Source organism: Planococcus glaciei (assembly GCF_900099655.1).
Classification (GTDB): Bacteria; Bacillota; Bacilli; order Bacillales_A; family Planococcaceae; genus Planococcus; species Planococcus glaciei.
The window spans coordinates 115,971-172,539 of the sequence record NZ_FNDC01000006.1 but is presented as its reverse complement, the minus strand read 5'-3'; the positions used below and the strand labels follow the sequence as shown (position 1 = coordinate 172,539).

The window sequence follows — 56,569 nt, the reverse complement described above, 5'->3', positions numbered from 1 at the left end:
TTCAACAAAAAGCCGATGCCGAAAAACATCACAAAAAATAAAAGAACCGAAATAATTAACTGAACAATACTAAATGATGTACTCATGAACTCTAACCTCCGATATTCCTTTCATCAGTTTACCCGAAATGTTGAAGGCTTTCAACGACACGAACCAGAGTTCATCGCTTTGTCAAATATGGAAAAGAAAAGCGGAAGTGCCTGTTCAGCTCCGACAGGCGTAAGACGATTTGGCGAAGCGGCGCTTTTTGCCGCACAGCCAGAGTGGCTTACGACCCGAGGAGCTAGGCACTGAGCTAGACAAGAAAAGCGCAGCCGGGCATCTAGCCCCGACAAGCGCTGGAGGGTTTGGCTTGAATGGCGCTCTTTGCCGTTCGGGACAAAACCGAAGCGACCTCGAGGCGCTGGCCGCCGGAGCTGGACACTAAGAAAAGCGGAAGTGCCTGTTCAGCTCCGACAGGCGTAAGACGATTTGGCGAAGCGGCGCTTTTTGCCGCACAGCCAGAGTGGCTTACGCCCCGAGGAGCTAGGCACTGAGCTAGACAAGAAAAGCGCAGGCGGGCATCTAGCCCCGACAAGCGCTGGAGGGTTTGGCTTGAATGGCGCTCTTTGCCGTTCGGGACAAAACCGAAGCGACCTCGAGGGGCTGGCCGCCGGAGCTGGACACTAAAGCGAAGCCGCTTGTTCAGCTTCGGCAGAAATTCCTTATGCACAATAAAAAGACGTCTATGGAAGCAACTCCATAGACGTCTTTCGGGGGATCATTTTTTGCCGGAACCTGAACAGCGGGAGCACGTTTCTGAACCGCCCAATCGCAGCTGGAAGTATCCTTGGCCTGCACAATAAGGGCATTTGTTTGTAGGCATTGCCTTTTTCAAAACTGTCATTCGAAACACCTCCCTCTGTCATTGTTTTTAATATTCTGATAATATAACATGTCTATTTTTATTATGCAACAATAGAAAAAGGTGATGTAAACGGATACATTCCCTTTTTTCTTTCATATTCCACTTTCAGCTTTCGTATGCTCTATTTCTTAAAAAATAATTTATATGTAGAATAGCCGAAAACATCTCCTGGATTTACATCTTCTATCGCCTCGAATCCTTCTTCAAGCACGTAATTCACCATTTCCTGAAGCATGACGGAGACTGAATCATCTTCTGCCAACTTCTCCGGCGACAGCCAAGCCGCTTCATAAAGTTCCGAAAGCTGCGCAGCGATCGGCTGATTCTCATCACTTGCTTTCATTAAAAAGACGGCCATATTGTCGCTGATTTCCTCCCGGATTACGCCGGTCCGAAACCCGATCATTCCAAGCACTTCGCAATCAATTCCGGTTTCTTCCTTCACTTCCCGGACCGCTGCTTCATCGATTGTTTCCGTCGCCATGACAAAGCCTGCAGGCAGCGACCATTTGCCATTCAGCCCGCCGTAGCGCTTTTTCACCACCAGCCATTCGTTTCTGCCGTTAACGACTAATCCGGCTGCTCCGAGCCAGATGTTTCCGCGTTTGTGTTTTGCCATGCAGAGTTCCTCCCCTTTAACAAAAAAAGCCCCCGCAAGCGGGAGCTTTTGATCTAATTAAAGAACGTTGAATTTACCTTTTTTCATTACAAGACCAGGTCCGCCAACCAATAGCAATGCACGGTTGTCGATCATTTTCTTCATGAATGAAGCACGTTTGCCCGTAATCTTCTTGCCGAATACGACGCCGATAGCATCGTCTTCGCCTAAAGAGCAAACTGTTCCTTTCAAGTCAGGAACGAACGGCATTGTATCTTCGCCTTTGATTAACGAATTGATGTTTTTCGCTACCGTTTCACCTTGCTGCATCGCAATTTGTGCAGTCGGTGGGTATGGACGGTTTGTTTCTTCGTTGATCATCAATGCACAGTCGCCAACGATAAAGACATCAGAGAAGCCTGGAGCACGAAGGTCCGGTTCCACTTTTACGCGGGCGCGCATGTTTTCAATGCCCGACTCTTCGATCAGCTTGCTGCCGCGTACGCCTGCAGCCCAAACCACTGTACCGGCTTTGATGAATTCGAATTTATCGTCGCCTTTTTTAATGTTAACTCCTTCAGGCGTCGCTTCAACAACCGGCGTACCGATGGAGAATTCGATTCCTTTGGATTCCAATTTGCCTACTGCATAGCTGACAAGTTCCGGATCAAACCCAGGCAATACCATTGGTGCCGCTTCTACACAGACAACGCGCACTTTTTCGCGCGGTACATCGTATTCTTTGCAAAGTTCAGGAACGCGGTTAGCAAGTTCGCCTAAGAACTCGATTCCTGTAAAACCGGCTCCGCCGACAACGATCGTCAAACGGCTATCGTCTTTCTCTTCTTCCGCTGACCAGTTCGCAAATTGGAACTCGATGTGTTCGCGGATATAACGTGCAGCTTTAACGTTCGCAATCGAAAGCGCATATTTGTCAAGGCCAGGAATTCCGAAAGTTTCCCCTTCAAATCCTAAACCGATCACAAGATAATCGTATGTAAAGACACCGTTATCAGTCGTCACTTTCTTACCTTTAACATCGATTGCTTCAACTGTTGCTTGAACGAATTTCGTTTTTACGCTATCAATTACATCTTTGATGTCGTAACGAACTTGTTCTGGAAGAAGTGTTCCGGCAGCAGCTTCGTGAAGCCATGTGCTTTCGTAATGGTATTCGTTTTTATTGATCAACGTAATGTCAGCACCATCTGTGCCCAACACTTTCTGCAAGTTTACTACAGTAGTTAAACCGCCGTATCCTGCTCCTAGTACTAAAATTGAGGGTCTCTTAACCACAATCGCAACCACCTTCAAGTCATTTTTAAAGCTTATATACTCCTACACTCTATATTAGCCCTTTTGTATACCGTTTTCAACTCACAATTGCCCTGCTGTAAGCTTTCTCCATCAAGTGTGATGGAATTATTACGGATGTCCCATAGAATGAGAAAGAACTTGTGCAATGTGCTTGCTTTCTGCAAATTGCCGTTCCTTAGGTGATTTCCAAATAAAAAAACCTTCTCAAATGAGAAGGTTTTCCACTTTAACAGCTTTCCGGCGTTCCTGCTTTTTTGGCAGTTCGGAAAGAAGTGCCACAGCCGCATGAAGCGATGGCGTTCGGATTTTCAATGGTGAATCCGCCGCCCATCAATGACTGCTTGTAATCAACTACTGTACCGTTCAAAATAGGTGCATCTTCTCTCGCCACTAAAATACGGATGCCGAATTGTTCCAATATATCATCATCAGAGCCTTGTTCTTTTTCAAAGCCCATTCCGTATGTCAATCCACTGCAGCCTCCGCCTTTAACAGCTACGCGAAGAAATGAATCTTCTTCTTCGTTATGGCGCATCATTTCTTTGACTTGAAAAGAAGCCGCTTCAGTAATTTCAACTACTTGTGCCATACCTATCACTCCTCTTTCATCATCATAGCAATAAACGTTTGCCTGCTTCAAGCGAACAAGCTTGTGCCAGGCATTAATTATATGTAGCAAAAAAGGGACCTATGAAGGGTCCCTTGGCATTAAAATACTTGCTCTACTTCTACAACGCCAGGAATTTCTTCCATCAATGCGCGTTCAATACCTGCTTTTAATGTAATGGTCGAACTTGGGCAGCTGCCGCATGCACCCAGAAGACGAAGTTTTACGATTCCATCCTCCACATCTACAAGTTCACAGTCTCCACCGTCACGCAAAAGGAATGGACGCAATTTATCTAGGACTTCCATTACTTGGCTTTCCATCATAGCTTCAGTCATTTATATCGACTCCTTTCATTATAATCATTATAATGTGATTGAGAGGAAAAAGCCACTAATGAATTTACAGGAGGTACACTAAAATGCCAAAAGAAATCTCGATTGAAGTTTACGGAACCGATGTTATTTGTGCAAGCTGCGTCAATGCCCCTTCTTCCATAGACACCTATGAATGGCTCGAAGCGGCAATTTCTCGTAAATACAAGAACCAGCCATTTTCAATTACCTATATCGATATTGAGAAACCGCAAGACCTGGAACACCGCAAAGACTACGCCCAGCGGATCCAAGACGACGAATTTTTCTATCCGCTTGTATTAGTAGAAGGCGAAGTTGTCGGCGAAGGATACGTCCAGTTGAAACCGGTATACAAGGAACTTGAAAAACACGGCTTTTCAGCAGAAGCATAAGAAAAAAGCGCTCATTGAGCGCTTTTTTATTTAATTCGAAACTTCAACAGCTTGTTCTGCTATAAGCTCGTTCTTTCGGTTCTTCTCTAGTTTTAAAGTGAAAAGTGTAAGGAGACTGACAAGCATAAAGCCAGCAATAACAAACATGCCTTCTCTTAACTCTACGACACCCAGCAGCATCGGGCCGATAAAACCGCCAATTGCAGAAAGCGAGCTTACTAAGGCGATGCCTGCAGGTGCCGTTGATTGCGTAAAGAAGAACGTTAAATATGCATAGAATGAACCCGATATTCCGTATAATCCTGCAGAAGTAATCGATAACATTAGGACCATTAAAGGGGCAGTCGGTACCAGCGCACATCCTATGAGGCCAACCATAGCAATTGAAATGCAGGCAATTAAATGCTTTTTATAAGAGTTTGTCCGATCTGCATTCCATCCAACAAACAGGATGGCTGGAATGGCGATAAGTGATGGAATCATGGCCAACCAGCCGATTTGAATATTCGTTGTCGAAGAAGAAGATAAAGATTTAAGAATTGTCGGCATCCAATAAGACAACCCATTTACAGCAACGAAGCCGGCCATATTAACAAGAGACAATTTCCAGACTTTCGAATCTTTCAACATCGCACGATGCGAAGTTTTATTAACCATAGAGCTTAACTCTCTCTCTTTTTCCAATTCGCCTTCAAGCCATGTTTTTTCTTCAACTGTCAGCCACTTCGCATCAGCTGGCTTATTTGTCAGGTAAAACAAAACAACAATTCCCAATAGCACGGCCGGTATGCCTTCTAAAATGAACATCCATCTCCAGCCTGCTAATCCACTCCAAGAAATCGTATCGATAATCCAGGTAGACAGCGGTGCCCCTACCAACGCACTCAAGGGCAAAGCAACAAAAAAGACAGCGGTTGCTTTCCCTCTTTCACGTGTTCTGAACCAATACGTTAAGTATAGAATGATGCCCGGTGTAAAACCGGCCTCAGCCACTCCAAGTAAAAATCGTAATATATATAAATGGGTTGCAGATTGGGCAAATCCCGTTAATACGACGATAATTCCCCAAGTAATCATAATACGAGAAATCCATAGTTTTGCACCAAACTTTTTTAACATCAAATTACTTGGAACTTCAAACAGGAAATAACCAATAAAGAATAAACCGGATAACAAACCAAACACTTCAGCCGTTAAGGCTAAATCTGCATTCATCTCTAGAGCAGCAAACCCAAGATTGATCCTATCCAAAAAAGCAACTGCGTAAAGAAGTAAAATAAACGGCAAAATCCTTTTCATTGTTTTCTTGACCGTTCTTTTTTCAATATCAGTTATTGGGTGCATATGATCCATTCCTTTCCCCTCCACTTCAAATTAACTACCAGAATATATTCATGTATTTCTTTAAACAGCCCACCAAAAATCGCAGCAGTGACTTTTCTTTTTCCAACCTGTCTATCAAGTGAAGGCGGCGACTCCATGTATCCGCTTTCATTTATTCGAAGAACCGCCGTTTCATATTCCCATATAGAGTCATAGGGAATAAAGCTTGTAAACCATTCATCTGATTTGTAGTCAAATCATTTAAAAGCAAAGAACTTGAAATGTTTGCACCTCTTCGCTTTTCTTTCAGTCTTCCGCGCTTTGTTTTCAGTAAATTCTAACTTTTTTGACACTTTACTGATCTTGCCATATAAGTTCTAGAGTGTTAATTGTTAGTTTTCTTACCAAAATTCCGCAACAATTTTACAGTTTTTAAAATGTAAGTTTAGTTTAAACCTCTAAAGGTTTTCTTTTAATGCAAAAAGACCTTAAACACCAAGGTGTTAAGGCCATTCCCAAAAATCATCCTAGTTTGTACATTGTTTGAGGTCTTCTCTTCTTAAAGTGCATGAATTGAAAAAAGCTATTCCATTGATTTACAACAGCCATTTCAAGTAAACAAAAAAAGAGGCTTCCGTATAAGCTCTCACTCGCTACGGCAGCCTCTTTCCACTTTAATTTTGCATAACGCTTCAGATCCAAAAAGAAAGTCTTTTGCAAAACCCTCAATATGCCAAAATCACTTTTCCCTAATCAGCCATTATGCCATTTGTACATCCAAAGCACGCCGGACTTCATCAAGCGGGCAATGCGGCCTGTTACGGTACGGTCTGCCAAGTAAGCAAAACCTTGCTTTTTGCCGAGCGACCCAAGGAATCCTTTTAGCTGGATTTCCGGCATCTGCTCCGGCAGCGGCTGGTTTCTCCAAGTTGCCGACAGCACTTTGACAATTTGTTCCGCTTGCTCTTCTGCCAGCTGGGCAGACGGTGCCATTGGCAACGCTGCACAGTCGCCTACAACATAAACGTTTTCGTGATTCGGAATTTGGTGGTACTGGTTGATGACAATGCGACCGCTGCTATCGCTTTCAAGGCCAAGTTCACGCACGACTTTCACCGGCTGGATGCCTGCAGTCCAAACCACTGCATCCACCGGAATGGTGTCTTCGTGGTTATAAAGAAGATTCGGCTCCACTTTTGTGATGTTGGAGCTCGGAATCACTTCCACATTGTTTTTATCGAACCATTTTTTAACGAAATTGCTCAGGCGCTCCGGGAAGTCCCGCAAAATCCGCGGACTCCGGTCGAACAGCTTGATCTGAAGATCTTGTCTGCTTTCACGCAGTTCGCTTGCCAATTCAATTCCGCTAAGCCCTGCGCCGACAACGCCGACGACCGCGCCTGAAGGAAGGCCTAAAAGCGTTTTAAAAGTTTCGCGTGTTTTGCCGATCGTCTGGATGCTGTACGTGAATTCATCTGCTCCTGGAACGCTGTGGTATTTGTCTTCACAGCCCAGGCCGATTACCAAATCATCGTATTCGATGCAATCGCCGTTTTCCATAACCACGCAATTTTCATCCATGTTGATTTTCTCAATTTCTCCGTGGACCATCGTCAAGCGGTCGCTTTCAGGAAATGCCACCCGTACTTCATGATCCGATGCGGTTCCTGCTGCAAGCGCGTAGAATTCCGTTTTCATGCTGTGGAATGGCGTTCGATCGATTAAAATGATTTCCGTATCAAGCGGAAGGTTATTTGGCAATAAGCGAAGCAAAATCCGCATATTTCCGTATCCACCGCCGAGTAAAACTAATTTTCGCATAAGTATCTCCCTTTTCATCCGTATATCTGCACAATTTCTCAAATAAGAGTATAGCTGATTGTGATAACTTTCACAAGCTATTATACAGAAATCAATTAATTGACTATCGCTATAAAAAAAGGTAGGATTTCAGAGTAGCGAGGTGACCAAAATGAAACCAATTGTGGAATTTTGCATCAGCAATATAGCAAATGGATCACAAGAATCTTTTGAAAAACTGGAACGGGATCCGAATCTCGATGTCCTGGAATATGGCTGTTTAAGTTATTGCACAAAATGTTCGGAATCTCTTTATGCACTCGTAAATGGTGAAATCGTCGAAGCAGATTCGCCCGAAGAACTGACCAAGAATGTTTATGAGTTTATAGAAGAAAATCCTTTATTCTAAGCCGTTCCCAACGGCTTTTTTATTTTGTCCAGGCTCCAGCGCCCCGATTCGATGGGCGATTATGCTTTTCTTATATGGTCCAAAATCCAAGGTGTTCCAGCAGATAGGTCGGCTGAACATCTTTTTTCATGACCTCTTCCATCGGCGTAACACCGGTATTGACGTGGACCGTATCAATTTCAAAATGGACGCCTGCTAAAATATCGGTGTCGTAATTGTCTCCGATCATGACCATGTCGTTTTTTTCAAATCCGTGTTCATAAAGAATTGCGTCGAGCATATGCCCTTCCGGTTTGCCGATATTACACCGGGTCCACTCCTGTAGAAGCAGCAACAAGCGTCGTAAACGCCCCGTTTCCCGGCAGCAAGCCTCTTTCTGATGGAAATGCCAAATCGCGGTTGGTTGATAAAAAGACGGCGCCTTTACGGACTTCCAGGCATGCCGTTGCCAGTTTCTCATAGTTGACTGCAGGATCTATCCCCATCACCACGATATCGGCGTCCTGTTCCACTTGCGTGATGCCTTCTTGCGCCAACGCCTGATGAAGGCCGTCTGAACCGATCACAAAGACCGTCTTATCCGGATACCAGCGCTTGATGTATTTGGCGGCAGCCAGAGCAGAAGACATAATCTGGGATTCCGCCGTCTCAATGCCAAACCGCGCGAGCTTTTGATGGAGCTGCAGCTGGGTCATCGATGCATTATTCGTGACAAAAAACGGTTCAATGCCTTCTGTTTGAAGACGGCGGACAAAATCCACCGCTTCGGCGATGGGTTCTGTTCCCCGGTAGACCGTGCCATCTAAATCCAGGCAATATGCTTTATAATTTTTCATTTTTAGACTCCGGCAAAAATGCAGATACCGGTCCCAGCTCATGTTCTAAATAATGCTCAACTTTCGGCGCAAAGTCTTTCAACGGCACGTAGTTTGCACGAATAACATCCACCAATTCCTGATGGTCCACTTTCATAAATTCCCGTACCAGCATTTTCCGCAGCCCGATCACTTTTTTCAACGGTTCATCCATTTCTGCCGTAATGACTTTTTCGTCCACCAAAATATCAATGATGTCCTCATAGCTGCCAGGATCCCGCATGATAAATCCGTCAATCATGGAATTCCCCATGTCGATCATCGACTCGATTAAATTATTCGCAAGGCGCTCCAATGCCAATTGGTCCAGCAACGATGTCCACTCTTGCTTTTCCTCGAACAATTCAATCAGCGCAGCCATGTGGCTTGCTGTTTCTGTAATTTGATTTCTATCTATAAAATACATTTAAAACCCTCCATTAAACTTAGCTGTTTTCATGCTGTTCTCTTCTTTATCATATCATATGGCACGAAAAAACCCTCGCCAGATTATGAATCTGTCTCGAGGGTTTCCGGCTGTTGTTCTGGTTCTGGTGCAGGGGCTTTGCCCACTTTCTTAATGACAAAATAGGCACAGCCAAAATTGCAGTATTCATACAAATAATCCTGCAAGGTGCTGATTTTTGTGTCATAAGTCGCTTTATGATTGGTATCTTCAAAAAAGCCTTTTAATCGGAGCTGGCCATATCCCCAGTCTCCCAGTATATAATCGTATTTCGCCAGGATTTCGCTGTAGCGGTTGGCCAGTGCCTCTTGCTGAAAGCCTTCCCGGTAATCGATTATTACTTCGTATTCCCATTGATCTAATATAACCATCGTTATCACCATCCATTAGCTGTTTGAAACAGCTGCTTGTATATCTCCAAGACGCTGGCGCTCTTTTGCGGCTGCGTTGACTTGCTCATCCGCATGGTAGCTGCTGCGGACGAGCGGCCCTGACTGGCAATGCGAAAATCCTTTATCCATCGCAATTTCCCACAGTTCCTTAAACTCTTTAGGCGAATAGTATTTCTGCACCTTCAAGTGTTTTTTGGAGGGCTGCAAATACTGGCCAATTGTCATGATATCAACATCATTTGCCCGCAAATCATCCATGACTTCAAGTATTTCTTCTTTTGTTTCGCCCAGTCCGAGCATCAGCGAAGACTTAGTCGGAATTTCCGGACGGATTTCTTTTGCCCGTTTCAACAGTTCGAGCGAACGGTCATACGTTGCCCGTGCCCGGACTCTTGGCGTGAGCCTCCGAACGGTTTCGATATTGTGATTTAAAATATCGGGTTCCGCCACCATCAGGCGTTCCAGGTTTTCATACACTCCTCCCATATCAGAAGGCAGAACTTCAACAGTTGTAAATGGATTTAAACGTTTAATGGCACGCACAGTTTCAGCAAACACTTCCGAGCCGCCGTCTTTTAGGTCATCACGAGCTACAGCTGTTATTACTGTATGCTTTAAGTTCATCAATTGCACAGATTTTGCTACACGTTCCGGTTCCTGCAGATCCAGTTCATTCGGCAACCCGGTCTTAACTGCACAAAAACGGCAGGCACGGGTACAAACAGCCCCAAGAATCATAAAAGTGGCCGTTCTGCGGGTTCCCCAACATTCATGGATGTTTGGGCAACGGGCTTCTTCACAAACCGTATTCAGATTGTTTTCCCGCATCATCTTTTTCAGATCCGTATAGTTTTCATTTGTGTTGAGTTTGATCTTTAACCAATCGGGCTTCCTTAGATGTTCCTGTTCCACTGACACGCTCATCGTCCCCATTCTGTTAAGTTATGTATGAAACCATTCCCCTCCAAATGTACCATAAAGAATCTCCACTCACAATATAACAAAAGTTGGAAGGTTTTCTATATGCACAAAAAAGCCCGGAAGCAGATGCTCCGGGCTTTTTTATCAAGCTGCTCTTTTAGCGGCTCTGCTTTTGCTGACGGCGTGCATGATGCTTGCCACTAATCCGCCCCAAATGATGACCATTCCGATAATCATTACTACGATTGCGCTAATTGACATGTTATGGTCCCCCTTATTATTTATCTTCCTCAAACTGTGCATGGTCTTTATGCCATTTGCCAACCGATAAGAGAATCCCGAGTAGGATAGCTCCCAGCGCAACGGCTGTACCGCCTAGCATGATGAACGTATCCGAATATCCTTCGTAGTTTCCGGTTTCGGTATCGAACTCTTTAAGAAGGTTAGTTTTGAATAAGCCGAACATCATATAACCCAAGACGATCGGAGTTACGATGCCCAAGCAGATTTTCCACCATCCGCCAAGCCGGATATCCGAAATGGCATCAGCATGGCCTTTAAGCATATCCGCTTTGCGGAACACCCAAACAATCAATACCACTTCCACCAAACCGATTGCTGCTACACCAAATTGGTTAATGAAGTAATCAGCAACGTCCAGGAAGAACAATCCGCCTTGTGTTGCAAACAAAATCGAAATGATAGCAGCTAATCCACCGCCCAATGCAACCGCTTTATTTCTTGAAATTCCGAATTTCTCAGAAAAACCGGCTACATATGTCTCCGTAATCGAAATCAATGAAGTTAATCCGGCAAGGGTCAACGACAGGAAGAACAATGCTCCAAACAAACCATTAAAGCCTGGGAATTCATTGATGATTTGCGGGAACACAACGAATGCCAGCCCTACGCCCGCTGCAGCAACATCCGCCACTGCCACTCCTTGCTGGTTCGCCATGAAGCCTAATGCAGCAAACACACCGATACCGGCAAGCAATTCAAATGCCGAGTTGGCAAATCCGGTGATGAACGCATTGTTCGTAATATCCGATTTTTTCGGCAAGTAACTTGCATAAGTGATCATAATAGCGAAAGCTACCGATAAACTGAAGAAAATGTGGCCATAAGCCGCTACCCAAACTTGCGGATTTAAAATGGCATCAAAATTAGGTTTAAAAAATGCATCAAGTCCAAGAGATGCCCCGTCAAGAGTAACCGCTCTGATTACCACAACAAGGAAAATGACCACCAATGTCGGAATGAAAATCCGGTTTGCCAGCTCAATCCCCTTTTTGACTCCGGCAAACAAAATGCCCAGTGTGATAATCCATACCAGTGCCAGCGGAATTAGTACACCCCATACAAGTCCCCCGGTCTGGCCAGGCGTAACGGTCAATTGAAGGAAATCATTAAATAGGAAAGCTTCTGTATCGCTTCCCCATGCCTGGTTGAACGAAAAAATTGTGTAGCGCATAGACCAGGCAATAATGACCGCATAATAGGTGGAGATGACAAATGAAACAAAAATTGCCCACCAACCCATCCATTCTAGCTTTTTGCCGCTCATTCTAAAGAACGATAACGGCGCTGATCCACGGAACTTATGGCCAATGGTGAATTCCATGATTAAAATTGGGATTCCTGCTGTCAGCAGAGCGAATAAGTACGGTATAAAGAATGCTCCTCCACCATTTTCATAAGCGACGTATGGAAACCGCCAGATATTTCCCAAACCTACTGCAGACCCGACTGCCGCCATAACAAAACCGGCTCGAGTCCCCCATTGTGAACGTTCCATTTTTGTTCCCCCTTTGTTTCTTCCAATTTACTTACAGAAAAATAGGAAGTTTGTTTATTTTCAGATTATTGACTAATCTAAAAATAGTATAACTAGGGGGACAGTCAAAGTAAAGATAAATTCAAGATTTTTTCAAAGAAAACTATTATTGCAATAATAAAAAAGCAGAGATAAAGAATCTCTGCTTTTTCATTATTGAGTATTTGCTTGTTTTCCAACTAAAGAACCCTGCTTAGACCAGATTACAAACAATATCACTAAAATAACAATAACTGATGCTAAAGCCAGCCAAAGCGAACCGGTAAACCCTATGACAATATACCCTACCGCGCCAATGGCCGCTGCGGTCAATGCATAAGGCAATTGCGTTAAGACGTGATCCATATGGTTGCTTCCTGCTCCCGTGGACGACAAAATCGTCGTATCCGAAATAGGTGAGCAATGATCGCCGAATACCGCGCCTGCCAATACCGCTGCCAATGCCGGCAATAAAAGTTCAGGTGCTGCCTGGGCCATAATATTTCCTGCAATCGGAAGCAATATCCCGAACGACCCCCAGGAAGTTCCTGTTGAGAATGCCATAAATCCTGCGAGTACATATAACAATACCGGTAGAATAGCAGTCGGCAGATTCCACGCAGTGACAAGGTCAGCCAAGTATAAGCCGGTTTGAAGGGCATCAATCAAATAGCTTAATGACCAGGCGAAGATTAAAATGAAAACCGCACCGGACATGGATTTAATGCCTTCAGCAATCCCTTTGAACATCCATGTCGCATTGGCCGTTTTATTCTTTTTAAATTGTCTCACGTACAGCAGAATAGAAGAAACTGCTCCAAGAAGTCCTCCTACCAATAAGGAGGTTGGCACGTCGGTGTTTTCGAAAATTAACCAGATATCAAAAATTTGTCCAGCATTCTGGTAACCTGTGTACAGCATAGAACCAACAGTTCCAGCAATCAGCAAGATGATTGGCAGCAACAAATCCATGACACGCCCATGGGAATGGGTCGGGAAATCTTCCTTCATTTCCCCGGGAATTGTTTTATTGGCATCATATAATTCACCTGTTTCGATGGCACGCATCTCGTGTTTTCTCATTGCACCAAAATCCACGTCGCGGATGGCGATGAAAAAGACAATAGCCAGTGTGGCAATGACGTAAAAGTTCATCGGAGCCATCCACACAAAAGCTTGAAGCGCAGACATCTGCACATAGCTTTGCCCCGCTAAAATGGTCGCCACAATCCCGATGATCGCTGCTCCCCAGCTCGATACCGGCGAAATGACGCAGACCGGTGCAGCGGTAGAATCGATGAAGTAGGCCAGTTTAGCACGGGATACTTTGTAGCGGTCCGTAATCGGACGTGCCACTTGTCCAACTGCCAGGGCATTAAAGTAATCATCGATAAATATAACCATGCCGAGCACCACTGTAAGAATTTTAGCGCCTCGGCGGCTTTTGATGCGTGTAGCTGCCCACTCGGCAAAAGCATGGCTTCCGCCGGACAAACTGACAAACGCAGTGATGATTCCAAGCAAGAGCAGGAACAGAATGATGAAGACGTTATAAGCGTTAAAGCCTTCGTCCCAGAACGTAATGGCGAATGAATTATATACTTCCCGCAATGCTTCCAGCGGCGCAAATGACGTTAAAATCAAAGCCCCAGCCACAATTCCCGCGCCGAGCGATAACAGCACGCGGCGAGTCAGCAGCACCATGACAATCGCAATGATTGGCGGCAAAATCGAAAAAATAGTGTTTTCCATGTTACAGATTCCTCCTGTTTTCTAGGATGGAAGAGAAAGAAAAAGAGCCCACTGTCTCCCAATGGATACAGTCAGCCCTCTACAATTCGTCTGTGCGTTCAAACACCAAACAACCCTGTAGCTCTTCGCTTATGTTAAAACATAAACGACAGTGGCATTCTTGTTCAGAATACCCCCAGCTCTTTTTTCAGTGACAGCAAAAAAAGAACTTCGGCAAAACTTCCTTTTAGATGTGTTCAACGTTGTCACACTCGCACATCGTACTTATAAGTTTTGCAGCCTCTACCCATCAATATTTATTTCATAGTAAGCATAGCCCATAATATTTACAAAATCAAATGTATGTTAAGTGCGAATTTTCTTTCAACGGATGGCTTTGCTCCGGAAATACTGGCTGAAAACGTCCCGCAGGAATTCGGGCATAAAATACTTTTTCGGCGCGCGCTTCAGCGTCGGGAAAAAGTAGCCGAACGTAAACATATCCAATGTAATCAGTTCGAAGGTTTCGTCGTGGGCTGCCGGTTTTCCGCCGACGAACAGTTGATGATTTCTCAACTCCAGGCCCACTCGGATCATTTTGCCGACCACTGCTCCCCGGAATCCCATCCCTTTCAATTCGATATGCGGCCACTCTGCATTTAAGGACTGCATGTAAATTTCTTTCAGCTCTGCTCCCGTCAGCTCGATCAAACATGGATTAATCGGATGCGGCAGCATTTTATGGAAGTCATAGCGGGTCGCTTTCCCGATTGGCATGTCCTCCATAAACAACCCGGCATTAAACAACGCACAAGGAGCACCTGAAAATTCCAGCAAGGCTTCGCCAAACAATTCAGCAAGTGCGGAGTCTTTGAACCATTCCGCCTTCAACTCTTTCTCATTATAAAAAATCGGTTCATCCAATTGGGCTTTGCCTTGTTCAATAAGCAGCTCATTGAATGTGTCGTCGCTGCTTTGCAGCGTGGCAGTTTCAATCAATTGCGCTTTTTTCTCCTGGAGAAAAGGCTCGATGGTGACATGGCCGATGTACATGCCAAATTTTCCAGCGGCGCCGAGCAAAGTATTGCCGATCATTTTTCCTTCATGGAATATATGGTGTGTATGTGCCCCGAGAATCACGTCAATGCCCGGGCATAATTCCGCTAAATATTCGTCTTCTTTGACGCCCAAATGCGACAGGCAGACAATCAGGTCTGCTTCCCCTTTAATAGCCTCTACAGCCTCTATAATGGCGTTTTTAGCGTCTGAAACCGTCCAGCCGAGGCGTTTATAAAATGGAGTGAATTCGGCCGTGGCTCCGACAAGGCCAATGGTGTACCCGCTTTTTGTTTCGATCAGCCGGTGCGGTTTTGCCCATTCGGGACGATCGCCGTTCGGCTCATGTAAATTAGCGACTATCACATCAAAGTCAGCTTGTACATATAATTCGTCCAACTCTTCTTTGGACAGTGTAATGCCTTCGTTATTGCCAATCGTCACCGCATCGTATTCGGCATCATTCAGCAAATCCACGTTGCCTTTCCCCGCTGTCCCTTCGGTATAGGGATGCGATCGGTCGACATGGTCGCCAATATCGAGGATCAGGCAGACATCCCCTTCTTCCTCGTGCCAGCGTTTCCGCTCAGCCAATAAATTCTTGATGCGCGGCCAATTCGAAAAATGGCTGTGCAAATCGTTTGTATGATATATATGAATGGTCTCACCCATCACTTCCACCTCTTTAAGAACTGAATAATCCTTCGTAAATCGAACGCAGCCCCAACACCAATAAGGCAATGCGCAATATGACGACAAGCGTCTCAGACTGGAGTTTCTTGTTTAACCCTGCCCCTATTTTCGCCCCGATATAAGCTCCAGGCACTACAGCCAATGTGTAAATCCATGGAATATTGCCAAGTGAAAAATGGGTGATGGAGTTGACAATCGACGATAAAAACACCATGAACATGGAAGTCCCAACTGCCACATGCGGAGGGAACAAGAACAGCAAAATCATCGCTGGCACCATCATCGAGCCGCCGCCGATGCCAAACAGGCCGGAAGCAAATCCGACAGCGAATGTCAGCACAAGCGCCGCCCAAATCGGGTATCCATAAACATATTCCTTGTTCATGGAATCCTTAAAATGATATTTTGTGCCATTGTCGACAAACCAATGAACTTCTTTTAGCCGGTCCCGAACCAAAAGCAGAACCGCTAGAAAGACCAGCAAAATGCCGAAATACAGATTAAAAGAAGGCAAATCCAACCCTTTATTCACAAATGCCCCAATAATGGTCCCAGGCACACTTCCTGCAAAAAAGATAAATCCGCTCCGGTAATCGACGGTTTTCACTTTCATATAAGACAAGGTGGAAGATAGCCCTGTAAAAATCATCATAATCACCGAAAGCCCAACGATTTTCTGCGGTGACAACTCAGGGAAAAACGTAAACGCCGTGCCGAGAAACAGCATGGCCGGAACGAGAATGACCCCTCCGCCAAGGCCGATCAACGCACCTACGATTCCTGACAATAAGCCAACAATCGCAATCAGCACAAACTCCATTAAAATTCACCTTCAAACAAATCGAGCTGTTTCTCGTTGAGTCCTTGGAATTCCAGCTCATTCATCTCTTGGAATTGTTTGGCGTCTCCTGCAGCATGGCCGCCGGAATTGTTATTGAAAATCACATACACATTATCAGTGGATTTTTTTAAGGACGCAACAGCTTCGCTGATTTCTTCCAGCTCTTTTTTATTGTAATCATATAAGTAACGGACTTCCCGCCATTTCTTGGCATTGCCCGGATTCAACCAGCCGTGGACATTGCGGCCGTGCAGCCGAAGGAGCACTTTGTCTTCCCGGGTGGAAATCGGCACTAATGGAATGGAACCGTCTCCTGCCTGTGGTTCATCACAAACTGAATGGATCAAGTTGTTTTCCCTTAAAAACTCAATCGTCTTCTCCTTTAGTTCCGGAGCATACCACGACTGGTGGCGAAACTCGATTGCCAAATCAAATTCCTGCAAGCGCCCGACAATCTCCCGGATTTGTTCGACATTGTCCCGCTGGCAATCAAACCAAGGCGGAAACTGAAGCAGTACCATCGCCAGCTTCCCCGCTTCCTTTAAAGGCCGGATCGACAAGCGGAATGCTTCAAACATTTCGTCGCGGCTGTCAAATGGATTTTCCCCGCGCTGATGCCCGGTCATGCCTTGATACGCTTTCACCACAAACTGAAATCCTTCCGGCGTCTCGTTGATCCATTTACGGATATTGCGCTCGGGCTGGACTGCATAGAACGATGAATCCAATTCAACGATTGGAAAATGCGAACTGTAGTCAATCAGTTTTTCTGTTTTCTTTGAGCCTGGGCTGTAGACGTCCGGATGGTCGCCCCAACCTGTCAAACCAACGTATATCATCGTCCCGCCTCCATTTTTCGTTATTATTTTATGATAGCACACAAAAAATTGGACGTCTTTTTGTAAGACGCCCTTTGCGGCAATTGCAAGATTTCCAATAGAAAAAAAGCAGTTGCTGTACATTTCCCTGCTTTCGGGTGTGCTACACTTTTTAAAAAGGGTGAGGAGATGATTTCATGAAAAAAGAATGGGACCATAAAGGAATTATCGAGAAATTTGAAACCCACCGCAGCGAAGAACTGGCTGGACCGATGAGCGCGTATATGCGAAATCAATTCCCCTTTCTCGGAATCAAAACGCCTTTGCGAAAAGTATTGCTGAAGGAGCAGTTTCAGGAATATCGCCTACCTGAACCGGAACGTTTGCCAGAAGAAGTGTGGAAACTGTATGAACTGCCGGAACGCGAGTACCAGTATGCGGCTATCGCTTTGCTTGAAAAGATGGCCAAGCACTTGGCGCTTGCTGATTTGCCTTTTTTGCGGCAATTGATCGAAAGGAAATCCTGGTGGGACAGTGTCGATACCATCGCGCCGCGGATACTCGGCCTCGTCGTCAAAAATGAACGGGCTGCCGGAACGCGTGCCATGCTCGAATGGTCGCAAGCAGACAATATATGGACAAACCGCGCCGCTATTCTTCATCAATTAAAATACAAACAAGAAACAGACACGATGCTCCTTAGCCGCATTATTCTGGAACACGCCGCTTCGCCTGAATTCTTTATCCAGAAATCCATCGGCTGGGCACTTCGCGAATACGCCAAAACCAATGCCGACTGGGTACGTTCTATTGTCTTGGAACATGATTTGATGCCCCTCAGCAAACGGGAAGCAATGAAAAATATTAACCGAACAAAGCCCGGCGCATAAGCGCCGGGCTTTGTTCGGTTCTGCATTTCAATTATGAAGCATCATGACCGTTCATCTTGTCAAAAGAGTCCGCCTAGTCCTTTGCCGCCAATGATCGATTTTGCGGATTCGAACAGTTCTTTTTTTTCATTTTCGTCGATTTTTCCATCTTCGTGGGCTTGTTTGGCTTGCTCCATCACTTCTTTTGCCTGCCCCAAGTCTGCGTTGCTAAGCTTTTCTTTCAATGTATCGAATGTTTGGCTCATGTCCAGCATTCCTCCTTGAAATTTACTTACTCAGCTACTATACCCTTTCATGAGACCCCAAAACTTAATAAGATTGTCCATAGTTTACTATAAAAAAGCACTTATTGATTTTTTGACTTTAAGAGATTCCATAAAAAAACCCCTTAGCATGAACAGAGCCATGCCAAGAGGGATTGAGACATTTATTAACCGATAGAGCCTTCCATTTCGAACTTGATCAAACGGTTCATTTCTACCGCATATTCCATTGGAAGTTCTTTTGTGAATGGCTCGATAAAGCCCATTACAATCATTTCTGTTGCTTCTTGTTCAGAAACGCCGCGGCTCATCAAGTAGAACAATTGCTCTTCAGATACTTTTGAAACTTTCGCTTCATGCTCTAAAGATACGTTGTCGTTCAAGATTTCATTGTATGGAATTGTATCAGAAGTTGACTGATTGTCCATGATCAATGTATCACATTCGATGTTTGAACGGGCGCCATCAGCTTTGCGGCCGAAGTGAACGATCCCGCGGTAGGAAACTTTACCGCCTTGTTTCGAAATGGATTTCGAAACGATTGAAGATGAAGTGTTTGGAGCCAAGTGAATCATTTTCGCTCCAGCATCCTGGTGCTGCCCTTTGCCGGCGATTGCAATCGACAAGGTCATGCCGCGTGCGCCTTCGCCTTTCAAGTAAACAGCCGGGTATTTCATCGTCAATTTAGAACCGATGTTGCCATCAATCCATTCCATTGTACCGTTGGCATCTACAAATGCGCGTTTCGTTACAAGGTTGTAAACGTTGTTTGCCCAGTTTTGGATAGTTGTGTAACGGCAATATGCATCTTTTTTCACAACAATTTCAACTACAGCAGAGTGCAGAGAGTTTGTTGTGTAGACCGGTGCTGTACAGCCTTCTACATAGTGAACGCTAGCGCCTTCGTCTACAATGATCATCGTACGTTCGAATTGGCCCATGTTTTCCGAGTTGATGCGGAAATATGCCTGAAGCGGAGATTCCACTTTAATGCCTTTCGGTACATAGATGAACGATCCACCAGACCATACGGCTGTGTTAAGAGCCGCGAACTTATTGTCTGCGGCTGGAATTACGGTCTGCCAGTATTCACGGAACAAGTCTTCGTTTTCACGAAGCGCTGCATCTGTGTCTTTAAAGACAATCCCCATATCTTCCAATTCCACTTTCATGTTGTGGTAAACAACTTCTGATTCATACTGTGCAGAAACACCTGCAAGGTATTTCTGTTCAGCTTCCGGAATTCCCAGTTTATCAAATGTTGCTTTGATTTCGTCCGGAACTTCGTCCCAAGAAGTCTGGCTCGCTTCAGACGGTTTTACGTAATACGTAATTTCATCGAAGTTCAATGAACCCAAATCGCCGCCCCATTGTGGCATTGGCATTGAGTAGAACAATTTTAAAGCTTTCAGACGGGATTTCAACATCCATTCCGGTTCGTTCTTGATACCTGAAATTTCTCTTACGATATCTTCTGTAAGTCCACGTTTTGATCGGAACACCGACACATCTTTATCGTGGAACCCATATTTATAATCACCGATCTCCGGCATTTTTTTCGCCATCGTCGTTCCTCCGTTCTGTGTTACGATTTTTCTTCGCTTTTTACGCCTTTTTCCATGGCTTTCCATGCAAGAGTAGCACATTTAATGCGTGCAGGGAATTGGGAAACACCTTGCAATGCTTCAATATCCCCTAAATCGATTGAATCATCGTATTCTTTTCCAAGCATCATATCGGAAAAGATATGCGAAAGCTGCAACGCTGTTTCGACATCTTTGCCTTTAACCGCCTGGGTCATCATTGAAGCAGATGCCATCGAAATTGAACAGCCTTCACCGTCGAATTTTGCATCTTTGACAATATTGTCTTCGACTTGCAGCGTCAGCTGAATCCGGTCGCCGCATGTCGGGTTGTTCATTTCGATATTTACGCTGTTGGATTCAAGCGCGCCTTTGTTGCGCGGCGTTTTGTAATGATCCATGATTACTTGCCGATAAAGTTGATCTAAATTATTAAAAGACATTATTGAAATACTCCTTTGCTGTACGCAGGCCTTCCACTAAACGATCGATATCCGATTCGTCATTGTAGACATAGAAGCTGGCGCGTGCTGTAGCAGTCACATTCAGCCACTTCATCAGCGGTTGCGCACAATGGTGTCCAGCACGGACAGCGATGCCGCTCATATCCAGAACAGTCGCTACATCATGCGGATGCACGTCATTTAAATTGAACGTTACAATGCCTGCACGTTTTGCAGGATCTTTCGGACCATAAATCTGGAGCCCTTCGATGCCGCTCATTCTGTCCATCGCATAAGCAGCCATCGCATGTTCGTGCTGCTCAATATTATTCAAGCCGATTTCATTCAGAAAATCGATTGCAGCACCGAGGCCAACCGCTCCTGCAATGATAGGCGTCCCGCCTTCAAATTTCCAAGGAAGCTCTTTCCATGTTGAATCATAGAGGCCAACAAAATCAATCATTTCGCCGCCAAACTCAACAGGTTCCATCTCTTCCAGTAATGCCTGCTTGCCGTACAATACGCCGATTCCAGTCGGACCGACCATCTTATGGCCGGAAAAAGCAAAGAAATCGCAATCAAGCTGCTGAACGTCGATTTTCAAGTGAGGTGCAGCCTGAGCACCGTCTACAACAAGAACGGCTCCATTTTCATGGGCAATCTGCGCAACTTCTTTTACCGGGTTCATCGTGCCAAGAACATTCGAAACGTAGACCATTGAGACAATTTTCGTCCGTTCAGTTATAGCTGCCCGCACTTGTTCCAATGAAATCGTACCGTCTTCTTCAAGTTCAATATACTTCAGAATCGCTCCGCGTTCTTTAGCGAGTTGCTGCCATGGAATGATATTGGAATGGTGTTCCATATAAGTGATGACGATTTCATCGCCTTCTTCCACATTCGCTCTGCCGTAGCTTTGGGCTACTGTATTGATGGCAGTCGTAGTTCCGCGGACAAAAATCACTTCTTTGGCATCATTGGCATTGATGAATTTCCGGACCTTTTCGCGTGCGCCTTCATACTTTTCTGTCGCCCGGTTGCCGAGCGTATGCACGCCGCGGTGAACATTGGAATTGTCAAACTCATAATAGTTTTTCAATGCTTCAATGACCTGCACCGGTTTTTGGGAAGTGGCGGCACTGTCCAGATAAACAAGTGGATGGCCATTAATTTCTTGGTTCAGTATCGGAAAATAGCTTTTTATCTCTTGGTTGATCATTAGCGGACTTTCCTTTCGATAACCTCCGTCAATTGCTTTTTAACGCCCTCGATTGGCAGCACATTTACCACTGGTGCCAAGAAGCCGTGAATAACAAGACGTTCAGCTTCCTGTTTTGTGATGCCGCGGCTCATCAAATAATACAATTGAAGCGGATCTACTCGGCCAACTGAAGCAGCGTGGCCTGCGGTTACATCGTCTTCGTCGATCAATAGAATCGGGTTTGCATCCCCGCGTGCTTTCGGGCTCAGCATAAGGACACGAGATTCCTGTTCAGCATTCGCTTTAGAAGCACCGTGTTCGATTTTGCCGATGCCGTTGAAAATAGCGGATGCCGCTTCTTTCATAACGCCATGCGTCAAAATCTGGCCTTCTGAGTTTTTGCCCCAATGCGTTACAGTTGTGGTAAAGTTCTGTTTCTGAGTGCCTCTGCCAACTACAACCGTTTTTGTATCGCCAGTTGAATTGTCGCCAATCAGGTAAGTTGTGTTTTCAGAAATCGTATCGCTGTCGTTCATCATACCAAGCGCCCATTCAATCGTTGCATCACGTTTCGCAACTCCACGGCGGTTGATATAAGCTGTAAATCCTTCAGCCAATACGTCCACTGCACCGTAAGTGATTTTCGCATTGTCTTCTGCAATAACTTCAGAAACGATGTTTGCGAGTCCGTTTGCTTTGGGTACTGTTGAAATATATGTTTCAACATACGTTACCTGGCTGCTTGTATCTGCTACAACCAACACGTGGTTGAACAGTGAAGCGTCTGCGTTGTCGTGGATGAATACCACTTGGACCGGCTCTTCAATGACGACGTTTTTCGGTACATATAAGAATACGCCGCCGTTTAACAAGGCTGCATGAAGCGATGTCAATTTATGCTCTTCCGCTTTTACAGCTTCGTTCATAAAATATTTTCCGACTAGGTCTGCATGGTCACGGATCGCGGTGAAGATATCCGTTAAGATAACTCCTTTCGCTTTCAGTTCTTCTGGCAATGCCAAGTAGGCTGGTGTATTGTTGTGCTGGATATACAGATTTTTCTGTTTCAAGTCAACAAGAGACTGCACTTCTTCCGGAAGCTCCGTAAGCGAAGCATACGTTGAGCTGTCTGTTGAATGCACAGGAAACTCAGTAAAGTTCCAGGCCGCAATTTTCGTTTTATCAGGTTTTGGCAACGGCAATACTTCTGCAGCTGCAAGCGCCTGAACGCGCAAGTTTGTAAACTCTTCAGGTTCTGATTTAGAAGCCGAGAAGGAGCGTACGTCCTGCTCGGTTATTTTTAAATTCGTTTCAACCGTCACGTTAGTTTCCCCTTCCAATTAAGCTTCTTGTCCTACAGTCTCATCTTCGATTCCAAGTTCCGCTTTGATCCAGTCATAGCCTTCTGCTTCCAGTTTGTGAGAAAGTTCTTCTCCACCGGATTTAACGACACGGCCCTGCATCATTACGTGAACATGGTCAGGTGTGATGTAGTTTAACAAGCGCTGATAGTGAGTGATGATCAAGCAGCCAAAGTTTTCGCTTCTCATTTGGTTAACGCCTTCAGATACAACTTTCAATGCGTCAATATCCAAACCGGAGTCAATTTCGTCAAGGACTGCAATTTTCGGTTTGATCATCATCATTTGAAGAATTTCATTGCGTTTCTTTTCCCCGCCTGAGAATCCTTCGTTCAAATAGCGTTGCGCCATTTCCTGGTCCATATCAAGAACTTCCATTTTCTTGTCAAGTTCACGGATAAATTTCATCAATGAAATTTCATCGCCTTCTTCGCGGCGGGCATTCATAGCCGAACGCATGAAGTCAGCATTTGTTACTCCAGAAATTTCACTCGGGTATTGCATGCCAAGGAAAAGGCCAGCGCGTGCGCGTTCGTCCACTTCCATTTCCAATACGTCTTCGCCGTCCAAAGTAATTGAACCGGATGTTACTTCATATTTTGGATGCCCCATGATAGCAGAAGCCAAAGTTGACTTACCTGTTCCGTTAGGTCCCATGATGGCATGAATTTCACCTGTATTAATAGTTAAATTTACACCCTTTAAAATCTCTTTACCTTCGATTTCAACGTGCAAATCTTTAATGACCAAAGTTGACATGTAAATACCTCCATAAAGTTGATGTTGAATGGCAAACCATTCTTAATTAGTATCATTCTAATCTTAACCGAAATCCGCATTAGTAGCAAATCATTAAACCGAAGAAGAATTTTAGAAATGAGCTTTTCAAAATGCTGTATTTATTGCTAAATCCGGGTTTTCGGCACACTGTTTCCGAGGCATTTTTATTTTCAATAGAAACTCACTAAATGAGAATACATATCAATCAAAAAACCAGCACCTAAAGGCACTGGCTTAAGCATACTATATTAATCACGGTGTACCAGACGCTCGATCTTCGCAGCCGCTAGCTGCCCTTTTTGATAGTCTCGTTCTCTCCGCTGCTCTACTTCTACAATTTTGTTTGTGTCGTTTTGGTATTCATCAATACCAAATCCGTGGACGTCTCGAAATGCCTGCTCCATTTTCTCCGTGTGCTCAATTCCGTGTGAATCGATAGTGAACCATTCCTTTCGAATTTGTATTTCAGTATGTATTATACCCCTGTTATTTCGCTTAAAACCCAGGAACAGCAAATTTGTCAGAAAATAGCACTATTGTCTTAGGAAGTGGAAGAACCTACAAAAAGACCCGGAATATGAATATTCCGGGTCTAGAAGCGATTATTTTGCTACTTCTGTATAGATGCTAGATGGATTAAGTTCCAATGATTCCAGCATAGCGTTAAACTTTTCGTCGGCTTCAGCGAATTTAGCATTTGCCGCTTCAAAAGATGCTTCTTTTGTCAGTTCTTCCGCTTTCATGTCGTAGGATTCTTTAATAGAAGAAAGTCCTGCTTCGATATCTTCTTTATGGTCAGCCAGTGATTCCGGAATTTCGATTCCTTCCACTGCTGCCGCTGTTTTTTCAGCAGAAGCTTTAGCTGCATCTTTCATTGCCTGCAAATCTGCCCCTTCAGGAAGCGTGCTTTCTGTCTGGTTCACTTCAAACGTGTTCAAGTCAACATCTGTACCGTTGATTGTTTGAGGAATGGACATATAGAAACGCATAAATTCCTGCTTGGCGTTGCCCGTCTCTTTCGATGTCTCTTCTGATGCTGTCTGTTCTTTAGCTGTGTCTTCTGTAGCAGTTTCTTCACTGCATGCCCCTAGGAATAAAGCAGCTGAAAAGCCGATCATAAGCAATTTCTTCATGGTGTTTTCCCCCTTGTAATTGAAATCCTCAGTTATAATAGCATAGCTGAATGAAATCGTATACAGTAGGGCGAATAGCCGGAATTCATTGAATTTCCATATTATTGCAATACTTTTTTCCCATTGGTAAACCGGTCTACAATCATTGCAAGTGCCCCGTCGCCTGTCACATTCGCAGCAGTGCCGAAGCTATCCTGTGCCAGATATAAAGCGATCATTAACGCCACCATCGTCGGATCGAATCCGAGCATGGCTTCAAGCAAGCCGATAGCTGCCATAACAGCTCCTCCCGGCACTCCTGGAGCAGCAATCATCGTGACGCCCAGCATGAAGATAAAGGGTAGGAAACTTGAAAAGCTCGGCAGATCTCCTGTCAAAAGTAGCACACCAATGGAGCACGACACGATTGTAATGGTGCTTCCCGACAAATGGATGGTCGCGAATAGCGGCACTGCAAAATCGACCACTTTTTCGTTCGCGCCTGTTTCGCGCGCTTGGCGAACGGTGACGGGAATTGTTGCTGCTGAAGACTGTGTGCCGAGGGCAGTGAAGTATGCCGGCAGCATCGTTTTCAATAAGCGCATCGGATTCTTTTTGTTCAACGTTCCTGCTGCTGTGTATTGAAGCATCAGCATCACCCAATGCAGAATAATAATCATGACGAACACGACTGCAAAAAGCGATAAAATTTTGGCGACCGCTCCGCCGTATGCCATATTGGCAAAAATCCCGAAGATATGGAATGGCAATAACGGAATGATGACATATGAAATGGTTTTTTCAATAATGGCCTGGAATTCTTCAAAAAACGAAATCATGGTTTTGCTTCCCGTAGAAGCCATGCCAATGCCCAGCAAAAATGCCAATATCAATGCTGACATGACGCCGAACACCGGCGGCATATCCAAAGCGATAAAAGAGGTAGCCAATGCTTTTTCCGGGTCTTCAATACCACTCATCGCACCAGCTTCCATAAAGTTCGGCAAAATGGTTGTTGCTGCAAAGAACGCCAATATGCCCGCTGCGATGGTCGAAGCATAAGCAAAAAACGTAGCCAGCCCGAGCAGTTTTCCTGAGCCTTTGCCAAGCTGCGCAATACCTGGTGCAATAAACCCGAGAATAATCAGCGGAACGATGAAATTAAGGAAGTTCCCAAAAATCGTTGTGAATGTGGCGAATATCCGTGCCATCCATTCCGGCGCAAACGAACCAATCAATACCCCTAATGCGATAGCAACAATAATCCTCGGCAAAAGACCGAATTTTATCTTCATGATGTGTCCTCCCTAGATGAACAACTGTTTTTTTATTATTATACAAAAGTATCACATAGCGCACCGAAAGAGAAGAGAACCTTTAAAACCCGGAATATTTTTATTATTCCATTAAAATGATAAGATTCTATTAAAATCTAAAGCGTTAAATGCTGTTGCCGCTTCGCCCGGACACGTTGCTGATCATTAAACGACAGAAAATAAAAAGCAGGTCCACTCAATTTCTTGAGGAACCTGCTTTTTCGCATATTATTATTCAACTGGTACTACAGAACCGCCCCACTCTTCCAAGATGAAGTCCTGAATTTCTTTCGACTTCAATGTTTCGACAAGCGCTTTGACGTTTTCATTGTCTTCATCGCCTGCATTCACTGCAATTACGTTGGCATATGGAGACTCTGAGTCTTCCAGCGCGATTGCATCTTCCAATGGATTCAAGCCGGCATCAATCGCGTAGTTTGAGTTGATCAGCAACGCATCGCCTTCTCCTGATTCATACAATTGCACCATCAAAGCCGCTTCGTAATTCGCATCAAACTCAAGGTTTTTCGGGTTTTCAACGATGTCTTTTACTTCAGCAACCGTTTTGTCTACGCCATCAGCCAATTTGATCAAACCTTTTGCTTCAAGCAAAGAAAGAATACGGCCGTGGTCAGCAACCGAGTTGCTCATCAAAATCGTTGCGCCTTCCGGAAGCTCTTCCAATGAAGCGTATTTCTGGGAGTAGACACCGATTGGTTCGATATGGATCGCACCGGCATTTTCAAAATCATAGCCGAACTCTTTCTTTTGTGATTCCAAGTAAGGAATGTGCTGGAAATAGTTCGCATCGATCTCACCGGATTCTAAATCCTGGTTCGGCAAAATGTAATCCTGATACGTTTCGATTTCAAGTTCAATGCCTTGTTCTTCTAATAGCGGTTTCGCCTCTTCCAAAATGATGGCGTGCGGAACGTTAGATGCCCCTACTTTTATTGTGCTCGACTCTTCTTCGCCTGCTCCGCCGTTGTCGCTGCCGCAGCCTGCCAAAGTTAATGCTGTCAATAATGTGCCTGCCAATAATTTTTTCATGTCTCTATCCCCTTTTTGTGTGTTTGCATTAGGTGTTATCGTTTATCTGATTTCACTGTCAACCGGTCACCGATAAACTGAATCGCGAATACAATAACCAAGATCAATATCGTTGCCATTAGCGTTACGTCTTCCCGGCTTCTCTGGAAGCCGTCCAGGAACGCCAGCGTACCCAAGCCGCCTGCTCCGATGATGCCAGCCATAGCTGTATAGCCGACCAAGGCAATTGCCGTTACGGTGATTCCGGAAATCAAAGCCGGTTTGGATTCCGGCAGCAGTACTTTTCGAATAATGGTCCACGTGGTCGCACCCATGGAACGGGCAGCTTCAATGACGCCTTTATCAATTTCCTTCAAGGCGATCAAGACCATGCGGGCGTAAAACGGTGCAGCCCCAATAATCAATGCCGGCAGCGCTGCGTTCGGCCCGCGAATCGTTCCAATCATAAACTTGGTAAAAGGAATCAATAAAATGATCAAAATGATAAATGGAATCGAACGGAAAATGTTGACGAATGCGCCTGTCAGCCAATTGACAATGCTGTTGGCCCATAATTGCTTGGGTGCCGTCAAAAATAAGATGATGCCCAGCACCAAGCCGATGACAAACGTAAAGAATGTCGACATGGCCGTCATATACAGTGTTTCAAGCGTGGCTTCCCACATATTATCCCAATCGACGTTTGGAAACAATGACTCAATCATGCCATCACCTCCGTCTGGATGCTTTCTTCATTCAAGAAAGCAAGAGCTTGCGCAATTTCAGGCTGCGTGCCTTTTATCTGGATGATCAATGTTCCATATGCTCCCCGTTGTGTATGGGAGATATTCCCGTGCACAATATTAATATCGACCGGATACTTGCGGATCAATTTTGTCAGGATCGGCTGCTCGGTCTGATCGCCGACGAATATCAGCTTGACCAATTCCCCTGTCGGATAAAGCTCCCGCAGATGCTTGATGGTCTCATTTGAATCTTCGGTATCGGTCACTTGCGCGACGAAGCGTTTCGTAATTTCCTGCTGAGGCGCCTGGAAGACCGTCAGGACATCCCCAAGCTCCACGACGCGCCCGCCTTCCATTACGGCTACGCGATGGCAGATTTTGCGAATGACGTGCATTTCGTGCGTAATCAGGACAATGGTTAAGCCGAGGCGCTTGTTGATATCCACCAGCAGTTCCAAGATGGAATCCGTTGTTTGCGGATCAAGTGCTGAAGTGGCTTCATCACAAAGCAGCACTTCCGGATCGTTCGCCAGGGCTCTGGCAATCCCTACCCGCTGTTTCTGGCCTCCTGAGAGCTGAGACGGGTATGCATTTTCTCTTCCCGCAAGGCCGACAAGCTCGACCAGTTCAAGCACGCGGGCATCCCGTTTGCTTTTCGGGACGCCTGCAATTTCAAGCGGAAATTCAATATTCTCTTTTACCGTACGCGACCACAAGAGGTTGAAATGCTGGAAAATCATGCTGACTTTCTGGCGCGCTTTTCTTAAGTCCTGGCCTTTGCTCGCCGATATGTTCTGGCCGCTGATCGTGACCGAACCGGAAGTCGGTTTTTCAAGGCCGTTCAATAGGCGGATCAATGTACTTTTGCCTGCGCCGCTATAACCGATAATGCCAAAAATCTCACCGGATGAAATAGACAGGTTTACATCGTCGACCGCTTTCAAAGATCCCTTGCCTGTATCGAATACTTTCGACAGTTCTTTTAATTCAATCATCCTTTACAACTCCTACTCCAAAATAAAAACCCTTCTGCGCAGAACTGAGCAGAAGGGTGACCGTGAAAACACGAAAACCGCTCTCTCATCTCCCAAAGCTTCCGCTTTGTGTGATTTGGCACCATTTCATTTGCATGACGGTTGCCGGGCTTCATAGGGCACTTCCCTCCACCACTCTAAATAAGAGTTACGATATAAAATTATAATTCAGAAATTCAATTTACCATGCTCGACATTTTTCGTCAATAAATATGTTGAATTAAAAATAATTAATTGCCAGCTATAGGCAAATCAGCTTAGACTTCCGCAAAGCGGTCTGCACCGGAACGCTTCTGTTGTTCCGTTTATACAGATTTCAATTTGCTATAGATGTGAGGCACTGATTGAAAAGCATAGATCTTTTCTTTCAGCTGGCCGTTTTCTGTAATGAGCAAGCAAGGTACGCTTTCCACTTGATACAGTTCAGCAATTTCCTGCACGTAGTTCAAGTTCGCTTTCCCCATCGGCAGTTCAGGCAAAAGTTCTTTCACAACATCCATCATTTTTGAAGCCACCTGGCATGTTCCGCACATTGGCGTGTATAAATAATAGGCGGCTGCAGCGTTTTTGTTTTTTTCTTTCAGCCATTCTTTATGTGTCCATTCTTTCATCTTGTTCATCCCTCGGTTAATAGCTTATTGACTTGAACGTTTGCCGAAATCAGTACATCCAGCAGGATCCGGATCGGCGTCGTCGCCACTTCCTTGTAGCTGCGGTTTATATAGAAGTGCCGGGCTTCAGGAAATTCGCGCTTCACGAGCTTCCTTAGCTGTTCACCTGATTTGTCTGCATCCACCAATACGATGATATCCAGATCTTCGTAAGGCAGCAGCAATTCTTCAAGCCTTGATGCACTTACTGTACCATTTGTGCAGAGAATCGTCACGGGTTCTGCAATAAGCGGTGCGATCCGGGTCTTGTCGCTAAGCCCTTCGACTACAATCACTTTGTCCATAAGTCCACACCTCGCTGATATAAGATGAAAGATCAGAGTCAATTGCTGCTTGAAAACAAGCTTCAGGAACCTGCTATCTATCAGCCTTTCGGCTATCAAAAAAAGCGCCAAGTAATAGGCGCTTTAAAGTATTACTCGTTCGTCATTTCTTTGTATTGGTCAGCAGTCATCAACTCGCTGATTTCTTCTTCGTTTGGAGATTCGATTACCACCATCCACGCATTTTCATACGGAGATTCGTTGACAAATTCCGGGCTGTCTTCTAATTCACTATTCACTTCAACTACACGTCCGCTGATCGGCGCATATAGCTCCGAAACGGTTTTAACTGATTCAACGCTGCCGAAAGGCTCGTCTTTTTTCAGTTCGTCCCCAACTTGCGGCAATTCTACGAATACGATGTCGCCAAGTTCTGCTTGTGCAAAATGTGTAATCCCAATGCGGGCTGTGCCGCCTTCAACTTTAACCCATTCATGCTCTTTAGAATAACGAAGTTCTTGTGGTGTGCTCATCGAAAACCCTCCAAATTATGTAGTGTACTCAATTTCAGTTTGACATAAAGCCCTAGGAAATACAAGATTTCGCTGCTTTCATTTCCAGGTATTTTCAAACTCTTCTTCTTTGAAGCCCAATGTCGCTTTTTCACCGTTCCAAGCAAGCGGCCGTTTGATCAACATGCCGTCTGATGCCAGCAATGCCAGCTGCTCTTCTTCCAGCATGTCCTTCAATTTATCTTTTAATCCAAGTGCCCGGTATTTCAAACCGCTTGTATTGAAGAATTTTTTCAATTCCACTCCGCTTTTGGTGTAGATTTCACGGATTTGGTCCTGGGACGGCGGCGCCTCGGCAATATTTATTTCATTATAAGCGATGCCGTTTTGATCCAGCCATTTTTTTGCTTTGCGGCAAGTAGTGCATTTCGGGTATGCGTAATACGTAATCATGGTAAAACCTCCTTTTAACCAAGCTTACCAAAGTTGCCCTTTTTGGTCGATGCAAAAAAAACGCAGCCCGGAGGCTGCGTTTTGTAAAAGAAGCATTACACGACATATTTTTCGACTTCTACTAATTTCACAGCTGCTTCACGTTTTTTCGCAATGACGTTATATGGAGTGGAACGCGTCAATTTGCGAAGTGCAGAAAGCATCATGCGCTGGTTGTCGCCTTCAACAGCCGCAAGCAAGGTTTCTTTGGCATCTTTTTCGATTTTGTCGAAAGCTTCCTGGCAGTAAATTTGCGTGTAGAGCAATTTCTGCTGGGCTTTTTCTTCACCGGATGCAGCAATCGCTTTTTCTGTGCGAAGTACAGCCGATTCCATCGCAAACACATTGCTGACAATATCCGCAATATTGACAAGCACTTCCTGTTCTTGTTCAATTTTCGCTCCGTATGTCTGAGCTGCAAGCCCCGCTGCCAACAAGGCAATTTTCTTCGCGTTTTTCACCAAGTATTTCTCTTGAGCCAATGCTTCCGTGCCGATTTCTTCCGGCATCATCATCAATAGCTCTTCCTGCAATTTTTGTGCGTGCTGCAATAGCGGAAGCTCGCCTTTCATCGCTTTGCGCAGCAAAGTGCCTGGCACCAGCAGACGGTTGATTTCGTTTGTGCCTTCGAAGATCCGGTTGATGCGGGAGTCGCGGTAAGCACGCTCGATTTCATATTCCTGCATGAAGCCGTATCCGCCGTGCAGCTGCACGCCCTCGTCTACGATGTAGTCCAAAGTTTCTGTACCGAAGAATTTGTTCATGGAACATTCAACAGCGAATTCTGCAATCGCATCTGCCACTAATTTTCCGTTGGCGTGCTCTTCTTCTGTAAAGCCGCTCATGCGGTCTTCGAACAAGCCAACCGTACGGTAAACAGAGCTTTCAAGTGCATATAATTGAGAAGCCATCGTTGCCAATTTCTCACGAGTTAAGTTGAAAGAAGAAATTGGTGTTTTAAACTGCTGGCGCTGGTTTGTATACGGAATCGTAATTTCCATTGCACGTTTTGAGCCGCCGATTGTGCCTACACCCAATTTGTAACGGCCGATGTTCAAGATGTTGAATGCGATGACGTGGCCGCGGCCAGCTTCGCCGAGCAAGTTTTCCACAGGCACTACTGCATCCTGCAAGACCAGTGTCCGTGTTGAAGACGACTTGATCCCCATTTTCTTTTCTTCCGGCCCGACAGATACGCCGTCATATGCGCGTTCTACGATAAACGCTGAGAATTTTTCGCTGTCAATTTTTGCGTACACAATAAATACGTCGGCAAATCCAGCGTTGGTGATCCATTGTTTTTCGCCGTTCAATACATAATGCGTGCCCGCTTCATTCAATTTCGCCACTGTTTTAGCACCCAGTGCATCCGATCCTGAACTCGGCTCCGTCAATGCATATGCTGCGATCAATTCACCACTTGCCAGGCGCGGCAAGTATTTCTGTTTTTGTTCTTCATTTCCGAACAACACAATCGGCAAAGAACCGATTCCGACGTGAGCGCCGTGAGTAATACCGAATCCGCCTGCTTTGGACATTTTTTCAGCAATCAAAGCCGAAGCGATTTTATCAAGGCCCAATCCGCCGTATTGTTCCGGCACATCTGCTCCAAGCAAACCAAGTTCTCCTGCCGTTTTCAATAAACGAACGGAATGGTCGAACTCGTGGTTTTCAAGCTTTTCAACGACCGGAAGCACTTCTGTGTTCACGTAGTCCTCCGTCGTTTTCGCGATCATTTTATGCTCTTCTGTAAAATCTTCCGGTGTAAACACGCGGGATAAATCTGCGTCTTCAATTAAGAAACTGCCGCCTTTGATTAACGTTTTCGATTCTGCCATTTTGTATTCCTCCTGTTTTATAAATTACTTGAGTTAACTTGTAAATTGAAATTAGAGAGAAAAGAAATCGCTTCAACTCTTTTTCTTGTCTCGAAGCTAGCGAAGCGATGCAACGGTTTTTCATGTCCCGAAGCTAGCAAAGCGATGCAGGGACAGAGACAGTCGGACGCTTTCCGCTCTTTCTTTTCAAAAATCCATGAAAACGATTCGTTTTATAGTTTATATGGAGCAAAGCATCAAATAAGAACGCATTGTTCCTTTAGTGTAAGCCTGCGGAAAGCGCAGTTATTTGTGGAATATCAAAATTCTAAATCAGTACACATTTTTATAGCATTTCAAATACGCCAGCTGCGCCCATTCCGCCGCCGATGCACATCGTGACGACGCCGAATTGTTTTCCTTGGCGCTTCAATTCGCTCATCATTTTAAGCGTCAGGATCGAACCTGTCGCACCAAGCGGATGGCCAAGTGCAATGGCGCCGCCGTTGAAGTTCACTTTGTCGATGTCGATATTCAAGTGGCGGATAACGCCTAATGACTGGGAAGCAAAGGCTTCGTTCAGTTCCCATACATCGATGTCGTCAATGGTCAGGCCAGCCAGTTTCAATGCTTTTGGAATGGCGACGATCGGCCCGATGCCCATGACTTCCGGCGGCACGCCTCCTGTAGCGAATGAACGGAATTTTGCAATCGGCGTCAAGCCAAGCGATTCTGCTTTTTCACGGTCCATGACGAGCAGTGCAGCAGCTCCGTCAGATGTCTGTGAAGAGTTTCCGGCTGTCACGGTTCCGCGTGCTGAGAAAGCTGCGCGGAGTTTGTTCAAGGTTTGAATGCTTGTGCCGTGGCGAACGCCTTCATCCATCCCAAATGTAAAGGTTTTTTCCTGGTATTTGTTGTTGTCATCGACGAAACGCTGGGTCACTTCGACCGGCACGATTTCTTCATCGAATTTGCCGGCTGCAATGGCTGCAGCTGCTTTTTCGTGGGAGCGGACAGCAAATGCATCCTGGTCTTCCCGGCTGACGCCGTATTGGGTTGCCACTTGTTCTGCCGTATGGCCCATGCTCATGTAGTACTGAGGGGCAGTTTCTGCCAATTTCGCGTTCGGGCGGATGACATTGCCCATCATCGGCACCATGCTCATCGATTCAACGCCGCCTGCAATAATGGCTTCTGCTGAGCCGACCATGATCCGTTCAGCTGCATAAGCAATCGACTGAAGGCCTGATGAACAGAAACGGTTGACCGTTACGGCCGAAACGGTTTCCGGCAATCCTGCCAATGCACCGATATTGCGCGCAATGTTCATGCCTTGCTCCGCTTCCGGCATGGCACATCCCATAATCAAATCATCTATCGGACCGTCGTAGCCGCCTGCCCGGTTTAATGCTTCACGTACAACCAAGGCGCCGAAATCATCCGGACGCACCGTTGCAAGAGAGCCTTTTTTCGCTTTTCCGACCGGGGTTCTGGCCCCGGCCACGATTACTGCTTCGCGCATCTATTTCTCCTCCTCTAATATCTTTCGGTTAGTTGCGCAGCGGTTTGCCTTTAACCAGCATATGCTGCATCCGTTGTTGTGTTTTCGGTTTCGCAACCAAACTCAGGAAAGCCTCGCGCTCCAAATCCAGCAAATACTGCTCGTCCACTTTCGTGCCGTATGGCAGTTTCCCGCCGGATAAGACGAATGCCAGCTTTTTGGCAATCTTCAAGTCGTATTCGGAAATATAGCCTGAGATGTGCATGCCTTCTGCCCCGAGAAGGAGCGTCGCGTATCCCGGTTCGCCGGTAACCGGCACTTTTTCGCGAGTCGGTGCCTGATAGCCGTTTTCGTATAAAGCAAGGGCGGCCTGTTTTGCATCGTAAATCAGATGGTCGCTGTTGACGCTGATGCCGTCTGTGAAATTCAAGAAGTTATTTTCGCGCGCCTCTTCTGCGGAAGTTGATACTTTTGCCATGGCAATCGATTCAAATACATTGCTGGCGATATTCTGGTAATCGACGGTTACGCCGTTCGGCAAGCCTTTCAAATGCTTGATGTAAAGCTCTTTGTTTCCGCCGCCGCCTGGAATCAAGCCGACGCCCGCTTCTACTAGGCCCATGTACGTTTCCATCGAAGCCTGGATGTGTGCTGCATGGAGCGCCACTTCTGCCCCGCCGCCAAGTGTCATGCCAAATGGCGCCACGACTACCGGTTTTGAGCTGTATTTGATTTTCATCAAGGCATTCTGGAACGTCTTGATTGTGAAATCAAGTTCGAAGATATTGTCGTCCTGGGCTTCCATTAAGATCATGCCAAGGTTCGCACCGACACAGAAGTTCTTCGCCTGGTTGCCGATGACAAGCCCTTTGTAATTCTTTTCAACTTCCTCTACCGAATAGTTGATCATTTGCATAATGTCGAGTCCGATCGCATTTGAACGCGAGTGGAATTCCAGCAGCAAGATGCCGTCTCCAAGGTCGATCAAGCTGGCGCCTGAATTCGACTTTAGAACGCCATGCTTTTTCTTATAGCGTTTCAAGTCAATCGCTTTTTCGTTGACCGGAACCGGCTCATAGCCTGTGCCGTTGAAGAAATGCAGATCGCCGTTTTCTTCTTTATAGAAGCTTTCGTTTCCGCTATCCAGCAGGCTTTGGACGAATGCCGGAATTTCATAGCCTTCTTCTTTCATTTTCTCAACAGATTTTTGGACTCCGATAGCGTCCCATGTTTCAAACGGCCCTTGTTCCCAGCCGAATCCCCATTTCATGGCATTGTCGATGGCGACGATGTCGTCTGCAATTTCGCCCGTCAGCTGTGCGGAGTAAACGAGTGTCGGCGACAGGATGCTCCACAGCAGCTCTCCTGTGCGGTCATTCGCGTATGTCAACGTTTTCACTTTTGCTGCCAAGCCTTTTTGCTGTTTCGCCATTTCCTGTGAAGGCGTTTTCAATTTTCCGGCTGGGCGGTATTCCATTGTTTCCGGATCCAGTTCCAGGATATCTTTATCTTTTTTCAAGAAGAACCCTTGCCCGGATTTCGCGCCGATCCAACCGTTTTCCACCATCTTTTTCATGAATTCAGGCGCTTCGAACACTTTTTGTTCTTCGCCTGAGGTCTGATCGTACACATTTTTCGCTACATGCATGAACGTATCAAGGCCAACAACATCCAATGTGCGGAACGTAGCGGATTTCGGACGGCCGATTAAAGGACCTGTCACCGAATCCACTTCTCCGATGGAATAGCCGCGGTTCTGCATTTCACGCAATGTCACAAGCAACCCATAGGTACCAATGCGGTTGGCAATGAAGTTTGGTGTGTCTTTTGCAATCACAACACCTTTGCCAAGGCGGTCTTCACCAAATTCCGTCATAAACTGTAGCACTTCTGGAGCCGTCGTGTTCGCCGGAATCACTTCCAATAGCTTCAAATAGCGCGGCGGGTTGAAGAAATGCGTTCCAAGAAAATGCTTCCCGAAATCTTCCGAACGGCCTTCTGCCATTGAGTTGATGCTGATGCCGGATGTATTGGATGAAACAATTGTGCCAGGTGTTCTGACGGCATCGATTTTTTCGTAAAGAGATTTTTTAACGTCCAGGTTTTCAACAATCACTTCGATGATCCAATCGACGTCTTTCAATTTATCCAAGTCGTCTTCCAGATTTCCTGGGGTAATCAGCTGCAGGTTCTTTTTAGCAGCCAATGGTGCCGGCTTTTGCTTCAATAATTTTTGAACCGAAGTCGATGCAATCCGGTTTCTCACTTGCGGATGTTCTAGCGACAGACCTTTTGCCTCTTCTTCTTTCGATAATTCACGCGGGACAATATCCAGCAATAACACCGGAATCCCTATATTTGCAAGATGTGCTGCGATTCCTGAACCCATGACACCGGAACCAAGCACTGCTGCTTTTTTAATTTGGTAAGCCAATGAAAAACCCTCCTCATTTTTTGAATGAACACTCATTCATTTTTAGCTTAAAAAAATAGAACCTTCTCTATGTCCTTAGTGTAAATTATTTTTGTTGTTTTCGCAATATTTAATCCTTAAAAAATATTCTTTCCTTCAAGTCCAATCTCTTCACGAAACCTGGGCGCCATTGTAAACTGAGTAAGAGACATTTAGGAGGAGATTTTATGAAACCCATTACATCCACTGAACAGTTTAACGAAGTAATCGAAGGAACAGAACCAGTCATCGTCAAATTCCAAGCTGGCTGGTGCCCGGACTGCACACGCATGGATATGTTCATCGATCCGATTATGGAAGAATACAATGAATACAAATGGTTCGATGTGAACCGCGACGAATTGCCGGAGCTTGCCGAGAAATATGAAGTCATGGGCATCCCAAGCTTATTGATTTTTGAAAAAGGGGAGAAAAAAGCACATCTTCACAGTGCGAATGCAAAAACGCCGGAATCTGTTACAGAGTTTTTAGCAAACCAAAAGAAATAGGCCCAGCCTATTTCTTTTTTGCGTTATAATAGATATTAATAATACAGATAGAGGTGTCTTTATGGATTCATCGCAAGAAATCAAAGAGTTAAAAGAATTGGTTTTGCATTATGAAAATGTGATTCACAATATGTCAGCGCCCATCATTCCGTCGATTGTACCGGAAACCATTTTGGTTCCGATTGCCGGATTTATTTTCCGTGACCGCTTTGAAACGATTCGGACGAAAGTGCTGCAGTATGCCGCAGAACACCGGGATACACAATGTGTCGTTTTCGACTTTACCGGAGTGCGTGTCGAAGACGTCGAAAAATTCGACTACAACGAACTGGCCAGTGAGCTGTCCCAGTTAAACAGCGCTATTAAACTAATGGGCATCCGGCCGATTTACGTCGGCTTCAATCCGCGTTTCGTACGCGAAATCGTCCATGCCGGCATCCAAGTCGAGTTGGAAGTTTTCAATACATTCCGCGCCGCCCTGAAGAAATTGCTTGCAGAAAGCGAGAAATCCCTGTATTCCATTTAACAGCCGCCACTGAATCTTTTTTGGGAGGTCTTGAAGCTGAAAATTCTACTTCCATTTGAAGGCAAATCCCAATACGATGCCGCCGTCGATCCTAAAAAACAAGGATCCGCATGCGGGCCGACAACGATTGCCGCGATTTTAAAGCACCATGAACAAATCGATTATGGAATCAATCAGCTTTACGGCCTGCTTGGCACGACCTCCATCGGTTTGTTCACATGGCGTTTGATCCGAAAGTTCAAGAAAGCCACCGGACAGCGTTACCGCATTGAAAAAATCCGTTCGCTTGGCGACGTTAAATCGGAACTGCAAGCCGGACGTCCGCTTGCAATGAAGTTTGACCGTTACTTTTCATTCCACTGGTTCTCAAAACCTTTGTACAACTACCACTGGGTGCCGCTGATCGGATTTGAAGAAAAAGACGGCGATATCCTTCTCTATTTCCACGATAACGGAAAAAGAAACCGCCCCAGCAAAGTGCAGGCGGTTTCTTATCTTCAAAATCAGCATGTGTTATCGTTCGTACGGATCTATCCGGTCAAACGGTGATGATTCCGGAATGATGCTTTTCTCCAATTGGCGGGCGAGCAGTTTTAATTCCTGATCGTCAAACAACTGCACCATATCGTTTGTATAATTCGGAACTAAAATTTCATTCAGCGACACGTCGAGCGGAATATCGCATTTAATAACCGCCAACTCTTTAGATAGCAGCAGCATATCCTTATGCTCTTCTATCTTTTTCTTTTGGGCTGGTTTCAATTCTTCAATCGCTTCAAGGACGCCGTCGGTCGATCCATATTTCTGGATCAGCTGCAGTGCGGTCTTCGGTCCGATGCCTTTCACGCCCGGATAGCCATCGCTTGCATCTCCCATGAACGCTTTCACGTCTGCAAACTGCGCCGGTTCAATGCCGTACTCTTCTTTAAAACGGCCTTCGGTGTAGACGTCATAAATATGGAAGCCTTTTTTCATGAACGCAATTTTCACCGACGGGTTCAACAATTGCAGCATGTCTTTATCGCCGGTCATGATCGTAAAATCGGCTTTGCCTTGCCACTGTTTGGTAAACGAGCCGATAAAGTCATCCGCTTCGATGCCCTTTTCGCCGTAGTTTTTCCAGCCGAGCTGCTCGGATACTTGCTTCGCCAAATCGAATTGGTGCAGCATATCCTCCGGCGGCGCCGGGCGGTTGGCTTTGTAGCCGTCAAACATATCCGTACGGAAAGTCTGTGCGCCCATGTCCCAGCAGACGGCCAGATGCGTCGGCTTCATCATCGTTTTTGCGGCCAACACGTGGCGCGCAAATCCTTGGACACCGTTTGTGGCAAGTCCTTCCGTCGTCCGGAAATACTGCCCCACTGCAGATGTGGCGAAAAATGAACGGAATAAGAGCGCCATGCCGTCCACCAATAGTACATGTGGTTTTTCATTCATTGTAAATCCTCCATCCTTCATCAAGCACTCTCTCCATTGTACCTCTTTTCGCACGAAAAAACCGCCGAAGCGGCGGTTTTAGCGTTTGCGTTTGATGGCCCGGTATTCCAGGGTGATTGATTTGTAGAACGATCCCATCATCAACAACATGATGAACGAGAACGGGAAAGCGGCAATGATCAAGGCCGTTTGAAGTGCCCCAAGCCCACCAGTTGACAATAAAATCACTGCAATCAGCGACTGAGATACTCCCCACGAGATTTTAACCGTGTTGGACGGGTTCAGCGATCCATTCGTCGATTGCATTCCAAGTACAAAGGTCGCTGAGTCGGCTGATGTGACAAAGAAAACCGCAATCAGGACAATGGCAATGACGGATAAAAATCCACCGATTGGCAATTCGTTAAATACAGCGAACAAAGTCTCTTCCGTCAACAAACCGGTCAAGTCCACGCCGCTGTTTTGGACGTCCATTGCCGTGGTGCCAAAAGTGGCAAACCAGATGAAACTGAAAACCGCTGGAATCAATAGCACGCCTGATAAGAACTGGCGGATGGTCCGGCCTTTTGATACACGGGCAATGAAAATCCCGACAAAAGGAGCCCAGGAAATCCACCATGCCCAGTAGAAAATGGTCCAGCCGTCAATCCAGGCGCGCTCTTCTGAATCGACCGGTGCGGTACGGAAACTCATTTGCATGATGTTTTGGATATAGCTGCCGATAGTATCCGTAAAGGTGTTGAGAATCAGCAACGTCGGCCCTAAAATGACCACAAAGAACAACAGGATGATGGCCAGCACCATATTCGTATTGGACAGGTATTTGATCCCTTTGCTGACGCCGCTCCATGCGGAAATCGTAAACAGGATCGTCACGATCACAATTATGATGATCTGGACGATAAAGTTGTCACTCGGGATGCCTTCAAACAAGAAGGACAGTCCCCCGTTAATTTGTATCGCCCCAAAACCAAGCGTCGTTGCCACTCCGATGGCGGTAGCAAAAATAGCGATGACGTCGACCGCGATTCCCCACGGCCCTTTCATTTTATCCCCGAAAATCGGTTTCAGCGTGGCCGAAATCAGACCCGGCTCCCCTTTTCGGAATTGGAAATAAGCCAGCACAAGCGCTACTACTCCGTAGATAGCCCATGCATGGATGCCCCAATGGAAAAAGGTGAAGCGCATCGATTCACGGAATGCTGCAGCGGATTCCGGCTCCGCAGTGGCCGGATTAATCGCAAAATGGGACAATGGTTCAGCTGATCCCCAAAAGACCAGCCCAATTCCCATTCCTGCTGAAAATAACATGGAAACCCATGTAATGAACGAAAACTCCGGTTTGTCATTTTCTTTCCCCAATTTGATTTGCCCCATTGGGCTTACGAGGAAAAACAGGCAGAACAAAACCATGAGCGATACGATCAATAAATAATACCACCCGAACGAAGTTGTCAGGAATCCTTCTATATTCCCGGTAACTTCTGCAAAATTATCTGGCGCAAATGCCCCGTAGGCGACTGCCAACAACACAAGGGCAAGCGAGATCCAGAAAACATTCGTTACTTTTCTCATATAGTACCTCCTGAAATTTTTATCACAAGTGTTAAGGATAAAGAAGTAATCGGCTTCTGTCAAACCCGCTGCTGTTCTAGCGTTACATGTAACAATCAATGATACCGCTTCCAACCGCGTCTCTATACGATCTCACTTTTACTTAAGGCAATAAACTGTTTATGGCCCTGACTCATAGGAATGCATTTTGCTCCATCATCTCAAAATATTCATTTTAAACATTCCCGATATTTTGTCATTCTACTCCTGCAATTGCCAGTGCCAAAATAAAAAAACACCGAAACCAGACGAGTTCGACGCTCTGGTTTCAATGCTTCAGGATTTCATTTAAAAATCCTATTCCTCTATTCCCATCGTCTGCTTGTAGCCTTTAAGATAAGTGATTTCGGACGGGCTGCCAAGCTCCAGCGAATTCATTGCCCGATGCCAGTTCGGATAAATCGGTACTGGCCGCGCCACGCTTTCGATCCGGTCATGTTCTTCTTGCGTCAACTGGATATCAAATGATGCAATGTTTTCCTTCAGCTGCTCCTCGTTGCGGGCAGCGATGACAATCGGCCCGACGTTCGGACGGTCCCTTACCCATGCGTAAGCGATTGGCGGAACGGAAGCGTTGTGGTTTGCCGCCACTTCCTCGAGTGCATCAATTACTTGATAAAGGCGTTCCTGGTCCTGTACCCATGGCTCCGGCCATCCACCGCCTTGCCGCGTGTTCTCCGGCGTCTGCATATTGCGCCCAATCTTGCCATTCAATAGCCCTTCGCCGAGCGCGCTCCAAATCATTGAACTGACATCCAGTTCCGCTGCTGCCGGCAGCAGCTCATATTCCGCTTCCCGCGCTTCTGGCGAGTAGTAAATTTGCTGCGTGACCGGTGGAATGAATCCGTTCTGCTCAGCAACTGTATACGTTCTAGCGAGCGCCCAGCCGCTGTAATTCGATACGCCCCAATGGCGGATCTTCCCGGCCTTCACCAAGCTCGTCATCGCTTCCACCGTTTCTTCAACCGGCGTCTGCCCGTCCCAGAGATGGGTAAAATACAAATCAAGATAATCCGTCCCCAGACGCTCCAAAGTCTGGTCAATGGACGTTAGAATATTGTTCCGTGAAGCGCCGCGCAAATTCGGATTGTCGCTTAATGGAAATCCCGTTTTCGATGTCAGCAGCACGTCCTCCCGGCGGCCTTTGATGGCCGCACCAAGCACGCGCTCCGCATCGCCTTTTGAATAGAGGTTCGCCGTATCAAACATATTGATGCCTGCTTCCAGCGACAAATCAACCATCCGGCGCGCCTGGTCTTCCTTGATGTCGCCTGCTGCTTCAAAGCCATTCGTCCCGCTGAACGGGACCGTTCCGAGTATGTATTTCGGTACGCGCAATCCTGAGTTTCCTAAGTAAATGTATTCCATGAGAGCCTCCTAATGAATAAGCGTTATTGAATAACGCGGGATATTAGTGGGTTACCCTACTGTAGTCATTATAAAACTGCTTGCCTCTCAAGAGTCTATACGAAAAATATTGACCTTAATTAAACAAATAAATGAAACTAATTCATTATTTACTCGTATTAAATAAAAATACCATTTTATAGGGGGTTAATACTTGAGAGAAGCTTGGCATACGAATAATGAAGAAATGTACATTATTCCACAAAACCTAAACACCACTGAAATTTATAACCATAAACAAATCGCTAAAAAAGGCACATTTTTATGTCCCTACTGCAACGCCAAGCTGTATGTCAAAAGCGGAGAAATACACGGCACTTACTTTTCACATCTACATGGTGAAAGTTGTGAGGAATCACAAAAGAGTGAATTGCGTTATTCTAAATACGAAAAGCAGAAGCATGATGAGACTCCACGCCTTCCACAAATATTAGCAGTGATGAAAGATGAATTAGAAGTTTTATCTAAAGTATATCCTCAAATCACTCACTCTAACGGATATTTAAATTCAGATTTTGTAACTTTCGTTCCGGACATCTCTTTAAAAATCAATGAACATAAGTATGCCATCACTATTGTTACAAATATCACCAGTTCAACTGATATATCAAAAGCAAAAAATATAAAAAAACAAAGAGAATATTATACTACGCTTGGATATGAAGCTTTATTTTTTATTGAACGCAGCAACCTTGGAATTGATATCGATAAACATTCTTTAGTATTATGGGAATCGGAAAAAGAAGCTCTTACTACTCAAACTTCCGATACACTTTGGGAAGAGTTTTTAATACAATTATCACCGGTGTCTGACTTGAAACTCATTCTGAATCTTCCCTTGGCAGATTTAAATGTTAAAAGTATCATATATATCACACCAGCTGATCAAGCTATCGCAATCGAGGCATTCCATGTACTTGAGCAACATAACACAACCCCTTTAAAGGCATATTTTCTAAGTATGCCTTATACACTCAGCTTCTCCCAAGCATTTAAAATGGAAAATAACATATTATTATTGGCAGATTTAAATAATGAAAGAGAAAACCAAACTAAATATGCTGAAAACTTCCAAAACGCTAAAAAAATCTATTTAGAAAAACTGAAATTACTTGAACTTCAGCAAAAAGAATATGACCTAGAGCAGACTTTAAAAGCTGAGAAGCAGAAAAAAATAACCTCAGATAAAAGAAAAATCATGCAAGAAAACTTCAGAAAAAATACTTATCATAGTTTAGAAAAAGAAAAGAGACTTGAAATGTTAACCAAGTCCTACTCTCAAAACAATAATTAGAAACGACAAAAAACGCCCAAACCTCTTAAAAAGGTTTGGGCGTTTTCCTAAAATCCAAAATCTCCAAATGGAGACGGCGGGAGTCGAACCCGCGTCCAGAAACTCCGCTACTTGAGCGTCTACGCGTGTAGCTTACTTATTGGAATTTCATGCGCCATTCTGCCAATAAGCGGGCGTCCTGGGCACTAATTTGAGAATCTCTTGCCGGCAGCTCAAATGGCACTGCAGGCCGTATCCCACTAAAGTTGAGCTTTACCCAGCCACATGGGCGATGGATAGATAAAGCAGATCCGAGCTTACGCTGCGAATGCTAGGTTTTGGTTTGTTTTGCCAGTTACTATAGTTACGTTGGTGACGGAGCCGATCCTCCGACGCGCGACTCAAGCCCAGATCATCCCTGTCGAATCCGTAACGTCCCCTCATTATAAAGGAACACGGGAAGGCGATGAGCCTTATGTGCTATATACTTAGTATAAGGCACCATTGGTCAGACTTCAAGTGTTAACGGTTGCGGTCTTTCATGGCGCGGTCAATCTCGCGTTTTGCGTCTTTCTTTTTCAAGTCCTGGCGCTTGTCGTAGTTCTTCTTCCCTTTACCAATGCCGAGCAGCACTTTGGCATAGCCGTCTTTCAAGTACATCTTCAGCGGGATAATCGCCGCTCCCTGCACTTTCGATACGCCTACAAGCTCATTGATCTGCTTTTTATGCAGCAGCAGTTTGCGGACTCGCGTTGGATCATGGTTAAAGATATTGCCCTGTTCATACGGAGCAATGTGCATATTGGAAATCCAGGCTTCACCGTTCCGGATCCGCACGAAAGCATCAACCAATTGCACTTTGCCGTTGCGGGCCGATTTGATTTCGGTCCCTTGCAGCACAATGCCGGCTTCAATCGTCTCTTCAATTGCGTAATCGAAGCCCGCTTTTTTGTTCTGGGCTATTACTTTCCCTGAGCCCTTTGCCATATTCCTTCACCTCGACTAAATCTAAAAGGGCGGCAATGGCCGCTCCTTTATTTTTTCTTTTTGCGTGCCGGGCCTTTGCCCTTAGCGACGCCTTCATAGAACTTTTTCTTTTTGTTTTTCGGTTTGCGTGTCGGGCCACCCGGCTTATCGCCTGGCTTGCCGCCGCGTCCAGGTTTTTTGTCGCCGTCTTTTTTCGCCGCACGGATTACTTTCGGTGCATCTTTACGTGTCCGGCGTACGTTTTGCGTCATGCCGACAATTTCAAAATCGATGGCGGATTCTTCCGGTTTCACGCCGATGACCTTGATGGCAATTTCATCGCCGATGCGGAACTGGCGGTTGCTGCGTTCGCCGATCATCATCATTTGGCGGTCATCAAAACGGTAGAAATCATCCGTCATATTCGATACGTGGACAAGCCCTTCAATCGTGTTCGGCAATTCAATAAACAAGCCGAAGTTCGTGACCGAAGAAACGATTCCTTCGAATTCTTCGCCGATTTTGTCTGCCATGTATTGCGATTTCTTCAATGCATCGGTATCGCGTTCCGCTTCTACTGCGCGGCGTTCACGTTCAGATGTATGTTCAGCAATCTCATCCATGTTTGCATCCCAGTGCATAATCGTCGCTTTCGACAAGTCTTTATTGATTAAGTACGTGCGGATCAAGCGGTGCACGACTAAATCCGGATAACGGCGGATCGGCGATGTGAAATGCGTATAGTACTCCGTAGACAAGCCGAAATGCCCGAGGCTTTCTGCAGAATATTTCGCTTGCTGCATCGAACGGAGCATCATCGTCGAAATGACCGGCTCTTCCGGCGTTCCGGCAATCGATTCGATGATTTCCTGCAACGCCCGTGGATGGATTTGGTTGCCGGTTCCTTTAACTACGATCCCGAAGTTTGTGACAAACTCAAAGAATCGCTGCAGTTTTTCAGGTTTTGGATCTTCGTGAATCCGGTAAAGCGCCGGCACGTCCATATGGTGGAAATGTTCCGCAACAGTTTCGTTGGCTGCCAGCATGAACTCTTCAATCAAGCGTTCAGCGACTGTACGCTCACGAACAACGACGTCTACTGGATAGCCGTCTTCATCCACCAGCACTTTTGATTCTTTAAAATCAAAGTCAACGGCTCCGCGACGCATGCGCTTGCCTCTTAAAACCTCGGCCAATTCTTTCATCAACTCGAACATCGGCACCAGGTCCACGTACTTCTCTTTCAGTTCCTGGTTATCCTGTTCCAAAATTTCATATACATCGGTATACGTCATACGAGCCGACGTTCTGATAACACTTTGAAAAATATCATGCGACAACAGTTCACCCTGATCGCTGAAAATCATTTCGCATGACAAAGTCAAACGGTCAACTTGCGGGTTGAGTGAACAAATTCCGTTTGATAAACGATGAGGAATCATCGGAATGACCCGGTCTGTCAAATAGATGCTTGTCGCGCGGTCATAAGCTTCCCGGTCAATCGCAGAACCTTCCGTAACATAATGGCTGACATCCGCAATATGGACACCGAGCTTATACGTGCCATCTTCCAGTTTTACTACTTGGACAGCATCATCCAAGTCTTTTGCGTCCGCGCCGTCAATCGTGACGATTTGTTCTTCTCTCAAGTCACGGCGGTCCGTTAAATCTGATGGATCGATTTCTTCAGGAACACTGTTCGCCTGGTCCAGTACATCCGGCGGAAATTCTGTTTCAATGCCGTGTTTGTGGATAATCGATAAAATATCGACGCCCGGATCGTTTTTATGGCCCAAAATTTGCGTCACCATGCCGGTTGCCGACATGCGGCCTTCTGGCCAGCCGGTAATCTCAACGACCACCTTATGGCCATCTACTGCACCCAGCGTGTCGTCTTTTGCGATGAAAACGTCCATATTCATCTTTTTGTCATCCGGCACAACAAAACCGAAGCCGCGGTTGTCCTGGAACGTCCCGACCACTTTTGTTGTACCGCGCTCTAAGATGCGGACAATGGCGCCTTCCCGGCGGTCTCCTGAAGAAGCTTCCGAAACTCTGACCATTACTTTGTCGCCGTTTACCGCACTGTTCACTTCTGTCGGCGGAATGAAAATATCATCCATGCCCGGTTCTTCAGGTGCAACAAATCCAAAGCCGCGCTGATGCCCGATAAATTTCCCGCGCATCAAATTCATCCGCTCCGGAACGCCGTAACGGTTGGCACGCGAACGGACAAGCAAGCCTTTTTCTTCAAGCTTCACTAAAGTCTTCACCAATTCGGTGAATTCATCGGCATCTTCAAAGCCGAATTGTTCTTCTATTTCTTGTACAGTCAACGGTTTATAAGCGTCTTCACGCATAAATGCCAATAACCGCTGATCCAGTGTCATTTCATTATTTGCCATACTGATTTCCTCCTCTTTGACGGTCTTACACGCTCCAATCAAGCGATTCGAGAAATGCTAAGATGTCTTCGTGCAGTTGCTGTTTTTCTTTGCCCAGCGTAATGACATGCCCTGATTTCTCATACCACTTAATGTTTTTCTGGAATGATTCCGCCTCTTCATAAATGATATTGGCAGAATCTGTGTCGATCACATCATCCAATGACCCCTGGACGACAAATAACGGTGCGTAGACATGATCGACCTGTTCTCTCACATGGCCAATCAGTTTCCGCAAATCCGCCAATGACTCCATCGGGCGTTCTTTAAACTTCTTCATTTCTTCTTCGATAACGCGCTCGGCTTTTCCTTCATACTTCTTGTATTCACGGGCATATTTCACAACCCCTTCATACATCAGATCGGTCGTCTTCATATGCATCGGTGCACACATCGTGACTAGCCCCTTTACAGGGAATGTATACCCTATCTTTAAGGTAAATACGCCGCCGAGCGACAATCCGGCCACCGCAATTTCCTCGTACCCTTCATCTTTTAACTGATTATAAGCGTTTTCAACGTCTTTCCACCAGTCCTCAGGACCGGTCGGAAGCAGTTTTTCCGGCTCCACGCCGTGCCCTGCATAATGCGGCGCTAAAGACGTGTACCCTTGTTTTTCAAGGAACCGGCCAAGCATCCGCACATCAGCTGAATTCCCTGTAAATCCGTGAAGCAACAAGACCGCTCTCGGCCCTGCTTTAAAGAAAAATGGTTTTGGCTGCGAAACTCGCATAAATATCCTCCATCCTAATTTACATAAATCATGTTTATTATTTTTAGCAACTTAAGGTTTTGCTTCTTTATAATAGCCAGCTTCTTCTAAATAGAAAGAGCGGAAGGCGGCGACTCAAGCGGGAACAGTACGAGCTGAAGACCCTGGAGCGAACGAAGTGAATGTTTTTTCAATTTGCGACGAGTAATCGCAGGAGCAAGTGAAGCGGCTGAAGCCGTACCCGCGGAAAGCGTCCGCCTGCAGCGATTTCTTCAGTCTTCTTAAATTATAACTCTAAAAGAAAACGCCTAACCAGTAAATGGTCAGGCGTTTTGATTATCCACATTAAACTTTTGTAACGGCGATAGCCAGAATAAAGAATAAGGCAGCAAGTACAATCGTTACGCGTTGAAGGACTAGGTCCAAACCACGGGCTTTTTGCTTGCCGAAAAGTTGCTCTGCTCCACCGGAGATGGCTCCTGAAAGACCTGCACTTTTTCCTGATTGCAATAATACGACAACGATTAAAGCGAGCGATACGATGACGAGTAATGTCATTAACAACGTATGCATAAATTCCACCTCCTGAAAAGAACTTCCACAACAAGAATAAGTTTACCAAAAACTCCGAACTATGACAATAGCAACAGAACGAAAGGGTCCCTTATACCTTATTTCTTCAAGTTGTAGAAAGTTTTAACGCCGAGGTATTTCGATGTCTCATTCAATTGGTCTTCGATGCGAAGCAACTGGTTGTATTTCGCTACACGGTCCGTACGGGACGGAGCTCCTGTTTTGATTTGGCCAGCGTTTGTCGCCACTGCGATATCTGCAATCGTTACGTCTTCAGACTCGCCTGAACGGTGGCTGATAACGGCAGTGTAGCCCGCACGTTTTGCCATTTCAATCGCATCGAATGTTTCTGTCAATGTACCGATTTGGTTTACTTTGATCAAGATCGAGTTGCCGACGCCTTGCTCGATTCCTTGAGCCAATTTCTTCGTGTTGGTAACGAATAGATCATCGCCAACCAATTGGACGCGGTCGCCAATGCGTTCTGTCAGCAATTTGTGGCCTTCCCAGTCGTTTTCATCCAATCCGTCTTCGATGGAAACGATCGGGTATTTGTTGGCAAGTTCTTCGTACCAGTCAACCATTTCAGCAGAAGTTTTCACTGTGTTGTCGCCTGGCAAGTTGTATACGCCTTTTTCTTTGTCATAGATTTCAGAAGAAGCAACGTCCATCGCAAGAAGTACGTCTTCGCCTGGTTTGTAGCCGGCTTTTTCAATGGCTTCCATGATCGTTTGAAGGGCTTCTTCGTTCGAACCAAGGTTCGGTGCAAATCCGCCTTCATCTCCAACAGATGTGTTATAGCCTTTTTCTTTCAAAACGCTCTTCAAGTTATGGAAGATTTCAGCGCCCATGCGTACAGCGTGGCGGAACGTTTCTGCGCCAACCGGCATAACCATGAATTCCTGGATGTCGACGTTGTTATCGGCATGTTCGCCGCCGTTCAAGATGTTCATCATCGGCACCGGCAATTGCTTCGCATTGAAGCCGCCTAGGTACTGATAAAGCGGAACATCCAAATAATCAGCTGCAGCGTGCGCTACGGCCATGGAAACACCTAGAATGGCGTTTGCGCCCAAACGGCCTTTGTTTTCTGTGCCGTCAAGTGCGATCAACGCTTGGTCGATCGATACTTGGTCAAGCGCCGAGAAGTTGCCTTCGATTTCAGCTGCGATTTCGTTGTTTACGTGGTCAACCGCTTTTAAAACGCCTTTGCCCAGGTAACGGCTCTTGTCGCCGTCGCGAAGTTCAACTGCTTCATGTTCGCCTGTAGAAGCTCCTGATGGTACGATAGCGCGCCCGAAAGCACCACTTTCTGTAAATACTTCCACTTCGATTGTTGGGTTTCCTCGTGAATCTAATACTTCGCGTGCTAATACGTCTGTGATAATTGGCAATGAAAACAGCTCCCTTTTAATATAATGGTTTTCCGGTCATTTCTGCCGGTTGTTCAACATTTAATAATTTCAGTACAGTTGGAGCCAGATCGGCCAATATGCCGTCTGTTCTCAATTCAACGCCTTGTTTGGTCACAATGACCGGCACCAGGTTTGTCGTATGTGCGGTCATCGGCAAGCCTTCAAGCGTGGTAACTTCGTCTGCGTTGCCGTGGTCGGCGGTAACGATGGCATGGCCGCCTTTGGCATGCAGCGCATCCACGATCCGGCCTAAGCATTCGTCGACCACTTCAATGGCACGGATGGTCGGCTCAAGCATTCCGCTATGGCCTACCATGTCGGGGTTTGCAAAGTTCAAAATGATGGCATCGTGTGCGTCGTTTTGAATTTGCTCCACCAAACGGTCGGTGACTTCATAAGCACTCATTTCCGGCTGCAAATCATAAGTGGCGACTTTCGGCGAATTTACTAAAATCCGGTCTTCACCTGGGAAAACATCTTCTCGCCCACCGCTCATAAAGAACGTGACATGCGGATATTTTTCCGTTTCGGCAATGCGCAATTGCGTCAAGCCTTTTGCGGACAATACTTCGCCGATGGTGTTTTCAAGGTTCAGCGTTTCAAATGCAACGCGTGTCGGCAAATCGTCGCTATACGAAGTAAACGTGATAAACGACAAATTGGACGGATGCTTCGCGCTAAGCGGCATGGCGTCAAATCCTTCACGCACAAACACTGACGTCAACTGAATGGCACGGTCCGGGCGGAAGTTGAAGAATACGACGGAATCGCCGCTTTCCAACGTAGCAACCGGCTGGCCATTTTCAGTAATGGCAAACGGAACGACAAATTCATCGTGGATGCCGGTTTCGTAAGAAGCCCGAATGCCGTCGCTTGCGGACAACGCGTTTTGACCGATGCCATCCACCAGCACACGGTACGCCAATTCCACGCGTTCCCAGCGTTTGTCACGGTCCATTGCATAGTAACGGCCGCTGATGGACGCAAATTTGCCGACGCCGATTTCTTTCATCCGGCGTTCCGCTTCTTCTACGTAACGAAGTCCCGTTTGCGGTCCGACGTCCCGACCATCCAAAAAGCCGTGGACATAGACATCCGTTAAACCATGCTGTTTCGCCAATTCCAAAAGGGCAAACAAATGCTCATAATGGCTGTGGACGCCCCCATCTGACAACAAGCCCATCAGATGAAGCGCTTTGCCGCTTGCTTTGGCATTTCCAACAGCTTCCAGAAATGCAGGGTTTTGATAAAAATCCCCATCCCGGATCGATTTATGGATCCGCGTCAGGTTTTGGTAAACAATCCGTCCGGCGCCAATGTTCAAATGGCCCACTTCCGAGTTGCCCATCTGGCCTTCTGGAAGCCCTACCGCTTCTCCTGAAGCAGTCAATAAGCTATGCGGATAGCTGTCCCATAAACGGTCAAATGTCGGTTTTTCGGCTTGTGCAACTGCGTTGCCAAATGTCTCTTTCCGGCAGCCAAAACCGTCCAAAATAATTAAAGCGACTGGATATTCTGTGTTACGCATGCGATCCCGCCTCTAATAGTTTTACAAAAGAATCGGTTTCAAGGCTGGCTCCTCCAACAAGTGCTCCGTCAATATGCTCCATGCCCATCAATTCTTCAATGTTGGCCGGTTTTACGCTGCCGCCGTATTGAATTCGGATGTTTTGTGCAGTTTCCTCATTGAATAGTGAAGCGACTTTCTTGCGGATGATGCCGCAAACTTCATTGGCATCTTCTGCCGTTGCTGTTTTGCCTGTTCCGATTGCCCAGATTGGCTCATATGCAATTACCAATTCACTTGCTTGCTGTTCAGAAAGTCCTGCAAGTCCCGCTTCCACTTGCGCTTCTACTACAGAACCGGTTTCGCCGCTTTCGCGCTGTTCAAGCGTTTCGCCTACACACATAATCGGTGTTAGGCCGTGTTCAAAAGCAGCCACTACTTTTTTGTTGACCGAATGGTCTGTCTCGTTGAAATATTGGCGGCGTTCTGAGTGCCCAATAATCACGTAGTTGACGCCCAGGTCTTTCAATTGCACCGGGCTGACTTCGCCGGTAAAGGCGCCTTCTTTTTCTTCGTGCATCGTTTGTGCACCGATTTGAAGAGCGCTTGATTCGGTTGACGCCACAAGCTGCTGCAGATAAAGTGCAGGTGCACAAATAACCGAGTCCACTTTGCTGGCGTCAGGTGCGAGTCCTTTTACTTCTTCTACAAATTGTTTCGCTTCTGCAGCAGTTTTATACATTTTCCAGTTTCCTGCAATGATCGGCTTTCTCAAAAAAACCACTCCTTTTATTTGTCGGTTAATGCCGTTACGCCTGGCAATTCCTTGCCTTCCATGAATTCAAGGGAAGCACCGCCGCCTGTGGAAATATGATCCATTTGATCAGCAACTCCAAATTGCTCGACTGCAGCGGCTGAATCGCCTCCGCCAATTACGGTATACGCTTCTGTTTTTGCCATAGCCTGCGCTACGGATTTTGTGCCGTTTTCAAAAGAGCTCATCTCGAAAACGCCCATCGGCCCGTTCCAGATAATCAATTTGGAATTCAGGATGACGTCTGAATACAGCTCAACGGTTTTCGGTCCAATATCAAGACCCATCCAATCAGACGGGATTTCACTAATCGGGACCACTTTTGTTTCCGTGTCATTCGAAAATTCTTTCGTTACAACTACATCGACCGGAAGGTACAGCTTGACGCCTTTTTCTTCCGCTTTTTTGATGAACGATTGTGCGAGTTCAATCTTGTCTTCTTCAAGAAGCGACGTGCCGATTTCATGGCCTTGTGCTTTCGTGAACGTATATGACAGACCGCCGCCGATCAATAGGTTATCGACTTTGTCCAATAAATGGTCGATAACGCCGATTTTGTCTTTTACTTTCGCTCCGCCGATAATTGCGGTAAATGGCCGTTCCGGGTCGGATAAAGCTTTCCCCAGTACATCCAGTTCTTTTTCCAGCAGCAAGCCTGAAACGGATGGCAAGTGCTTCGCAATTCCGGCTGTCGAAGCATGTGCTCTATGTGCGGCTCCGAATGCGTCATTGACAAATACGTCTGCAAGCGACGCAAACGCTTTGGCCAGTTCTTCGTCATTCTTTTCTTCGCCTGGGTGGAACCGGACATTTTCCAATAAAACAATGTCGCCATCGTTCATTGAAGCAATTTCCTGTTCAACTTTTGGTCCGATGGATTCATCGAGGCTCTTTACTTCTTTATGTAATAACTCACTTAACTTGGCTCCCGCTGCTGCGAGTCTCATGTCTTCGTTGACTGTGCCTTTTGGCCGTCCCAGATGGCTTGCCAAAATCACTTTTGCTCCATTTTCAACCAGATACTCAATCGTTGGTACAGCTGCACGGATCCGTGTGTCGTCCGTCACTTTTCCTTCTGACATCGGTACGTTGAAATCTACTCGGCAAAATACACGTTTTCCTTTTAAGTCCACGTCTTTCATCGTCATCTTATTCAACATGAAAATACCTCCCGTTCGATTTAAAAAAATAAGGGGGCGGGGTATGATCCCCACCCCCTTTACCCTCTTTCATTATAGAGGTTCATCGGAAATTAAGCTATGATTTTGGGATTACAAACCTGTTTTGTACATGTGCAAAGCAATGTCGATGCATCGTGCAGAATAACCGGATTCGTTATCGTACCATGCAAGAACTTTCACCATGTTTCCGCCAAGTTCCATAGTAGACAATAAGTCCACAGTTGAGGAAGCTGTAACGCCGTTGTAGTCGCGTGAAACCAATGGAAGTTCGCTGTAGCTCAAGAATGCATTTTCGTCTTTGTCGATTGCTTCTTTAAGTGCAGCATTTACTTCTTCTTTTGTCACATCTGTTTCAAGTTCTGCAACTAAGTCAATCAAGGATACGTTTGGCGTAGGAACGCGGATTGCCATACCGTCAAGTTTGCCTGTAAGTTCCGGCAATACTTTTGTAACTGCAACTGCAGCTCCTGTAGTAGTCGGAATCATTGATTCTGCAGCAGAACGTGCACGGCGGTAATCTTTATGCGGTGAGTCCAAAAGAATCTGGTCGTTTGTGTACGAGTGGATTGTTGTCATCATCGCTTTCTTGATGCCGAAACGGTCGTTCAAGATTTTAGAGATTCCTGCAAGTCCGTTTGTTGTACAAGATGCATTTGAAATCACATCGTCTTCTTCAGGGTTATAGCTTTCGTGGTTAACGCCCATAACAAGAGTTTTCATGTTCTTGCCTGGTGCAGAAACGATAACTTTTTTCGCGCCGGCTTGGATGTGTTTTTTCGCATCGTCAGCGTTTGTGAAGAATCCAGTAGATTCGATTACGATATCGATGTTGTTTTCAGCCCATGGAAGGTTCGCTGGATCTTTTTCAGAGTAGACATGGATTTTCTTGCCGTTGACAATCAAATCATTGCCTTCAGATGAAATTTCTGCGTCCAATGTGCCGTGGATTGAATCATATTTCAGCAAGTGAGCAAGCATTTTTGCGTCAGTCAAGTCGTTTACTGCCACTACTTCCACTTCTTCGTTTGCCAATGCTTGGCGGAATACAATACGTCCGATACGGCCGAATCCGTTAATAGCTAATTTTAAAGTCATTTAAAATTCCTCCTGTTTTTGAGTTAACTCGATTATTTTTCGTGCTGCACCTTCATCTGTAATTAAGGTCGTCTGCGGCGGTGCAATTTTGAAATACGAGAGAATCGCTGTCGCCTTTGAACGTCCTCCTCCAACCGCCAGGATAAATGGCGCGTTTTGAACCTGCTCCATTTGGATTCCCGCTGTGCGGATGCGGTAAACTACATTTCCTTCTTTGTCGAAGTAATAGCCGAAAGCTTCGCTGACCGCTCCGCCGTTTCGGATCCGATTGACCTCTTCCACTGAAGACTTGCGGTGCAGCGCAATTTCTTCAGCATTGCCGATGCCATGGACCACTACTTCTGTCTGATCATACAGCTCCATCATTTCCTTGATCACCGGTTCCCGCATCATCATCTCGTACGCTTCCGCACTTAAATGATCCGGCAAGTAGAGCGTTTTGACGGCTCCGCCCGTTTTTTCAGCGAACAAAGAAGCAATGGTATTGGCTTGATGCAGGACATCTTCGCCAAGTCCGCCTCTTGCCGCAATAAATTGCAAAGAGGCGTCTTTCTTATCTGCAGTGATTTCTTTCGATATGGCGGCCATCGTGCTGCCGCCGGTCACTGCAATTTTTTTATACAGTGGGAACTTTGTTTCCAATAAGCGGGCTGCTTCTTTGCCAATGTTTGCCTTCACTGCTGGAATGTCATCGCTGTCTTGCGGCAGAATGAGCACTCTTGTGATGCCTAAAATCGATTTCAGCTGCTTTTCCATGTCTGACAAGCCAGCCATTTCGCGCATGAAATCTTTTAAAGCTTCCAGCACTTCCTCGCCTTGTACAGAAACATACATGCCGGAAGTTCTGGCTTCAATCAACTGCTGGTTTCGCAGTAGATCCGTTTCTTTCCGAATATCCCGTTCTGTCATGCCGGCAAGTTCACTTAACGTCCGCCTGCCAATCGGCTGTTCCAATCCAATCGTCTGCAGGATCTGATAACGTTTCTTCAGGAGCTCGGTCATTTCCGGCATCAGCTTTTTTTTCGCTTCCGTTAATGGATCCATTCGTTCACTCCATTTCGAGCTGGACGATTTTTGTCCCACTTGTTATTTTTATGTCCCACTAGTTACATTCTAGCGAATCACTTATTAAAATGCAAATAAAAAGAAGCGTTAAAATTCTAACGCTTCCAGCAGTTCGATATAGCCGACGTTTCCGTAAATGGCCACTTCCCCGTCTTTTTCAACGACAGGAATCATCAGCATGTATTTTTCATGGAGGGCATCGTCGCTCTCGATATTGACTTCTTCGTACTCGAACGGAAAATCTTCTCTTACGAGTTCCATCATCATTTTTGCTTCGTCGCATAACGGACAATTGGGCCGTGTGTATAAAGTAATCACCGTATCTCCTCTTTCTATGGACTCTAATAGTTGAACTTCTGTGGTCTCCTAACTGCTATGCCGCAAAACGCTTTCTCTCAAACTTTTCTTTTTCGGTCTCCGAGAGCTCTTTTTAAAATGGGAACGAAACAACCAAGACACCATTTCATTATAGCGGAAACATAAAATGGCTGGGACATTCTCCAGAGAAAGCGATTCTTTCAGCATCCGCTGCCTTAATAAAACAAAAAGCCGATTCCCTTTCCGCAAATACGGAAGTGAATCGGCTTTTACATATGCCCTCGGAAGGAATCGAACCTCCATTTTAAGAACCGGAATCTTACGTGTGATCCATTACACTACGAGGGCGTTTGGTCGTTAACGACTTTTCTATTATAACCATAATAAAAAAAGTTTTCAAGCACCTTTTTATAATTCGTTAAATTTGACCTTCATTGACCAAGATGTGTATGATATTAATACAGCTGGAAGAACTTTCAGCAGGAAATGACCATTACCTATTATGAGGAGGAACTATCTTATGAATTTAATTCCTACAGTAATTGAACAGACAAGCAGAGGCGAACGCGCTTACGATATTTATTCGCGCTTGTTGAAAGACCGTGTCATCATGCTCGGCAGCGGAATCGATGATAATGTTGCCAACTCAATCGTAGCTCAGCTCCTTTTCCTTGAAGCTGAAGATCCGGATAAAGATATTTCCATCTACATCAACAGCCCGGGCGGCAGCATCACTGCCGGTATGGCGATCTATGATGTTATGCAGTTCATCAAGCCTGACGTACAAACCGTCTGCATCGGTATGGCAGCATCAATGGGTGCTTTCCTTCTTGCAGCAGGAACTAAAGGCAAACGCTATGCACTTCCGAACGCTGAAGTCATGATTCACCAACCGCTTGGCGGAGCTCAAGGGCAAGCGACAGAAATCGAAATTGCCGCGAAACGCATTT

The 56,569-nt window shown here is 45.7% G+C and carries 60 protein-coding genes, 1 tRNA gene, 1 other RNA gene and 2 riboswitches (2 of these 64 only partly in view); of the genes, 8 read left to right on the top strand and 54 right to left on the bottom strand.

Annotated features, from left to right (window positions below; genetic code table 11):
• The 6 genes from BLQ32_RS09770 to BLQ32_RS09745 all read right to left on the bottom strand — a co-directional run.
• A protein-coding gene (locus BLQ32_RS09770; RefSeq protein ID WP_036808331.1) for a YuiB family protein crosses the window boundary here: on the bottom strand, window positions 1-86 show its 5' portion. It extends 244 nt beyond the left edge of the window; 86 of the gene's 330 nt are visible here — the first part of the coding sequence; it begins with the start codon at window positions 84-86; the stop codon falls past the left edge of the window.
• Between the two features lie 674 nt (window positions 87-760).
• A complete protein-coding gene (locus BLQ32_RS19840; RefSeq protein WP_224077573.1) occupies window positions 761-865 on the bottom strand; it encodes a YuiA family protein in 105 nt (34 codons plus the stop codon).
• 163 nt (window positions 866-1,028) lie between these two features.
• Window positions 1,029-1,526 carry an NUDIX domain-containing protein gene (locus BLQ32_RS09760; RefSeq protein ID WP_074510175.1) on the bottom strand — a complete coding sequence of 166 codons (498 nt, stop codon included), beginning with the start codon at window positions 1,524-1,526 and terminating at the stop codon, window positions 1,029-1,031.
• A gap of 57 nt (window positions 1,527-1,583) precedes the next feature.
• Entirely contained in the window at window positions 1,584-2,801 is a 1,218-nt protein-coding gene (locus BLQ32_RS09755) for an NAD(P)/FAD-dependent oxidoreductase (RefSeq protein ID WP_036808324.1), read from the bottom strand.
• A gap of 247 nt (window positions 2,802-3,048) precedes the next feature.
• Window positions 3,049-3,411, bottom strand: coding sequence for a HesB/IscA family protein (locus BLQ32_RS09750; RefSeq protein ID WP_053167131.1), 363 nt, complete (start codon window positions 3,409-3,411; stop codon window positions 3,049-3,051).
• A 119-nt stretch (window positions 3,412-3,530) separates the two neighbouring features.
• Window positions 3,531-3,767 carry a NifU family protein gene (locus BLQ32_RS09745; RefSeq protein ID WP_036808320.1) on the bottom strand — a complete coding sequence of 79 codons (237 nt, stop codon included), beginning with the start codon at window positions 3,765-3,767 and terminating at the stop codon, window positions 3,531-3,533.
• 83 nt (window positions 3,768-3,850) lie between these two features.
• Between BLQ32_RS09745 and BLQ32_RS09740 the strand changes: the two genes are divergently transcribed.
• A complete protein-coding gene (locus BLQ32_RS09740) occupies window positions 3,851-4,177 on the top strand; it encodes a YuzD family protein (protein WP_074510174.1) in 327 nt (108 codons plus the stop codon).
• A gap of 30 nt (window positions 4,178-4,207) precedes the next feature.
• Here the strand turns inward: BLQ32_RS09740 and BLQ32_RS09735 are convergent, their stop codons facing one another.
• Window positions 4,208-5,530, bottom strand: coding sequence for an MFS transporter (locus tag BLQ32_RS09735; RefSeq protein WP_074510173.1), 1,323 nt, complete (start codon window positions 5,528-5,530; stop codon window positions 4,208-4,210).
• A 723-nt stretch (window positions 5,531-6,253) separates the two neighbouring features.
• Window positions 6,254-7,321 carry an NAD(P)/FAD-dependent oxidoreductase gene (locus BLQ32_RS09725; RefSeq protein WP_036808313.1) on the bottom strand — a complete coding sequence of 356 codons (1,068 nt, stop codon included), beginning with the start codon at window positions 7,319-7,321 and terminating at the stop codon, window positions 6,254-6,256.
• Window positions 7,322-7,472: 151 nt separating this feature from the next.
• Here BLQ32_RS09725 and BLQ32_RS09720 point away from each other — a divergent pair, with 151 nt between their 5' ends.
• Window positions 7,473-7,709 (top strand): YuzB family protein, encoded by a 237-nt coding sequence (locus tag BLQ32_RS09720; RefSeq protein WP_036808312.1) that lies wholly within the window; start codon window positions 7,473-7,475, stop codon window positions 7,707-7,709.
• Window positions 7,710-7,779: 70 nt separating this feature from the next.
• Here BLQ32_RS09720 and BLQ32_RS20150 read toward each other — a convergent pair whose 3' ends face one another.
• The 11 genes from BLQ32_RS20150 to BLQ32_RS09675 all read right to left on the bottom strand — a co-directional run bounded on the left by BLQ32_RS20150 (window position 7,780) and on the right by BLQ32_RS09675 (window position 17,318).
• On the bottom strand, window positions 7,780-7,989 hold the full coding sequence (locus BLQ32_RS20150; protein ID WP_342342122.1) for an HAD hydrolase-like protein: 210 nt from the start codon (window positions 7,987-7,989) through the stop codon (window positions 7,780-7,782).
• Window positions 7,990-8,011: 22 nt separating this feature from the next.
• Window positions 8,012-8,545 carry an HAD-IIA family hydrolase gene (locus BLQ32_RS09715; protein ID WP_342342121.1) on the bottom strand — a complete coding sequence of 178 codons (534 nt, stop codon included), beginning with the start codon at window positions 8,543-8,545 and terminating at the stop codon, window positions 8,012-8,014.
• Window positions 8,532-8,990 (bottom strand): DUF86 domain-containing protein, encoded by a 459-nt coding sequence (locus BLQ32_RS09710; RefSeq protein WP_074510171.1) that lies wholly within the window; start codon window positions 8,988-8,990, stop codon window positions 8,532-8,534. Before BLQ32_RS09710 ends, BLQ32_RS09715 begins: the two co-directional genes overlap by 14 nt.
• An 83-nt stretch (window positions 8,991-9,073) precedes the next feature.
• Window positions 9,074-9,400, bottom strand: coding sequence for a YutD family protein (locus BLQ32_RS09705; protein ID WP_036808306.1), 327 nt, complete (start codon window positions 9,398-9,400; stop codon window positions 9,074-9,076).
• Window positions 9,401-9,415: 15 nt separating this feature from the next.
• Window positions 9,416-10,339, bottom strand: coding sequence for a lipoyl synthase (lipA, locus tag BLQ32_RS09700; RefSeq protein WP_036808371.1), 924 nt, complete (start codon window positions 10,337-10,339; stop codon window positions 9,416-9,418).
• A 147-nt stretch (window positions 10,340-10,486) separates the two neighbouring features.
• Window positions 10,487-10,603 carry a methionine/alanine import family NSS transporter small subunit gene (locus BLQ32_RS19695; protein WP_139150527.1) on the bottom strand — a complete coding sequence of 39 codons (117 nt, stop codon included), beginning with the start codon at window positions 10,601-10,603 and terminating at the stop codon, window positions 10,487-10,489.
• 16 nt (window positions 10,604-10,619) lie between these two features.
• Window positions 10,620-12,140 (bottom strand): sodium-dependent transporter, encoded by a 1,521-nt coding sequence (locus tag BLQ32_RS09695; protein WP_074510170.1) that lies wholly within the window; start codon window positions 12,138-12,140, stop codon window positions 10,620-10,622.
• A 192-nt stretch (window positions 12,141-12,332) separates the two neighbouring features.
• A complete protein-coding gene (locus tag BLQ32_RS09690; RefSeq protein ID WP_074510169.1) occupies window positions 12,333-13,910 on the bottom strand; it encodes a Na+/H+ antiporter NhaC family protein in 1,578 nt (525 codons plus the stop codon).
• A 110-nt stretch (window positions 13,911-14,020) separates the two neighbouring features.
• Window positions 14,021-14,203, bottom strand: a riboswitch (Lysine riboswitch).
• Window positions 14,204-14,273: 70 nt separating this feature from the next.
• Window positions 14,274-15,617, bottom strand: coding sequence for a bifunctional metallophosphatase/5'-nucleotidase (locus BLQ32_RS09685; RefSeq protein WP_074510168.1), 1,344 nt, complete (start codon window positions 15,615-15,617; stop codon window positions 14,274-14,276).
• 13 nt (window positions 15,618-15,630) lie between these two features.
• Window positions 15,631-16,458, bottom strand: coding sequence for a sulfite exporter TauE/SafE family protein (locus tag BLQ32_RS09680; protein WP_074510167.1), 828 nt, complete (start codon window positions 16,456-16,458; stop codon window positions 15,631-15,633).
• A complete protein-coding gene (locus BLQ32_RS09675; protein WP_074510166.1) occupies window positions 16,458-17,318 on the bottom strand; it encodes a DUF72 domain-containing protein in 861 nt (286 codons plus the stop codon). Before BLQ32_RS09675 ends, BLQ32_RS09680 begins: the two co-directional genes overlap by 1 nt.
• 176 nt (window positions 17,319-17,494) lie before the next feature.
• Between BLQ32_RS09675 and BLQ32_RS09670 the strand changes: the two genes are divergently transcribed.
• Entirely contained in the window at window positions 17,495-18,187 is a 693-nt protein-coding gene (locus tag BLQ32_RS09670; protein WP_074510165.1) for a DNA alkylation repair protein, read from the top strand.
• Window positions 18,188-18,246: 59 nt separating this feature from the next.
• Here BLQ32_RS09670 and BLQ32_RS09665 read toward each other — a convergent pair whose 3' ends face one another.
• From BLQ32_RS09665 to BLQ32_RS09580, 19 genes are all read right to left on the bottom strand, one after another.
• Window positions 18,247-18,432: a hypothetical protein gene (locus BLQ32_RS09665; protein WP_074510164.1), complete on the bottom strand. Its 186-nt coding sequence runs from the start codon at window positions 18,430-18,432 to the stop codon at window positions 18,247-18,249.
• Between the two features lie 185 nt (window positions 18,433-18,617).
• Window positions 18,618-20,015 carry a Fe-S cluster assembly protein SufB gene (sufB, locus tag BLQ32_RS09660; RefSeq protein ID WP_036808280.1) on the bottom strand — a complete coding sequence of 466 codons (1,398 nt, stop codon included), beginning with the start codon at window positions 20,013-20,015 and terminating at the stop codon, window positions 18,618-18,620.
• A 20-nt stretch (window positions 20,016-20,035) separates the two neighbouring features.
• Window positions 20,036-20,476, bottom strand: coding sequence for a Fe-S cluster assembly sulfur transfer protein SufU (gene sufU, locus BLQ32_RS09655; RefSeq protein WP_036808278.1), 441 nt, complete (start codon window positions 20,474-20,476; stop codon window positions 20,036-20,038).
• Window positions 20,466-21,695 (bottom strand): cysteine desulfurase, encoded by a 1,230-nt coding sequence (locus BLQ32_RS09650; protein ID WP_036808275.1) that lies wholly within the window; start codon window positions 21,693-21,695, stop codon window positions 20,466-20,468. Before BLQ32_RS09650 ends, sufU begins: the two co-directional genes overlap by 11 nt.
• Window positions 21,695-22,999 carry a Fe-S cluster assembly protein SufD gene (sufD, locus tag BLQ32_RS09645; RefSeq protein WP_074510199.1) on the bottom strand — a complete coding sequence of 435 codons (1,305 nt, stop codon included), beginning with the start codon at window positions 22,997-22,999 and terminating at the stop codon, window positions 21,695-21,697. The genes BLQ32_RS09650 and sufD overlap by 1 nt, the downstream gene beginning before the upstream one ends.
• 18 nt (window positions 23,000-23,017) lie before the next feature.
• On the bottom strand, window positions 23,018-23,803 hold the full coding sequence (gene sufC, locus BLQ32_RS09640; RefSeq protein WP_175557100.1) for a Fe-S cluster assembly ATPase SufC: 786 nt from the start codon (window positions 23,801-23,803) through the stop codon (window positions 23,018-23,020).
• Window positions 23,804-24,066: 263 nt separating this feature from the next.
• Window positions 24,067-24,222 carry a YuzK family famiily protein gene (locus BLQ32_RS20245; protein ID WP_483312706.1) on the bottom strand — a complete coding sequence of 52 codons (156 nt, stop codon included), beginning with the start codon at window positions 24,220-24,222 and terminating at the stop codon, window positions 24,067-24,069.
• Window positions 24,223-24,420: 198 nt separating this feature from the next.
• Window positions 24,421-24,951, bottom strand: a complete 531-nt coding sequence (locus BLQ32_RS09635) for a hypothetical protein (RefSeq protein ID WP_036808266.1) — start codon at window positions 24,949-24,951, stop codon at window positions 24,421-24,423.
• 101 nt (window positions 24,952-25,052) lie between these two features.
• Window positions 25,053-26,225, bottom strand: a complete 1,173-nt coding sequence (locus BLQ32_RS09630; RefSeq protein ID WP_074510163.1) for a dicarboxylate/amino acid:cation symporter — start codon at window positions 26,223-26,225, stop codon at window positions 25,053-25,055.
• A gap of 252 nt (window positions 26,226-26,477) precedes the next feature.
• Window positions 26,478-27,296, bottom strand: a complete 819-nt coding sequence (locus BLQ32_RS09625) for a MetQ/NlpA family ABC transporter substrate-binding protein (protein WP_074510162.1) — start codon at window positions 27,294-27,296, stop codon at window positions 26,478-26,480.
• A gap of 35 nt (window positions 27,297-27,331) precedes the next feature.
• Window positions 27,332-28,000: a methionine ABC transporter permease gene (locus tag BLQ32_RS09620; protein ID WP_074510161.1), complete on the bottom strand. Its 669-nt coding sequence runs from the start codon at window positions 27,998-28,000 to the stop codon at window positions 27,332-27,334.
• Window positions 27,997-29,016 carry a methionine ABC transporter ATP-binding protein gene (locus BLQ32_RS09615; protein ID WP_074510160.1) on the bottom strand — a complete coding sequence of 340 codons (1,020 nt, stop codon included), beginning with the start codon at window positions 29,014-29,016 and terminating at the stop codon, window positions 27,997-27,999. Before BLQ32_RS09615 ends, BLQ32_RS09620 begins: the two co-directional genes overlap by 4 nt.
• Window positions 29,017-29,098: 82 nt before the next feature.
• A riboswitch (SAM riboswitch) is annotated at window positions 29,099-29,203 on the bottom strand.
• Window positions 29,204-29,360: 157 nt separating this feature from the next.
• Window positions 29,361-29,666, bottom strand: a complete 306-nt coding sequence (locus tag BLQ32_RS09610; protein WP_036808252.1) for a thioredoxin family protein — start codon at window positions 29,664-29,666, stop codon at window positions 29,361-29,363.
• A gap of 5 nt (window positions 29,667-29,671) precedes the next feature.
• Window positions 29,672-30,010: a TOPRIM domain-containing protein gene (locus tag BLQ32_RS09605; RefSeq protein WP_036808249.1), complete on the bottom strand. Its 339-nt coding sequence runs from the start codon at window positions 30,008-30,010 to the stop codon at window positions 29,672-29,674.
• A 131-nt stretch (window positions 30,011-30,141) separates the two neighbouring features.
• On the bottom strand, window positions 30,142-30,522 hold the full coding sequence (gene gcvH / locus BLQ32_RS09600; RefSeq protein ID WP_036808246.1) for a glycine cleavage system protein GcvH: 381 nt from the start codon (window positions 30,520-30,522) through the stop codon (window positions 30,142-30,144).
• 78 nt (window positions 30,523-30,600) lie between these two features.
• Window positions 30,601-30,954, bottom strand: a complete 354-nt coding sequence (locus BLQ32_RS09595; RefSeq protein WP_074510159.1) for an arsenate reductase family protein — start codon at window positions 30,952-30,954, stop codon at window positions 30,601-30,603.
• Between the two features lie 95 nt (window positions 30,955-31,049).
• Window positions 31,050-32,831: an acyl-CoA dehydrogenase family protein gene (locus BLQ32_RS09590; RefSeq protein WP_074510158.1), complete on the bottom strand. Its 1,782-nt coding sequence runs from the start codon at window positions 32,829-32,831 to the stop codon at window positions 31,050-31,052.
• A 325-nt stretch (window positions 32,832-33,156) separates the two neighbouring features.
• On the bottom strand, window positions 33,157-34,332 hold the full coding sequence (locus tag BLQ32_RS09585) for an acetyl-CoA C-acetyltransferase (RefSeq protein WP_036808237.1): 1,176 nt from the start codon (window positions 34,330-34,332) through the stop codon (window positions 33,157-33,159).
• 28 nt (window positions 34,333-34,360) lie between these two features.
• Complete coding sequence (locus tag BLQ32_RS09580) at window positions 34,361-36,745, bottom strand: 3-hydroxyacyl-CoA dehydrogenase/enoyl-CoA hydratase family protein (RefSeq protein WP_074510157.1); 2,385 nt, start codon at window positions 36,743-36,745, stop codon at window positions 34,361-34,363.
• A 206-nt stretch (window positions 36,746-36,951) separates the two neighbouring features.
• Between BLQ32_RS09580 and BLQ32_RS09575 the strand changes: the two genes are divergently transcribed.
• The 3 genes from BLQ32_RS09575 (at window position 36,952) to BLQ32_RS09565 (ending at window position 38,347) form a co-directional block, all read left to right on the top strand.
• Window positions 36,952-37,272 (top strand): thioredoxin family protein, encoded by a 321-nt coding sequence (locus BLQ32_RS09575; RefSeq protein WP_053167159.1) that lies wholly within the window; start codon window positions 36,952-36,954, stop codon window positions 37,270-37,272.
• 61 nt (window positions 37,273-37,333) lie between these two features.
• Window positions 37,334-37,798, top strand: coding sequence for an STAS domain-containing protein (locus tag BLQ32_RS09570; protein ID WP_036808229.1), 465 nt, complete (start codon window positions 37,334-37,336; stop codon window positions 37,796-37,798).
• A 30-nt stretch (window positions 37,799-37,828) separates the two neighbouring features.
• A complete protein-coding gene (locus BLQ32_RS09565; protein WP_342342118.1) occupies window positions 37,829-38,347 on the top strand; it encodes a C39 family peptidase in 519 nt (172 codons plus the stop codon).
• On the opposite strand, the gene BLQ32_RS09560 is transcribed toward BLQ32_RS09565, so the two are convergent.
• The 3 genes from BLQ32_RS09560 to BLQ32_RS09550 all read right to left on the bottom strand — a co-directional run bounded on the left by BLQ32_RS09560 (window position 38,312) and on the right by BLQ32_RS09550 (window position 42,217).
• Complete coding sequence (locus BLQ32_RS09560; protein ID WP_074510156.1) at window positions 38,312-39,235, bottom strand: 5'-3' exonuclease; 924 nt, start codon at window positions 39,233-39,235, stop codon at window positions 38,312-38,314. The genes BLQ32_RS09565 and BLQ32_RS09560 overlap by 36 nt on opposite strands.
• A gap of 78 nt (window positions 39,236-39,313) precedes the next feature.
• A complete protein-coding gene (locus BLQ32_RS09555) occupies window positions 39,314-40,810 on the bottom strand; it encodes a glycine betaine uptake BCCT transporter (RefSeq protein WP_074510155.1) in 1,497 nt (498 codons plus the stop codon).
• Window positions 40,811-41,146: 336 nt separating this feature from the next.
• Window positions 41,147-42,217 carry an aldo/keto reductase gene (locus tag BLQ32_RS09550; RefSeq protein WP_074510154.1) on the bottom strand — a complete coding sequence of 357 codons (1,071 nt, stop codon included), beginning with the start codon at window positions 42,215-42,217 and terminating at the stop codon, window positions 41,147-41,149.
• A 193-nt stretch (window positions 42,218-42,410) separates the two neighbouring features.
• On the opposite strand from BLQ32_RS09550, the gene BLQ32_RS09545 reads away from it, so the two are divergent.
• Window positions 42,411-43,550, top strand: a complete 1,140-nt coding sequence (locus tag BLQ32_RS09545) for a competence protein CoiA family protein (RefSeq protein ID WP_074510153.1) — start codon at window positions 42,411-42,413, stop codon at window positions 43,548-43,550.
• A 65-nt stretch (window positions 43,551-43,615) separates the two neighbouring features.
• On the opposite strand, the gene ssrA is transcribed toward BLQ32_RS09545, so the two are convergent.
• From ssrA to BLQ32_RS09480, 13 genes are all read right to left on the bottom strand, one after another.
• Window positions 43,616-43,969, bottom strand: a transfer-messenger RNA (tmRNA) gene (gene ssrA / locus BLQ32_RS09540).
• Window positions 43,970-44,051: 82 nt separating this feature from the next.
• Complete coding sequence (gene smpB, locus BLQ32_RS09535; RefSeq protein WP_036808204.1) at window positions 44,052-44,516, bottom strand: SsrA-binding protein SmpB; 465 nt, start codon at window positions 44,514-44,516, stop codon at window positions 44,052-44,054.
• Between the two features lie 47 nt (window positions 44,517-44,563).
• Window positions 44,564-46,900, bottom strand: a complete 2,337-nt coding sequence (gene rnr, locus BLQ32_RS09530; protein WP_053166594.1) for a ribonuclease R — start codon at window positions 46,898-46,900, stop codon at window positions 44,564-44,566.
• A gap of 25 nt (window positions 46,901-46,925) precedes the next feature.
• Window positions 46,926-47,672 carry an alpha/beta hydrolase gene (locus BLQ32_RS09525; RefSeq protein WP_074510152.1) on the bottom strand — a complete coding sequence of 249 codons (747 nt, stop codon included), beginning with the start codon at window positions 47,670-47,672 and terminating at the stop codon, window positions 46,926-46,928.
• 324 nt (window positions 47,673-47,996) lie between these two features.
• On the bottom strand, window positions 47,997-48,224 hold the full coding sequence (gene secG, locus BLQ32_RS09520) for a preprotein translocase subunit SecG (RefSeq protein ID WP_036808196.1): 228 nt from the start codon (window positions 48,222-48,224) through the stop codon (window positions 47,997-47,999).
• A 98-nt stretch (window positions 48,225-48,322) separates the two neighbouring features.
• A complete protein-coding gene (gene eno / locus BLQ32_RS09515; RefSeq protein ID WP_036808193.1) occupies window positions 48,323-49,618 on the bottom strand; it encodes a phosphopyruvate hydratase in 1,296 nt (431 codons plus the stop codon).
• 16 nt (window positions 49,619-49,634) lie between these two features.
• Window positions 49,635-51,167 carry a 2,3-bisphosphoglycerate-independent phosphoglycerate mutase gene (gpmI, locus tag BLQ32_RS09510; RefSeq protein WP_074510151.1) on the bottom strand — a complete coding sequence of 511 codons (1,533 nt, stop codon included), beginning with the start codon at window positions 51,165-51,167 and terminating at the stop codon, window positions 49,635-49,637.
• Entirely contained in the window at window positions 51,160-51,921 is a 762-nt protein-coding gene (gene tpiA / locus BLQ32_RS09505) for a triose-phosphate isomerase (RefSeq protein ID WP_074510150.1), read from the bottom strand. The genes gpmI and tpiA overlap by 8 nt, the downstream gene beginning before the upstream one ends.
• Window positions 51,922-51,935: 14 nt before the next feature.
• On the bottom strand, window positions 51,936-53,117 hold the full coding sequence (locus BLQ32_RS09500) for a phosphoglycerate kinase (RefSeq protein ID WP_175557099.1): 1,182 nt from the start codon (window positions 53,115-53,117) through the stop codon (window positions 51,936-51,938).
• Between the two features lie 114 nt (window positions 53,118-53,231).
• Window positions 53,232-54,236, bottom strand: a complete 1,005-nt coding sequence (gap, locus tag BLQ32_RS09495; RefSeq protein ID WP_074510148.1) for a type I glyceraldehyde-3-phosphate dehydrogenase — start codon at window positions 54,234-54,236, stop codon at window positions 53,232-53,234.
• Window positions 54,237-55,280 carry a sugar-binding transcriptional regulator gene (locus BLQ32_RS09490; RefSeq protein WP_074510147.1) on the bottom strand — a complete coding sequence of 348 codons (1,044 nt, stop codon included), beginning with the start codon at window positions 55,278-55,280 and terminating at the stop codon, window positions 54,237-54,239. It lies immediately after the preceding gene.
• A 108-nt stretch (window positions 55,281-55,388) separates the two neighbouring features.
• Entirely contained in the window at window positions 55,389-55,619 is a 231-nt protein-coding gene (locus BLQ32_RS09485; protein ID WP_053166600.1) for a glutaredoxin family protein, read from the bottom strand.
• Window positions 55,620-55,895: 276 nt separating this feature from the next.
• A tRNA-Arg gene (locus BLQ32_RS09480) sits at window positions 55,896-55,967 on the bottom strand.
• 172 nt (window positions 55,968-56,139) lie between these two features.
• On the opposite strand from BLQ32_RS09480, the gene clpP reads away from it, so the two are divergent.
• Window positions 56,140-56,569, top strand: the 5' portion of a protein-coding gene (clpP, locus tag BLQ32_RS09475; RefSeq protein ID WP_074510146.1) for an ATP-dependent Clp endopeptidase proteolytic subunit ClpP. The gene runs 173 nt beyond the window's last position; the window shows 430 of its 603 coding nt (coding positions 1-430); its start codon is at window positions 56,140-56,142; its stop codon lies beyond the right edge, outside the window.

Excerpts from the sequence above, each read along its gene's own strand:
- BLQ32_RS09620 (WP_074510161.1), bottom strand. The coding sequence starts at position 28,000 with ATGATTGAGTCATTGTTTCCAAACGTCGATTGGGATAATATGTGGGAA.
- BLQ32_RS09575 (WP_053167159.1), top strand. The coding sequence starts at position 36,952 with ATGAAACCCATTACATCCACTGAACAGTTTAACGAAGTAATCGAAGGA.
- BLQ32_RS09680 (WP_074510167.1), bottom strand. The coding sequence starts at position 16,458 with ATGGAGTTTGTGCTGATTGCGATTGTTGGCTTATTGTCAGGAATCGTA.
- BLQ32_RS09590 (WP_074510158.1), bottom strand. The coding sequence starts at position 32,831 with ATGGCAGAATCGAAAACGTTAATCAAAGGCGGCAGTTTCTTAATTGAA.
- smpB (WP_036808204.1), bottom strand. The coding sequence starts at position 44,516 with ATGGCAAAGGGCTCAGGGAAAGTAATAGCCCAGAACAAAAAAGCGGGC.
- BLQ32_RS09710 (WP_074510171.1), bottom strand. The coding sequence starts at position 8,990 with ATGTATTTTATAGATAGAAATCAAATTACAGAAACAGCAAGCCACATG.
- BLQ32_RS09725 (WP_036808313.1), bottom strand. The coding sequence starts at position 7,321 with ATGCGAAAATTAGTTTTACTCGGCGGTGGATACGGAAATATGCGGATT.
- BLQ32_RS19840 (WP_224077573.1), bottom strand. The coding sequence starts at position 865 with ATGCCTACAAACAAATGCCCTTATTGTGCAGGCCAAGGATACTTCCAG.
- BLQ32_RS09555 (WP_074510155.1), bottom strand. The coding sequence starts at position 40,810 with ATGAGAAAAGTAACGAATGTTTTCTGGATCTCGCTTGCCCTTGTGTTG.
- BLQ32_RS09635 (WP_036808266.1), bottom strand. The coding sequence starts at position 24,951 with ATGAAGAAATTGCTTATGATCGGCTTTTCAGCTGCTTTATTCCTAGGG.
- BLQ32_RS09525 (WP_074510152.1), bottom strand. The coding sequence starts at position 47,672 with ATGCGAGTTTCGCAGCCAAAACCATTTTTCTTTAAAGCAGGGCCGAGA.
- BLQ32_RS09630 (WP_074510163.1), bottom strand. The coding sequence starts at position 26,225 with ATGAAGATAAAATTCGGTCTTTTGCCGAGGATTATTGTTGCTATCGCA.
- BLQ32_RS09610 (WP_036808252.1), bottom strand. The coding sequence starts at position 29,666 with ATGAAAGAATGGACACATAAAGAATGGCTGAAAGAAAAAAACAAAAAC.
- rnr (WP_053166594.1), bottom strand. The coding sequence starts at position 46,900 with ATGGCAAATAATGAAATGACACTGGATCAGCGGTTATTGGCATTTATG.
- BLQ32_RS09490 (WP_074510147.1), bottom strand. The coding sequence starts at position 55,280 with ATGGATCCATTAACGGAAGCGAAAAAAAAGCTGATGCCGGAAATGACC.
- BLQ32_RS09735 (WP_074510173.1), bottom strand. The coding sequence starts at position 5,530 with ATGGATCATATGCACCCAATAACTGATATTGAAAAAAGAACGGTCAAG.
- BLQ32_RS09760 (WP_074510175.1), bottom strand. The coding sequence starts at position 1,526 with ATGGCAAAACACAAACGCGGAAACATCTGGCTCGGAGCAGCCGGATTA.
- gcvH (WP_036808246.1), bottom strand. The coding sequence starts at position 30,522 with ATGAGCACACCACAAGAACTTCGTTATTCTAAAGAGCATGAATGGGTT.
- gpmI (WP_074510151.1), bottom strand. The coding sequence starts at position 51,167 with ATGCGTAACACAGAATATCCAGTCGCTTTAATTATTTTGGACGGTTTT.
- BLQ32_RS09705 (WP_036808306.1), bottom strand. The coding sequence starts at position 9,400 with ATGGTTATATTAGATCAATGGGAATACGAAGTAATAATCGATTACCGG.
- sufB (WP_036808280.1), bottom strand. The coding sequence starts at position 20,015 with ATGGCGAAAAAAATGCCGGAGATCGGTGATTATAAATATGGGTTCCAC.
- BLQ32_RS09690 (WP_074510169.1), bottom strand. The coding sequence starts at position 13,910 with ATGGAAAACACTATTTTTTCGATTTTGCCGCCAATCATTGCGATTGTC.
- BLQ32_RS09615 (WP_074510160.1), bottom strand. The coding sequence starts at position 29,016 with ATGATTGAATTAAAAGAACTGTCGAAAGTATTCGATACAGGCAAGGGA.
- sufU (WP_036808278.1), bottom strand. The coding sequence starts at position 20,476 with ATGTCTTTTAATAATTTAGATCAACTTTATCGGCAAGTAATCATGGAT.
- BLQ32_RS09745 (WP_036808320.1), bottom strand. The coding sequence starts at position 3,767 with ATGACTGAAGCTATGATGGAAAGCCAAGTAATGGAAGTCCTAGATAAA.
- BLQ32_RS09665 (WP_074510164.1), bottom strand. The coding sequence starts at position 18,432 with ATGAGCCAAACATTCGATACATTGAAAGAAAAGCTTAGCAACGCAGAC.
- BLQ32_RS09750 (WP_053167131.1), bottom strand. The coding sequence starts at position 3,411 with ATGGCACAAGTAGTTGAAATTACTGAAGCGGCTTCTTTTCAAGTCAAA.
- secG (WP_036808196.1), bottom strand. The coding sequence starts at position 48,224 with ATGCATACGTTGTTAATGACATTACTCGTCATCGTATCGCTCGCTTTA.
- BLQ32_RS20150 (WP_342342122.1), bottom strand. The coding sequence starts at position 7,989 with ATGCTCGACGCAATTCTTTATGAACACGGATTTGAAAAAAACGACATG.
- BLQ32_RS09625 (WP_074510162.1), bottom strand. The coding sequence starts at position 27,296 with ATGAAAAAATTATTGGCAGGCACATTATTGACAGCATTAACTTTGGCA.
- BLQ32_RS20245 (WP_483312706.1), bottom strand. The coding sequence starts at position 24,222 with ATGGAGCAGGCATTTCGAGACGTCCACGGATTTGGTATTGATGAATAC.
- BLQ32_RS09585 (WP_036808237.1), bottom strand. The coding sequence starts at position 34,332 with ATGCGCGAAGCAGTAATCGTGGCCGGGGCCAGAACCCCGGTCGGAAAA.
- BLQ32_RS09670 (WP_074510165.1), top strand. The coding sequence starts at position 17,495 with ATGAAAAAAGAATGGGACCATAAAGGAATTATCGAGAAATTTGAAACC.
- BLQ32_RS09675 (WP_074510166.1), bottom strand. The coding sequence starts at position 17,318 with ATGATATACGTTGGTTTGACAGGTTGGGGCGACCATCCGGACGTCTAC.
- BLQ32_RS09560 (WP_074510156.1), bottom strand. The coding sequence starts at position 39,235 with ATGAATGAAAAACCACATGTACTATTGGTGGACGGCATGGCGCTCTTA.
- BLQ32_RS09695 (WP_074510170.1), bottom strand. The coding sequence starts at position 12,140 with ATGGAACGTTCACAATGGGGGACTCGAGCCGGTTTTGTTATGGCGGCA.
- BLQ32_RS09715 (WP_342342121.1), bottom strand. The coding sequence starts at position 8,545 with ATGAAAAATTATAAAGCATATTGCCTGGATTTAGATGGCACGGTCTAC.
- BLQ32_RS09605 (WP_036808249.1), bottom strand. The coding sequence starts at position 30,010 with ATGGACAAAGTGATTGTAGTCGAAGGGCTTAGCGACAAGACCCGGATC.
- BLQ32_RS09595 (WP_074510159.1), bottom strand. The coding sequence starts at position 30,954 with ATGATTACGTATTACGCATACCCGAAATGCACTACTTGCCGCAAAGCA.
- BLQ32_RS09740 (WP_074510174.1), top strand. The coding sequence starts at position 3,851 with ATGCCAAAAGAAATCTCGATTGAAGTTTACGGAACCGATGTTATTTGT.
- BLQ32_RS09550 (WP_074510154.1), bottom strand. The coding sequence starts at position 42,217 with ATGGAATACATTTACTTAGGAAACTCAGGATTGCGCGTACCGAAATAC.
- BLQ32_RS09570 (WP_036808229.1), top strand. The coding sequence starts at position 37,334 with ATGGATTCATCGCAAGAAATCAAAGAGTTAAAAGAATTGGTTTTGCAT.
- gap (WP_074510148.1), bottom strand. The coding sequence starts at position 54,236 with ATGACTTTAAAATTAGCTATTAACGGATTCGGCCGTATCGGACGTATT.
- BLQ32_RS09650 (WP_036808275.1), bottom strand. The coding sequence starts at position 21,695 with ATGATCAACCAAGAGATAAAAAGCTATTTTCCGATACTGAACCAAGAA.
- BLQ32_RS09685 (WP_074510168.1), bottom strand. The coding sequence starts at position 15,617 with ATGGGTGAGACCATTCATATATATCATACAAACGATTTGCACAGCCAT.
- BLQ32_RS09720 (WP_036808312.1), top strand. The coding sequence starts at position 7,473 with ATGAAACCAATTGTGGAATTTTGCATCAGCAATATAGCAAATGGATCA.
- BLQ32_RS19695 (WP_139150527.1), bottom strand. The coding sequence starts at position 10,603 with ATGTCAATTAGCGCAATCGTAGTAATGATTATCGGAATGGTCATCATT.